The following is a 55227-nucleotide window of genomic DNA, read 5'->3' as shown; positions in this document are numbered from 1 at the left end:
GGATCGCGCCAGAAGGCCGGCAGCTGATAGCCGTAGAGCGGTGTCGTCTCGGGATGCTGGATGAACTTCCAGCGCGCCAGCCATTGTTCCGGCAGATGGAACAGCGGCAGGACGTAATAGCCGGAGATCAGCAGCCGGTCGTAGGCCCGCACCGCCGTCACGAAGTCTTCGCGCGAGCGCGCCCCGACGATCTCGCCGATCATGGTGTCGAGCGCCGGATCGGCGGCGCCGGCATAGTTGAACGTGCCGGGTAGATCGCGCGACACCGAACCCCAGCGATAGACCTGTTCGGCACCCGGCGAGAGCGATGCCGAATAGGTGGCGAGGATCATGTCGTAGTCATAGGCGTTCTTGCGCGCCTGATACTGGGCATCGTCCACCTGCCGGATGGTGGCCTGGATGCCGACCCGGTCGAGGGACCGCTTGTAGGCCAGGGCGATGCGCTCCTGTTCCGACGACTGGACGAGGATCTCGAAGGCGAGGGGCTTGCCGTCGGGGCCGATCAGCGAGCGCCCCTCGAACTGGTAGCCGGCATCGCGCAGGGCCGACACGGCCGCCTGCAGCGCCTTCCGGTCGCTGCCGCTGCCATCGGTCTGCATCGGCGCGTAGCTGCCGTCCAGGACCTCCGGATCGACCGCGTCGACATGGTCCCCGAGAAGCGTCCGCTCCTCGTCGGAGGCTGGCCTGCCGAAGCTCGACAGTTCCGAATTCTGGAAGAAGCTGCCGGTACGCGCATAGGCGTCGTAGAAGAGGTTGTGGTTCGCCCATTCGAAATCGAACAGCATCGACAGGCCCTTGCGGACCGCGCGGTCGGCAAAGACGTCACGGCGGGTGTTGAAGACGAAGCCGAGCATGTTGGAGGGGGCGCCGGAGGTGAAGCTCTCCAGCACCACGTCGCCCCTCGTCACCGCCGGGAAGTCATAGGCGGTGCGCCAGTGGTTCGGGTCGCCCTCGATATAGACGTGAGACAGGCCCTTCTTGAAGGCCTCGAACTGGGCGTTGGCGTCGCGGAAATACTCGATCGCGATGGTCTCGTAATTGTCGAAGCCCTGCTTCACCGGCAGGTCCTTGCCCCAATAGTCGGGGTTCTTGCGATAGACGATGCGCTGGCCGGGCTCGACCGTGTCGATCACGTAGGGACCCGAGCCGATCACCGGCACCAGCGTCGTCTGCTCGAAGGTGTCGCGGTCGAAGGCGTGTTCGGGCAGGACCGGCAGGCCCGAGATCAGCATCGGCGTCTCGCGGTCGGCCGTGTCGTCGAAGGTGAAGCGGACGCCGTTCTCGCCGATCTTCTCGATCTCGACCGCCGGGCGCAGCCAGTTGGCGTACATCGGGCGGCCGTGCTCGCGCAGCATCTCGACGGTGAAGAGAACGTCCTCCGGGCGCACGGGCTTGCCGTCCGAGAAGGTCGCTTCGGGATTGAGCTGGAACTCGACGAAGCTGCGCGCGTCGTCGGTCTCGATGGTCTCGGCCAGGAGACCGTACATGGTGAAGGGCTCGTCCATCGAGCGCTGCATCAGCGGCTCGAAGACGAGATTGCCGAACTGCTTGTCGAACCAGAGCCCACGGGCCGTGGTCAGCGCACCGCGGACGATGACGGGGTTCAGATTGTCGAAGGTGCCGAAGACGCCGTAACGCATGGTGCCGCCCTGCGGCGCGTCCGAATTGGCGTAGGGCAGATGTTCGAAATCCGCCGGCAAGGCCGGGTCACCCTGCATGGCGATGGCATGGGCCGGTTCGGCAATGGCCGGTGACGTGGCGCCGAGCGCGACCGCGATGCAGAACGGGGCGAGAAGCGCGCTGAGGCCTGTGGCGGCAGAAATGATCCGCATACGGTTCGATCGACTCCTGAAGTTCTGTAGGGCCGCGATTCTAGCGGGAAAGCATCAGCTTGCCTACCGGCGGGACGCGCGGCTCATTCGGCCGGGAGTCTTCAAACTGCCGTATTTGCGAAAGAGGTCGGGCCTCGTTAAGGAACGCATGTTTCCGCACCATTCATGCCGAAAGGAATTGAGGCCTGTGACGCACCGTCTGATGAACGCCACCACCGGGATGCTCGCCGCCGGGCTGCTCGGATTTGCGACGCTCGGCGCCGGCGTATCCGGCGCGATCGCCCAAACCGCTGCTCCTTCGGGGGCCGCCCCCGCTGCCGGGCAGCGTCCGCAAGCCGTACCCGCCGAATGGTTCAAGGTCTGCTCGACCCAGGGCGAGAACGAGATCTGCAACACGCAGTACACGCTGATCGCCGACACGCGGCAGCTGATCACGGCCGTCAACCTGATCAACGTCAAAGGCAAGGTGAACCAGAAGGTTCTCCAGGCCGTGGTCCCGACCGGCCGGGTGATCCCCGCCGGCGTGCAGGTGAAGGTCGACGACAAGGCACCGCAGACGCTCAACTATTCGGTCTGCTTCCAGGACCGCTGCATCGCCGAGGCTGAGCTGACCGATGCGATGGTCGCCTCGATGAAGGCCGGCAAGCAGATGAACGTCACCTCGATCAACTTCCAGCGCCAGGCCAATCCGGTTCCGATCACGCTGTCGGGCTTCACGGATGCCTATGACGGCGCGCCGAAGGCCCAGCCGGAACTGGCCCAGCGCCAGCAGGAGCTCAACGAGGCCCTGCAGAAGCAGGCCGAGGAGCGCCGCAAGAAGTTCGAGGAAGCGCAGAACGCAGCCAAGAGCGGCGCCGCCGCCCAGTAAGGCTCTCGCGACTGTAGCCAGACATGCAGACGGCGGCCCTTGGGCCGCCGTCTTGCGTTTTGACGTCAGTGTCGGCGCCGCTGCTGCCGGATGGTCCGGACAGCCGGCTCGGCGGGCGTCAGTTCCGGTGGGCGCCCTTCAGTTGATAGGCGCCGTCGACAGGGCCGTCGAACAATTCGCTGATCTGCGGATGCCGCACCGGGGTGCCGCTCTCGTCGGGCAGGAGGTTCTGCTCCGAGACATAGGCGATGTATTCGCTCTCGGCGTTCTCCGCGAATAGATGGTAGAAAGGCTGGTCCTTGCGCGGCCGCACGTCGGCGGGAATGGATTCGTACCACTCGTCGCTGTTGTCGAATTCCGGATCGACGTCGAAGATCACGCCGCGAAACGGAAATACGCGGTGCTTGACGACCTGTCCGATAAAGAAGCGAGCAGTTTGCATAGACGTGAAGTCTCCCTTAAGGCACGGGAAATAGCCAATCTGACCGGTGCAGCGCAAGCGCGCAGGTCCGGCCGAGACGAACGTCCCCGCATGTTTTCCAGTTTCACTGCCAGGCCGAGACCGTGATCGAGATCATCGGGCTCATCTCGCCATTCTTCGTCCTGATCGGCCTCGGCTTCGGGGCGGGACGAATCGTCGACAGGCCGCTCGAAGGCCTCGCCTGGCTGAACGTCTTCGTCATCTACATTGCGCTGCCGGCGCTGTTCTTCCAGCTTCTCGCACGCACGCCTGTCGAGAAACTGGCCAGCATCGGCTTCATCGCCGCGACGACCCTTGCGACCTTCGTCATCTTCGTCGTCGGCTTCGTCCTGGCGCTGGTGCGGTCCCGCGCCGACATCCCGGTCGCCACCATCCAGGGGCTGGCGGGCGCCTATGGCAATATCGGCTACATGGGGCCGGGGATCGCGATGGCCGCCTTCGGTCCGGCCGCCGCCGTGCCGGTGGCGCTGATCTTCTGCTTCGACAACATCCTGCATTTCGTCATAGCGCCGTTGATGATGGCGGTCGGCGGCGACCGCAGCCGGCCGACCAGCGTCGTGGCGCGGGAGGTGCTCGTGAAGATTTTCACCCACCCGTTCATCCTGGCGACGATCGTCGGCGTCGCGGCGGCCATCGTGCAGTTTCGCCCGCCCGAGCCGATCGAACGGCTGCTGGAGCTTCTGGCGAATGCCGCCGCGCCCTGCGCGCTCTTCGCCATGGGCGTGACCCTGGCGCTGCGTCCGCTGAAGCGCGTTCCCATGGAACTGAGCACGATCGTGCCGATGAAGCTCTTGGTGCAGCCGGTGGTCGCCTGGCTGCTCCTAGGCGTCTTCGGGGATTTCGACCCGATCTGGGTGCAGACCGCGATCCTCCTGGCCTGCCTGCCGACCGCCACCAACGTCTTCGTCATGGCGCAGCAATACGGGGTCTGGGTCGAGCGCGCCTCGGCCACGGTGCTGGTGACCACCGTCCTGTCGGTGGGGACGGTGACGCTGCTGCTGTTCCTCTTGTCCTCAGGTCTCGTGCCGACCGATCCGTTCCCGCAGTGAGCGGGGAATGCCGGTCAGGCCGGCGCCGGGGCTGAGACCCTCGCGCATGGCGAACTGGCGCAGGAGCGGCAGGGCGCGCATGGCGCCGAGCCCGACCGAGCGGGCCATCTGGCTGGGCAGGAAATCGGCCAGCAGCGACCGGTTGAGAAGATCGACACCGATGGTGCGCGAACGCACGTCCGAGCGCCGCGAGGCGTCGTAGCGCAGGAGCGTGACCTGTGCGCCGGGATCGTCGCGGCTCTCGCAGGCGAGGCGCACGATGTCCTCGCAATCGCGCAGCCCGAGATTGAGCCCCTGCGCGCCGATCGGCGGAAACACATGGGCGGCTTCCCCGACCAGCGCCAACCGGTCGCCGGTGAAGCGATCCACCGAGGCGCCGGAGAGCGGAAAGCGCTGGATCGGCTCCTCCACAGTGACCTCGCCGAGGATCGACTGCATCCGGTCCTCGATCATCCGCGACAGCTTGTCGGGCGCAAGCTCGGCATAGAGCTCGGCGAGCTTCGGCTCCTCCACCCAGACGAGCGACGAGTGCCGGCCCGGTAGCGGCACCTGGGTGAACGGGCCGGAGCGGGTATGGAACTCCGTCGAGATCGACCGATGGTCGATCCGGTGGCCGAAATTCAGGACGATGGCGCTTTGCGGGTAGGACCATTCGCGCAGGCCGACGCCGGCGGCTTCGCGCATCGGCGAGCGACGGCCATCGGCGGCGACGACGAGATCGACGGCCAGGCTGCTGCCGTCGGCCAGTTCGACGACGGCGCGCTCGCCCTCGATGCGGTAGCTGCGCGCGACCGTGTCGCGACGCTCGAGTTGCGGTGCGTCCGCCGCCTGTGCCTGCAACGCGGCCAGGAGATCGCTGTTGAGAACGTTGTAGCCGAAGGCCGACAGGCCGATCTCGCTGGCGCGGAACTCGACGGTCGGCGCCCGCAGCAGCCGGCGGGTGTCGTCGATCAACCGCATCACGGCGAGCGGCTCGGCCTTGCTGCCCAGCGCCTCGAAGATTCCGAGATCGGACAGGAAGGCGACCGAGCGGCCGATCAGCGCCGTGCTCCGCCGGTCCGCCGGTGCGTCCGGCGCGACCAGCACCGTGTCGAAGCCGGCCTTTGCCAGCGCGAGCGCGGTGGCGGTGCCGGCCAGTCCGCCGCCGATGACGGCTATTTCTCTACGTTCCATGCCTGCGGTCCAGATCCGGTGCCAGATGCGGCCAAAAACCGCCGATCGAGGCCGTTGTCGTTCGTTTCGCTTGGAATTCGCACATACGCCCGTTACAGCGGATGACAATGGCCGCGTGCTGCGGCACGCCGCCATGCGACGAATCGATCCGGACATTTGATGGCAGACGCAGTCAGAAATATCGACAAGTGGCGCGCTTTCGGCGTGCATCTCCTGACCGCCAGCGGCGCCTTCCTGGCGTTCATGTCGCTGATCGCCGCCGGGGAGGGGCGCTGGGTGGCCATGTTCGGCTGGCTGGGCCTGGCGCTGTTCGTCGACGGCATCGACGGGCCGATGGCGCGCAAGATCGAGATCAAGCGGATCCTGCCGAACTGGTCCGGCGACGTGCTCGACGCGGTGATCGACTATGCGACCTTCGTGATGATCCCCGCGGTCGGGCTCTATCTGTCCGGCCTGATCGGTGAGCCATGGTCCGGCGTCGCGGCGGCGCTGATCGTGATCTCCAGCGCGATCTACTACGCCGACACGCGCATGAAGACGAAGGCCAATTACTTCCGCGGCTTTCCCGTCGCGTGGAACATGGTGGTCTTCACCTTCTTCGCGGTGCAGCCGAGCCAGGCGGTCGCCTTCGGCTTCGTCGTCCTGTGCACCGTGGCAACGTTCCTGCCCATCCAGTTCCTGCATCCGGTGCGCGTCGCGCGGCTGCGCCTCGTCAATCTGTCGATCTTCGCGGTCTGGTCGGTGCTGGGCCTGATCGCCCTGTTCAACAATTTCGCCAGTCCGGACTGGGTGCGCTGGGGACTTGTGCTCAGCGGCCTCTATCTGTTCGCCATCGGCGGCGTCGTCCAGCTTCTGGATCGCAAACGCCGCTGAGCGAACGCATCAGGGAGACAGGGATGAGCAAGGCGATCATGGTCCACGAGGTGGGCGGACCGGACGTGATGAAGTGGGAAGAGCACGATCCCGGCCGGCCGGGTGAGGGCGAGGTCCGGGTCCGGCAGACGGCCGCGGGCGTCAACTTCATCGACGTCTATTTCCGGACCGGCGTCTACAAGGCGCCGCAGATGCCCTTCGCTCTCGGCAAGGAGGGCGCCGGCGTCGTCACCGCCGTCGGGCCCGGTACGGACCGGTTCAAGGTCGGCGACCGCATTGCCTATAACGGCGTTGCCGGCAGCTATGCCGAAGAGGTCGTGGTCGCGGCGGACAAGGCCGTGAAGATCCCCGACACGATCGACGACCACACCGCGGCGGCGATCATGCTGAAGGGCATGACGGCGGAATATCTCCTGCGCCGGACGTTCAAGGTCGGACCGGAGACGGTGCTGCTGTTCCATGCCGCCGCCGGCGGGGTGGGCCTGATCGCCGGCCAGTGGGCCAAGCATCTGGGCGCGACGGTGATCGGCACGGCCGGGTCGCCGGAGAAATGCGAACTCGCGCTGCAGAACGGCTACGATCACGTCATCAACTACCGCGACGCGGATTTCGTCGAGAAGGTCCGCGAGATCACCGACGGCCGCAAATGCGACGTGGTCTATGATTCCGTCGGCAAGGACACGTTCCCCGGCAGCCTCGACTGCCTGAAGGCACGCGGCCTGTGGGTGAGCTTCGGCCAGTCCTCGGGCAACGTCCCGCCGTTCGACATCGGAATCCTGAACCAGAAGGGCTCGCTCTTCGCCACCCGGCCGAGCCTGTTCGGCTACAACACCAGCCGCGACGAGCTCGACGCCTCGGCGAAGGCGCTGTTCGACGTGGTCGGATCGGGTGCGGTGAGGATCACCATCGGCCAGACCTATCCGGTCGCAGAAGCCGCTCAGGCGCATCGCGATCTGGAAGCGCGCAAGACCACCGGGGCGACCATCCTGACGATGTGATGGGCACGGAGCTCTTCCGCCGGTCGGTTCAGGCCGGCGGAAGAGCTCGCGGCATCAGGGCGCGTCGCCGAGAACGATGGCGCGCGCCTCGGCATATTTCCCGAGGCGGCGTTCGTCGTCTTCGGTCACCGTGCCCAGGCGGGTCCGGTCGGAATTGTCGGCCAGATCAGCCAGCTTGACGATGCGCGCCAGATCATTGTCCCGGGCGCGCCGGACCGCGTCGAAATAATCCTCGTCTTCGCGGTGCGTGAGTGCGTCGACGGCATCCACGACGGCATCCGAAAATCCTTCCTGGCGCAGCCCCTCCAGCGTCCAGTCGCTGTCCTCCACGACGTAGTGGAGCAGTGCGACGATCTTGGCCTGCTCGCCGGTGACCGTGTCACAGACCCGCAGCGGATGGGTGATGTAATCGGCGCCGGCCTTGTCGACCTGCCCGGCATGGGCACTCTCGGCAATGGCGCGGGCCCGCTCGATCGTTGCCATGGGTACACTCTCCACGCCTGCCGCGGGGACGCGGCAGGTCTCGTTGCTGCAAAGAAAAAGGCAGTTGGAAAGGGGGGAGGACCCCTTCCAACTGCCTTACTGCAATCAGCGGCGCGGGAAGATTTGGGAGGGAGAACGTGCCGCCGATATCTGACCAATGCACGCGAACAGATTCCGATCCTTCGCCAGGCCCGACTTTTTGTAGCCGTCTATTGTTCCGCACTCAGTGCCGGGCGTTCCGCCGGTTCGCGACAAGCGTCGCGATGACCATGCCGGCCAGCATCATCGGCAGGAAGACCAGCGTTCCCGGCGCGCCGAGGACCAGTGTAGTCCAGGCCGGACCCGGACAGAAACCGCCGATGCCCCAGCCAATGCCGAAGATCGCCGCTCCGACGACGAGATTGCGATCGATGTCGCTCCGTGTCGGAAGCTGGAACTCCGAGAGGAGATAAGGGTGGCCGCGCGGCAGGACGATCCGGTAGCCGATGAAGGTGGTCAGCGCGGCGCCGCCCATGACGAAGGCGAGGCTCGGATCCCAGGTGCCTGCGACATCGAGGAAGTTCAGGACCTTGGCGGGGTCGGACATGCCGGCGACGATGAGGCCGACGCCGAAGAGCAGGCCTGCGAGAAAGCCGAAGAGAGGGCGCATGATGATCCTCCTCAAACGAGGTGACGCAGGACGAAGACCGTCCCGGCGGCGAAGGCCATGAAGGTGGCGACGGCAACCAGCGAGCGGCCGGACAGGCGGGCCAGCCCGCAGACGCCGTGGCCGCTGGTGCAGCCCGAACCGGTGACGGTGCCGTAACCGACGAGGAGGCCGGCAATGCCCATGGCGACGAGGCTGGTCGGCACGGTCTGGGCGACGGGTTCGCCGCTGACCATGAAGACGAGCAGCGGTGCGGCGACGAGGCCGAGAATGAAGGCCAGACGCCAGATCCAGTCGTCACGGCGACCGGGAAGCGCCCCGGCGGTGATCCCGGCAATGCCGGCGATGCGTCCGAACAGCGCCATGACCATCACGGCGGACAGGCCGATCAGGACGCCGCCGGCGAGCGACGCGAAGGGCGTATAGGGGGTGATGGTCTCGAGCGGCACGGATCGGCTCCTCAGGTTGGGTGGCGTGGGGGCCGGGAAGCGGTCAGGCGAGAAAGGCCAGTCCGCTCTTCACCAGCATGTAGATGGCGACCAGCATGATGAGGCCGGCGAAGGCGATATCGAGCGCCGCTTTGCGGCCGGACAGCCAGCGCGCGATGTAGGCGCCGGCAACGCCGCCGGCGAGGCCGCCCGCAATGAAGACCAGCGCCAGCGGCCAGTCGACATAGCCGGACAGGGCGTAGTTCAACGCCGTCGTCAGTCCGAAGGCGGTGATCGCGACAAGTGACGTGCCGATGGCGTTCAGCATCGTCATGCCCGTCGCGGCGACGAGGCTCGGCACAATCAGGAAGCCGCCGCCGATCCCGAAGAAGCCGGAGAACGCCCCCGTTCCGGCGCCATAGCCGACCACCTTCGGTGCGTTCTGCCGGTTGCACTCGATATCGTGGTCACCGCCATGGCCGCGGTGGCGGAACATCATGACGCCGACCCCGATCATCAGAAGGGCGAAGGCGAAGAGCAGTTGCTCGCCATCGATCAGCTTGCCGAGGGTCGATCCGGCGAGCGCCCCGACGATGCCAGCCGCGCTGTAGACGAAGGCACAGCGCCATTTCACATGGCCAAGCCGGGCATGGGTGACGAGATTGCCGGCGGCGTTCGCGGCCACGGCGAAGGCGCTGGTCCCGATCGCCATATGGGCGCCGGGCACGCCGACAAGATAGACCATGAGCGGGACGGCGAGGATCGACCCGCCACCGCCGAACAGCCCGAGCGACAGCCCGACCAGCGAACCGGAGAAGGCGCCGAGGAGATACTGGACGAGGGTGAGGGTCATGGCGAAGGGCTCGATGGGCGCGGGGGCCGCGCGGGCGCTGGCGGGCGGTGATCATGGGTCCGCCGGACGTTCATCCGTCCGGCGGACCTGGCCGGCTGTCGCTCAGTCCTTGAGCGGCAGGCCGCAATCGCACCAGGACTTCAGCCCGCCCTCGATCGGCTTGGCCTCGTAGCCCATCTCGGTCAGCGTCTTGGCGGCAAGCGCGGCGCGGGCGCCGGACGCGCAGAGCACGTAGACGGGCGTCTCGCCACCATGGGCCCTGGTCAGCGGCGGATGGGCGCTCTGCGCCGTCGGATCGGCCTTGGCTTCCAGAAAGCCGCGCGGGATATGAACGGCGTCGGCGACCTCGCCGCTCTCGGCCAGTTCATGGGCCTCGCGCACGTCGAGGATCACGCCGCCCGAGGCATGGGCCTCGGTCGGCGCAATGGTTCCGGTGGCGGCCTTCGCATCGGCGACATAGTCCTGCATGGTCTTGTGCATAACGGGGCTCCTCAGAAACGGTTGGCCGGGATCTTGAAATAATGGTTGCCGTCGCTCTCGGCAGGCGGCAGGCGTCCGCCGCGCAGATTGACCTGCAAGGCGTGCAGCATCCGGTCGGGCAGATCGAGCGTGGCATCGCGCGTGTCGCGTGTCTCGACAAATTCGGCTTCGCTCGTTCCGTCACCGACATGGGCGTTGTCGCGGCGGTGCTCGTCCACCGTCGCTTCCCACTGGATCTCGTCGCGGGAGTCGGTGCCATAGTCGTGGCCGACAAAGAGGCGCGTGTCGCCGGGCAGCGACAGGATCTCGCGGATGCTCGCCCACAGCGTGCGGGACGAACCGCCAGGGAAGTCGGCGCGGCTTGAGCCCATGTCGGGGTACATCAGTGTGTCGTGGACGAAAGCCGCGTCGCCGACGACATAGGTGATCGAGCCCAGCGTATGGCCGGGGGACAGCATCACGCGGACGTCGATGTTGCCGATGGTGAAGGTGTCGCCGTCATTCCAGAGCCGGTCGAAGTCGCGGGCGGGGTCGAAGGCCTCGGGCAGATTGTAGAGGCCGCGCCACAACTCGGCGATCTCGATGACCTTGCTGCCGATGGCGGTCGGCGCACCGAGCTTCTCCTTCAGATAGGCGGAGGCCATCATGTGGTCGGCGTGGGGATGGGTGTCGAGAATCCACTCGATCTCGAGGCCCTCCCGCGCGACATGGGCGAGGATCTCGTCGGCGCTCTCGGTCGAGGTCCGGGCCTCGGCAGGATTGAAGTTCAGAACGACGTCGATCAGAGCGGCCTTGCGCGTCGCCGGATCGGCACAGACATACTGAACGGAGCCGGTATCCTCTTCGTAGAATCCCCAGATGTCCGGGGAGCCTGCGCCGCGAGATGGGCTGTGTCGGGTCAACATGCGGACGTCTCCTCTAGCGTCTTGTGGTCGGGCCGTGGCACGGGGCGATGGCCGTACGGGCCGTGCCCGACCGTATTGAAATGAGGCAAATCGCTTTGGGTTTCGCCGTTGCCAGTGTATATATGCGCCATGCCTAAATTAGACAAGCCTAATATTGAGATTCCGGACGGGCGATCGCCGATGGCGCGGGCGCTCGACGAAAAGGCCGCGGACGTCGCCGCCATGCTGTCGCTGATGGCGAACCCGCATCGGTTGCGCATCCTGTGCCGCCTGGCGGAAGGCGAAGCGTCGGTCGGGGCGCTCGGGCAGGAGGCGGGGCTGAGCCAATCGGCGCTGTCGCAGCATCTGGCCCGGCTGCGTACGGGCGGACTCGTCACCACGCGGCGGGAAGCCCAGACGATTTTCTATTCGCTGGCGAATGACGAGACCCGCGCGATCATGGAGGCGATGTACCGCGTCTTCTGCGCACCCGAGTTCGACCAGGCGGGCTGACAGCGACGCCCAAATAACCGGCGCGCCGGATCTGACCTCATCACGTTCATATCATTCACCGATCGCGATGGTTGCAGGCCTTGCCGCGAGGTCCAGATCCTCGGGCAACGGGCCGCGGAACCGCGGCCTTCTGCCAGTATCGGAGGTTTTCATGCGCCATTTCGCAATCGTTCTCGCCACCACCACCATGCTCTCCGGGGGGCAGGCGCTGGCGCAAAGCGGCGACTCGTCCGCCAGTGGCGATGCCTCCACGCGGCCGCCAGTCGCGACCGGGGCGCCGCATGGCGCTGACCAGTCGCCGGCCTTCGAGGGTCAGACCCGGGCGCCACAGCCGGCGACCGACGTCGCGGTGACGACGGAGATCGTCGCCGACGATCTGCCGAAGCTCTGGTCGATGGAATTCCTGGCCGATGGCCGCATGCTCGTCGCGGCCAAGGACGGCGCGATGCATATCGTCGGCACCGACGGCAATGTCGGTGAGCCGGTGGCCGGCGTGCCCGATGTCGACGCGCGCGGGCAGGGTGGTCTCCTGGATATCGCACTGGCGCCCGACTTCGCCGACAGCCGGACGATCTTCTTCTCCTTCTCCGAACCACGCGATGGCGGTGTGAACGGCACCAGCGTGGCGGCGGCCGAACTGCGCACCGACGACGCGGGTTCGGGCACGCTCGAAAATGTCCGCGTGATCTTCCGGCAGACGCCGGGCTATGCCGGCACCAAGCATTTCGGCTCGCGCCTCGCCTTCGCGCCGAATGGTGACCTTTTCGTCACCGTCGGCGAGCGCTCCGACACGCCGATCCGCGATCAGGCGCAGGATGTCACCTCCGGTCTCGGCAAGATCTTCCGCATCCGCCCGGACGGCTCGCCCGCCGACGGCAGCCCGTTCGTCGATGCGGCCGACGCGCTGCCGGAGATCTGGTCCTACGGGCACCGCAACCTGCAATCGGCAGTGGTCGACGATGCGGGCCAGCTCTGGACGGTGGAACACGGTCCGAAGGGCGGCGACGAACTGAACCGGCCGGAGCAGGGACTCAATTACGGCTGGCCGGTCATCACCTACGGCATCGACTACAGCGGCGCCCCGATCGGCGAGGGCATCACCGCGCAGGATGGCATGGAGCAGCCGGTCTATTACTGGGACCCGGTGATCGGCCCATCCGGCATGGCGCAGTATCAGGGCGACGAATTCCCCGAATGGCAGGGCGCTCTTCTGATCGGCGGTCTGGTGAGCCAGGGCCTCGTCGTGCTGCAGATCGAGGAAGGCCGGGTGGCGACCGAGGCGCGGGTTCCGCTCGACGCCCGTATCCGTGACGTGAAGGTCGGGCCGGACGGCGCCGTCTACGCGGTCACCGAGACGCGCCGCGGCGGCTCCAGCTCGATCCTGCGGCTGACTGCCGGTCAGGGCGGCTGAGCCGAGCCAACTGCCACTGGGGGCAAGGCGCCGACGCGCCTCGTCTCGTCCCATGCAGAACGGACTGCCAAACGTAAAACGGGCCGCCTCCGAAGGAAGCGGCCCGTTCTAGTTTGATGATGTCATCGGCCGACGAGTCAGCCGGACAGATCGGTCAGGCGGCGTCCCGCAGGCCGGTCTCGGAGCCCGGAGCATCCTGCCCCATCGCCTCGATGTCGCTCTCCACCAGGGCGGCATGCAGCGTGCGCAGCGTGCCGTCATAGTCCTTGTCGTCGATGACGAACTGCAGGTCGACGCGGCGCGTCAGATCCTGCATGCCGAGCGGCGCGATGCCCGCCTCCGACAGGGCCTGCAGCGCGCGCAGGGTCAGGCCCGGCGCCGTCAGGTTGCGGCCGATCACCGAGACGATGGCGACGCGCTCGATCTCGATCTCGGAGGCCGGGAAGCGCTCGGCCAGATCGCGCTCGACGCGCTTCAGCGACTTCATCGAACCGTCGATGAAATGGGTAATCGTATTGGCGTTGCAGGTCTTGGTGACGATCCGCATCTTGTGGCGCGTCAAGACTTCCAGGATCGCCGCGTCGTAGCCTTTCACACCGACCATGTCCTGCTCGAAGAACTGCAGGGCGAAGACGCCGCGCAGGCCGGCGATCATGTCGACCCGCGGCTTCGGCGCGCCGCGCTCGTCGAGGATCAGCGTGCCGGAATCCTGCGGCCGGAAGGCATTGCGGACGCGCAGCGGGATGCCGGCCTGGCGCAGGCCCTTGGCGGCGCGGGGATGGATCGCCTCCATGCCCATGTTGGAGAGCTGGTCGGCCACATCGTAATTGGTGCGGCCGATGACGCGGACCTTGTCGAGGCCGACCGTCTTCGGATCGGCGCTGCAGAGGTGGAACTCCTTGTGAATCACCGCCTCGCGCGCCTCGGTCAGCGCTGCGACGCGGGCGAAGGTCACCTCGGTGTAGCCGCGGTCGTGGCTCTTCACCAGCGACTCCTTGCACTGGGCATAGCCCGGCAGGATCGGCATCTCGGTGGCGAAGTCGACGTCTTCGAGCGCGGTGCAGATGCGTTCGTCGAGCGACGGCTGGCTGTCGTCGCGCCAGCCCGTCAGGTCGACGAAGCGGGCATTGACGCCGCGATTGCGCAGGAGGAGCGCCGTGACCATCGCCGAATGGGCCTCGCCAAGCGCCGAGACCATCTCGCGGACGGTCATCAGATGCTCTTCGAGACGGAACTGGCCGAAGGAGCAGAGACGGCTCAGATCGATAAGGCAGCTGCGGACCCCCTCGATCCGCTCGCGCACGAAATCGTCCGCCGCACGGCGATCACCGGTGTCGTCGAGGACCTTGGCGTTGATCGCCTGCATGTCGCGGCCGACGGCGGTCAGCGCGTCGCCCCAGGCCCATTCGGAATCGGTGCTGGCGAACAGCGCGTGCACGCCCGGCTCGCCGGTCTTCTTGTGCTCGAGCAGCTTGTCGGTGATGCCGCCATAGGCGGAGACGACGAAAATCCGGTTGTAGAGATCGTCACCCTTGCGGCTGCCGATCAGAACGTTCTCCAGCAATTCCTCATGCCGAAGCATGGATGTTCCGCCGATTTTCTCGACTGTATGGTTGGTCATGGGTCTCTCTCCGGGCAATGCCTGGGATGCGTGTGCCGGGTGGGACGGGCCTTTGGCCGCATCGCGGTTCGGCTTGTGGCCCCGCGCCGGCTGGCAACCAGCGCGCAGGGCTCTGAACGGATCGGGCGGCGCAAGGCCGCCCGGATCGCAGGTCCTAGATCGCCTCGCCTTCAAGAGCGTATGCGCCGGTCTCGTCGTGCACTTCCTTGCCGTTCAGCGGCGGATTGAACACGCAGGCGACCGACATCTCGGTCTTCGGGCGGACGATGTGCCGGTCGTGCTTGTCGAGGACGTACATCACGCCCGGACGCAGGTCGTGGACCTCGCCGGTCGCTTTGTCCTCGATCGTGCCTTCGCCGGACACAACGTAAACCGACTCATAGTGGTTCTTGTAATGGAAGTGGTTCTCACCACCGGCGTAGAGCGTGGTGATGTGGAACGAGAAGCCGACATTGTCGGACTTCAGGAGAAGGCGGGTGGAATCCCACCCTTCCGACTTGACGAGGCGTTCGGTCTTGCGGGCTTCTGCGAGATCTCTGACGATCATGTGGATACTCCAATTCGGTGAAATGTGCGGGGTGGTGGTGTCTGCAGCCTATTCGGCTGCGACACGCGCCGGCGCACGAAGAACGGTCTCGAAGGCCTCGGCGACGATATCGAGGCCCCGGGCGAACGTCTCATCGGAAATCGTCAGCGGTGCCAGCACCTTGACGATCTCGTCGGACGAACCGGCGGTCTCGATGACGAGGCCTCGCTCGAAGGCGGCGGCACAGATCTCGGCGGCCTTGTCGCCGGACCCGGTGTCGATGCCGCGCATCATGCCGCGACCCTTGACCCGGAAGCCGTAGCTCTCGGCGATGGCGCCGAGGCGCTGGTTCAGATAGTCGGCCTTGCGGCGAATATCCTTGGCGAAGGCATCGTCGGCCCAGAACTTCTCCAGGGCGGCGCGGGCCGTCACGAAGGCATGGTTATTGCCGCGGAACGTGCCGTTGTGCTCGGCCGGGGTGAAGACGTCGTATTCCGGCTTCACCAGAACCATCGACATCGGCAGGCCGAAGCCCGACAGCGACTTCGCCATGGTGATGATGTCCGGCTGAATGCCGGCGAACTCGAAGGCGAAGAAGTCACCGCTACGGCCGCAACCGGCCTGGATGTCGTCGATGATCAGCAGCGCGCCGTGCTTCTTGGCGATCGCGCTGAGGCGCTGCAGGAACTCCTTCGACGCGACGTTGAGGCCGCCTTCGCCCTGGATGCACTCCAGGAGGATCGCCGCGGGGGCGTCGATGCCGCTGGACGTATCGCCGAGCATGTCGTCGAGCATCTGCGCGCTGTCGACGCCTTCGCCATGGAAGCCGTCATAGGCCATGCGGGTAACGCCGGTGAGCTGGCTGCGCGAGCCGGCCCGCTGCGAACCGTTGCCGGTAGCAGCGAGCGCACCGGTGGTGACGCCGTGATAGCCGTTGGTGAAGGCAATGACGTTCTCGCGGCCGGTGGCCTTGCGGGCGAGCTTCAGCGCCGCCTCGACGGCGTTGGCGCCGGTCGGGCCCTGGAACATCATGCGATGGTCCATGCCGCGCGGCTTCAGGATACGCTCGCTGAACGAGATCAGGAACGCTTCCTTGGCCTCGGTGAACATGTCGAGGCCATGGGTCACGCCATCCGACATGATGTAGTCGACCAGTGCGGACTTCATGTCCGGGTCGTTATGGCCGTAGTTCAGCGACGCGCAGCCGGCGAGGAAATCGATATATTCGCGGCCCTCGATGTCGGTCAGCGTGGCGTTGTGCGCCTTCCTGAAGACCGTCGGGAAGCTGCGGCAATAGCTGCGGACCTCGGATTCGAGGCGTGCAAAGGTGGCGGCGCCCGTCGTGGCGGGCGTTTCGGTGTGGTTCAGCATGTGTCAATCCGTGTTGTTACGAACGGAGCCCGCGGCACGGCGGGCATCAACGTTCTGTCCAGGTTCCGGTCGCGCCCGCAGTCTGCTGCGGGGGCTGGCTGTCAGGCAGCCTGTGCCGTCTGTTCCGGCATGTCGTCGGTCTCGGTGGCGCTCGCGTCGATCGGCGCGATCGTCAGCATGTGCTCGCTGTCGTGATCGCCCGAGAAGTGCTCGTCGCCGCACAGCCAGACCTTGTCGGTGATCTTGGCATCGAACTCGTCGGCGACGCCCTCGAACATGCGCCAGGAGGACTTGTTGTCCGGCGTGATCGTGGTCTTCAGGCGCTCGACACCCTCGCAGGACTCGCTGGTGAGCAGGTTCGCGATCAGGCGGCGCGCCAGACGGCGGCCACGGGCCGCTTCTGCCACGGCCACCTGCCAGACGAACAGGGCCTCCGGCTCTTCCGGGGGACGGTAGGCGGACACCCAGCCGACGATCTCGCCATCCAGCTCGGCCAGCATGCAGGTGCTGGCGAAATGGGTGCACTGCAGGAAGTTGCAGTACAGCGAATTGTCGTCCAGCGTCTCGCAGGAGTCGATCAGGTCGTGCACCGCCTGTCCATCCTCACGGACGGGATGGCGGAACGTCAAAGGGCTAGAAACGCTGGCCAATTGGGGACGGTGACCTTTATCGGACTTCTGCATGGACGCGCCTCGTGCGTTATTTCGTTGAGGCGGAATATTTATACGGTCGAAGCGATAGTCAACCGCCGCGGCGCGCTCGCGGGCGATATGCGCGGGGATTCGGCACCCGCCTCATCAAGGGTTCATCGCGTTATATCAGTGGTTTGAGCACCTTCCGACAGGGCTCGGAAAAAATATTGATGACGGAATGGGCGGTCGGAGGTCATTTGCTGGTCAAATGATTTCTGCCTCGACCCCAAAGAATCGGTTTGATCGTCGAAGGATCCCTCGCTTATATGGCCCCGCCGCCAGGATGCGGCGGAGGCAAAGGGCCTCGCGGACGATCTCATCGGGGTAAACGGAACATGGAGGATCGGGGACGGCAGGCGTTGATCGCGCTCAGGCGGATCATTCGCGCCATGGAATTCAGCGCGCGGCGGCTGGCCAAGGAAACCGGCCTGACGAGTTCGCAATTGACGGTGCTGCGGATCCTCAGCCAGGGCGAGATGACGCCCAGCGCCATCGCCGCGCAGATCGGCCTGACGCAGGCCACGGTGACGACGCTGATCGACCGGCTGGTCGAGCGCAAACTGGTGCAGCGCCGCCGCGGCGAGAGCGACCGGCGGCATATCTGGATCGATCTGACGGAAGAGGGCCACGCCATGCTCGCCAGCATGCCGCCCGATCTCCAGGTCAGCTTCCAGAGCGAATTCGACCGCATGAAGGACTGGGAGCAGGCGATGGTAGTCGCCAGCCTCGAGCGGATCGCGGGGCTCCTGAACGCCGAGCGCATCGACGCCGGTCCGGTGCTCGAATTCGGCGAGATCGCGACGCCCCGGCCGTAGTCGCGCGGTGGTAGCGGGCCGCCGTCCGATTCTGCATTTGCGACGATTTACCAACGAAAAAGGGCGACCACCGGGGTCGCCCTTTTTCGTTCCGCTCGTTGCCGAGCCGACGTGTCGGCTCGGCGGCGCCGTCGTCAGCGCGTGACGATCTCCGGGCCCATCAGACTGTAGGGCAGGAAGGTCGAGAGCGCCGGCACGTAGGTCACCAGGATCAGGAACAGGAACAGGACGCCCACGAAGGGCAGTGCGGCCTTCACCACCTGGACGAGGCTCATGCCGGTGATGCCGGACGTCACGAACAGGTTGAGCCCGATCGGCGGCGTGATCATGCCGATCTCCATGTTCACCACCATGATGATGCCGAGATGGACCGGGTCGACGCCGAGCTCCATGGCGATCGGGAACACGACCGGTGCGACGATCAGCAGAAGGCCCGACGGCTCCATGAACTGCCCGCCGATCAGCAGCAGGATGTTCACGGCGATCAGGAAGGTGAACCAGTCGAAGCCGGCGCCCAGCATCATGTCGGTGATCGCCTGCGGGATGCGCTCGGCGGTCAGGACATGGGCGAAGAGCAGCGCGTTGACGATGATGAACATCAGCATCACCGTGGTGCGCGACGCCTCCACCATGACCTTGCGCGTGTCCTCGTTGAAGAAGGCGCGGCCGATATTGCGGAACGAGAGCGCGAGGTTGCGCCCCCAGACCGGCAGGCCGGCGCCCAGATGGCCGAGGACGCCCATTACGCCCGTCCGCTCGCCCCGCCACAGCGTGTAGGCGATGACGAGGATCAGCGAGATGATGCCGCCGACCGTGGCGCGCTCGGCAAAGCTCATCGAGGCCCCGCCAGGCGCGTCGGTGGCGAAGAAGGACAGGATCATCCAGACGAAGAAGAAGGCGACGCCATAGACCAGTCCCGAGAAGCCGACGCGGGCCTTGCGGCTGTCGGTGGGCAGCACCCAGGGAATGCCCTTCATCGGGCCCATGTCGCGATAGACGAAGATCGCGACGAAGAAGGCGTAGACGGCGGCGACGGCGGCCGCCTCGGTCGGCGTGAAGACGCCGCCATAGATCCCGCCGAGGATGATGACGATCAGGAACAGGCCCCAGCCCGCATCCTTGCCGTGATGAATGATGTTGCCGAAGCCATGCCAAGGCTCTGCCGGCAGGTTCTTGATCCGCGCCATGACGTAGATGGCGATCATCAGCATCAGGCCGGCGACGGCGCCGGGAATGACACCGGCGAGGAACATACGGCCGACCGAGACGTCGGTGGCGGCCGAATAGACCACCATGACGATCGAGGGCGGGATCAGGATGCCGAGCGTGCCGGCATTGGCGATGATGCCGGCGGCGAAGTCCTTGCTGTAGCCGACCTTCTGCATGCCGGCGATGGCGATGGTGCCGATCGCCACCACGGTGGCCGGGGACGAGCCCGACAGCGCCGCGAACAGCATGCAGGCCAGCACCGAGGCCATGGCGAGGCCGCCGCGGAAATGACCCACGGTGGCGATGGCAAAGTTGATCAGGCGCCGGGCGACGCCGCCGGTCGACATGAAGGCCGAGGCCAAGATGAAGAAGGGGATCGCCAGGAGGGTGTAGTTCTGCGACGCGGTGAACAGCTGCAATGCGACCGAGGACATGGAGTCGGTCGAGAAGAAGGCGATCAGGATCACCGACGACAGGCCGAGCGAGATCGCCACGGGCACGCCGAGGAACAGCAGGCTCAGGACGAGGATGAAGAGAAGGGTGGTTTCCATCCGTCGTCAGTCCTTCAAGAGGTCTTTGTTTTCCGCCACGAGGTCTTCCGCCTCGTGTCCGGCGATGATCAGTTCACGCTCACCGTTCCAGATCATCACCAGCCCCTGCAGGGCGCGGAACGCCAGAAGGGCGAGGCCGATCGGCAGGATGAGATAGGCGATCCAGCGCTGCACCCGCTCCTGCATGCCGAAGGCTTCCTGGATGAAGACCGGGTAGCGCAGATCGTCGAGGCCGAGACCGATGTCGAAGAAGCGCTTCCAGTAGAAGATCGCGCCGCCTGACGAATTGGCGCCGAAGACCGACAGCCAGTCGGCCGACAGCAGCATGATCGCATAGAGCGCGGTGCAGAAGGCGCCGAACAGCGCCGCGGCGCGGAACAGCGGCTTGGGGAAGGTGCGGATCAGCGCGTCGACGCCGAGATGGATGCCCTGCTTCAGGCCGTAGCTCATGCCGAACAGGATCATCCAGGCAAACAGGATGCGGGTCAGTTCCAGCGCGCCGGTCCAGCCGCTGTTGAAGCCGTAGCGGGCGACGACCTGTGAGAAGGAGACGAAGGTGATCGCCGCGAGGATGGTGGCGAGAATGTTCTCCTCGATGCGGGTGACCCGGTCGGGCCAGCGCCGTTCGACGAAGAACAGGAGGACGATGAGCGCCAGAATGGCGAGAAACGGCCAGTACGCGCTCATGAATCTCCTCCCGAAACGGCCGATGTCGGCCATGCTGTCCAGTCGACGGTGGCGGCTACTATATCGGACCGCAAAGGGGAAGAGACCCGCCGTCGATACCGTGCATTATTGCGTGGATCGCCTGAATATCCGGGGCGTCAGCCGGGCCTGCAGGTGGGGACCGGACGCCGATGGGCGCCCGGTCGTTCGTCAGGCGATCAGTTGGCCGGGTTCGATGCCTGCGCGGCGTCGATCACGTCCTGGCCGACGTCCTCGCGGAAGCGATCCCAGACCGGCTTCATGGTGGAGACCCACTGCTCGCGCTGCTCGTCCGACAGCTCGCGGATGGTGGAGCCGCTGTCGACGATGTTCTGACGGTTCTTCGCCTCGGTGTCGGCGACAGCGTCGTTGGCGGCCTTGGTCGTCTCGTTGACGATGGTCAGGAACTGCTCGCGAACCTTGGGCTCCAGGCCGTCCAGCCATTCGGTGGAGGTGACCAGCAGATAGGCGAGGGCGGCGTGGTTGGTCTCGGTGATGCCGTCCTGCACCTCGAAGAACTTCTGGGTGTAGATATTCGACCAGGAGTTCTCCTGTCCGTCCACGACGCCCGTCTGCAGCGCCTGATAGACTTCCGAGAAGGCGAGCTTCTGGGCCGAGGCGCCCATGGCGCTGATCATCGCCTCGGCGACGTCGGAGGTCTGGATGCGGAACTTCAGGCCGTTGGCGTCGCTCGGCACTTCCAGCGGCTTGTTGGCCGAGAACTGCTTCATGCCCGACAGCCAGTAGCCAAGGCCGGTATAGCCGACGTCTTCCATGACGGTCAGCAGTTCCTTGCCGGTGTCGGAGTTGTTGAAGGTCTGGACGGCCGACAGGTCGGAGAACAGGAACGGCAGATCGTAGAGGCGGTACTTCTTGGTGTAGGCCTCGAATTTCGACAGCGACGGCGCGGCCAGCTGCACGTCGCCGAGCAGCAGCGCTTCCAGCACCTTGTCGTCGTCGAACAGGGTCGAGTTCGGGAAGACCTCCATGCAGGCGGTGCCGTTCATCTCCTCGTTGACGCGGTTGGCCAGCAGCGTGGCGGCGTCACCCTTGGGGTGACCGGTCGCGGCAACGACATGCGCGAACTTGATGACCATTTCGCCATCGTCGCAGCCTGCCGACTGCGCCATGGCGGCGGAGGCCGTCAGGCCGAGAGCGAGAGAGGAGACGGCGCCCAGAAGCAGATTCTTCATCGTGGAAACTCCGGTGTGGTCCAGATCGGACCCGAGTGTAACGAGCGATGCGGCCGCCAGGGCAGCGCGCATCCATTGTCGCAAGTCGGGTGGGAATTCGGCCGGATCCGCGTCACCCGGCCGCCGCGTCGCGACGCTGGCCGAGGCAGCGTGTGTCTCCCGGCAACGGCCTCCCACCGTTGCAATGCGCAGAGGGAAGCAAATGGGACCGGGCTTGGCAAGCACCGCCATGGTAGCACCCCTGGATTGCAGGGGAGAGCCAGGCCGATAGGCGCGAAAACGCCTAGCCGGCGGAGCCGAACGCCTTGAAGGCGACGGTGGTGAAGGTGTCGGCGACGCCGTCGAGCACCTGCAGCTTCTCCGTGACGAAGTGGCCGAGATCGCGGCCGTCGTCGAGGTAGAACTTGGCGATCAGATCGTAATGGCCGGAGGTCGAATAGACCTCCGACATTTCCTCGACCGATTCCTGGAGATCGTTGGCGACCGTATAGGCGGCGCCCGGCCGGCACTTGAACTGGACGAAGATGGTCTGCATCGCGGGTCTCCGGCGGTTGCTGTCGCGGCTCAGAAGAAGGCCTGGAGGCCGGTCTGGGCCTTGCCGAGGATCAGCGCATGGACGTCGTGCGTGCCCTCGTAGGTGTTGACGGTCTCCAGGTTCTGGGCGTGGCGCATGACATGGTACTCGCCCATGATGCCGTTGCCGCCATGCATGTCGCGGGCAGTGCGGGCGATGTCCAGCGCCTTGCCGCAATTGTTGCGCTTGACCAGGCTGATCATCTCCGGCGCCATGGCGCCCTCGTCGAACAGGCGGCCGACCCGAAGCGAGGCCTGCAGCCCCAGCGCGATCTCCGTCTGCATGTCGGCGAGCTTCTTCTGGACCAGCTGGGTCTGGGCCAGCGGGCGTCCGAACTGGGTGCGCTCCATGGTGTAGTCGCGCGCCCGCTTCCAGCAATCCTCGGCCGCCCCCATGGCGCCCCAGGAGATGCCGTAGCGGGCCCGGTTGAGGCAGCCGAAGGGGCCGCCGAGCCCCGACACGTTCGGCAGCAGCGCGTCTTCGCCGACCTCGACACCGTCCATGACGATCTCGCCGGTGATCGAGGCGCGCAGGGAGAGCTTGCCCTCGATCTTCGGCGCCGAGAGGCCCTTCATGCCCTTGTCCAGGATGAAGCCGCGGATCTTGTTGTCATGGGCGGCGGATTTCGCCCAGACGACGAAGACGTCGGCGATGGGCGAATTGGAAATCCACATCTTGGCGCCCGACAGGCGGTAGCCGCCGTCGATCTTCTCGGCCCGCGTGGTCATGCCGCCGGGATCGGAGCCGGCATCGGGCTCGGTCAGGCCGAAGCAGCCGACATATTCGCCGGTGGCGAGCTTCGGCAGGTACTTGCGGCGCTGGGCCTCGTCGCCATAGGCGAAGATCGGATACATCACCAAAGAGGACTGGACGCTCATCATCGAGCGATAGCCCGAATCCACCGCCTCGACCGCCCGGGCGACGAGGCCGTAGGAAACATAGGACGCGCCGGCGCAGCCATAATCCTCGGGCAGGGTCAGGCCGAGCAGGCCGAGTTCGCCCATCTCGTTGAAGATCGACCGGTCGGTGGTCTCGTTGCGATAGGCCTCGACGATGCGCGGCCGCAGCTTCTCCTCCGCATAGGACCGGGCGGTCTCGAAGATCAGCCGCTCGTCCTCGGACAGCTGGTCCTCGAGCCGGAACGGATCGGCCCAGTCGAAACCGGCGGACGGGGACGCAGACGGCGAAGGCGCGGCGGCCGAAGCGTTGGACATGGCGGGGTTCCTCTTGAACGGATGGCGGCCGGGCCGGGCATCGGACGGCCGCTGGAAAGGGCGGCGCGCCGAATCTGGATCCCGGATACGGCGCGCACTCGCGATCCGTTCTATCGCCCGGCGCCATGGGGGAGCAATGGCACGGGGCGGGGCCAGCGACACTTCGCCGGCCCCGCCCACATTATGCCGCCATCAGCCCTGCAGTCACTTGCCGCCGAGAAGATCGGCGAAGCGGTCCCGCAGGATGTTCTTCTGCACCTTGCCCATGGTGTTGCGCGGCAGTTCGTCGACGAAGACGATGCGCTTGGGCTGCTTGAAGCGGGCGAGCCGTTCGGCCAGCGCGCCCGTCAGCTCGGCCTCGTCCAGCGCCCGCTCGGACACGACGACGCCGACGACGCCCTCGCCGAAATCGGGATGCGGCACGCCGATCACGGCGCTTTCGACGACACCCGGCAGTTCGTCGAGCGCCAGCTCGACTTCCTTGGGATAGATGTTGAAGCCGCCGGAGATGATCAGGTCCTTGCCGCGGCCGACGATCGTCACATAGCCCTGCGGATCGATCAGGCCGAGGTCGCCGGTGATGAAGAAACCGTCGGCGCGAAATTCGGCGGCGGTCTTCTCCGGCATCTGCCAGTAGCCGCAGAAGACGTTGGGGCCCTTGACCTCGATGACGCCGATCTCGCCATCGGGCAGCGGCCTGGCGGTGTCCGCATCGACGATCCGGAGCTCGACGCCGGGAAGCGGGAAGCCGACGGTTCCGGCGCGGCGCTCGCCGTCATAGGGATTGGACGTCGACATGTTGGTCTCGGTCATGCCGTAGCGCTCGAGAATGCGCTGGCCGGTCCGCTCCTCGAAGGCACGGTGGGTCTCGGCCAGGAGCGGCGCGGAGCCCGAGGTGAACAGCCGCATATGGGCGGTGCGCTCGCGGTTCAGCCGCTCGTCGGCGAGAAGGCGGGTGTAGAAGGTCGGCACGCCCATCATCGCGGTCGCCTGGGGCAGGTACTTGAACACCTGCTCGACGTCGAATTTCGGCAGGAAGATCATCGTGCCGCCGGCGATCATCGCGGTGTTGGACGCGACGAACAGGCCGTGGGTGTGGAAGATCGGCAGGAGATGCAGCAGCACATCGTCCGCGGTGAATCGCCAGTACTCGCGCAGCACTTCGGCGTTGGACAGGAGATTGTCCTGGGTGAGCATGGCGCCCTTGGAGCGACCGGTCGTCCCCGAAGTGTAGAGGATCGCGGCAAGGTCGCTCGGCTGGCGCGCGACCGTGGCGAATTCACCCGAGGCCGCATCGGCCTGCGCGTTGAGGCTGCCGGCGTCTGTGGCGCGGGCGCCGAGCGTCTCGAGGCGCGCGCCTGCGCCCTCGGCCGTCGCGGCCAGCCCGTCGCGCTTTGCGGGGTCGCAGACGAAGACGCGCGGCTTGGCGTCGTTGAGGAAGTAGTCGATCTCGGTCGGCGTATAGGCGGTGTTGAGCGGCAGGAAGACGCCGCCGGCGCGCACCGTGCCGAGATAAAGCATCAACGCTTCGATCGACTTGTCGGCCTGCACGGCCACCCGGTCGCCCGGCTCCACGCCCAGCGCGACGAGGGCATTGGCAAAGCGCGCCGAGGCCGCCTCGACATCGGCATAGGTGAATTCGCGGCCGTCGGGCAGGATCGCGAAACACTTGTCCGGCGTCGTGCGTCCCGTGGCGAGGAGGCCGTCGAAGAGCGGGTTTGTCATGCTACGTCCTTCATGGAATCGACTTCGCCGCGCTTGGGGAGCAGCGACGTCACGGCCCGGCTGGCGGCGATGTCGCCATCCGCCGCATAGGCCTCGTGACGCTGCTCGACGCGCGGCAGGTCGTACAGATAATTGACCATCAGCCCGTGGGCCTGGGCGAGGCCGCCCGGCGACACGTCGCCCAGATGCATGATGCGGTTGAGCATCGCGCCATTGCCGAGATGGAAGCGGGCGACCGGATCGACCGGTCCGCCGCGCGGGCGCCGGGCGCGCAGGAAATAGCGGGCGCCGAGCGACAGCAATCCGGGACGGGCGGCTTCGGCCTTCGCCGGATCGCCGGCCCAGCCGGGCTCGCCGACGATCTCGATCGCGCGCTTTTCCGGCGCTTCCAGCCGGTCGATCGTGATGGGCGGCAGTGCGGCGAGCCAGCCAGCAAAGCCGGGGACGGGCGACAGCGTCACGAAGGTGCGTAGGTTCGGCACCGCGTCCTTCAGATCCTGCGCCACCTGCTTGATCAGGAACGAGCCGAAGGACACGCCGGCCAGGCCCTTGTGGCAATTGGAGATCGAATAGAACACCGCGGTCTGCGCGTCCTGCGGCGACAGGGCCGTGCGCTGCGGGTCGAGCACCGAGGCGATGGACGCCGGGATCTCCGCGGTCAGCGCCACCTCGACGAAGATCAGCGGATCGTCCGGGATCGAGGGGTGGAAGAAGGCGAAGCAGCGCCGGTCCGGCGGGGCGAGCCGCTGGCGCAGCTCGTCCCAATTGCCAATGGCGTGGACCGCCTCGTAGCGGATGATCTTTTCCAGGATGCTGGCGGGGGTGTTCCAGTCGATCGGCCGCAGCAGCAGGAAGCCGCGATTGAACCAGGACTGGAACAGATGGCAGAGATCGGCATCGACCGGGCCGTAGCGCTTGCGGTCGGCCTTTAGGAGCGGCAGCAGGCGCTCGCGTAGCGTGACCAGTTCGGCGGTGCCGCCCGGCGCAAGGTTCAGGCGCCGGAACAGTTCCTGGCGCGGCGCCTCGGCATGGTGCTGGAGCCGCGCCAGGGTCTCGGCGTCGGGCGTGTCGAGAAACGCGGCGGCCGCATCGGTGAGGGCCGCCTGGTCCGGCGTGAACTCATCCGCCAGCATCTGGAAGAAGCGTTCGGCCTCGGCGTCGCTGAGGCCGCGGAAGCCGCGCAGGATCTCGGCCGCAAGGCGCACGCCGGAGGCTTCGCCCCGCGAGGAGACGAGCTCGTGGCAGAGCGCCGCCAGCTGGCCGACGCCGATCGTCCGGTTGGCGTTGTCGCCGAGAAACCAGGACCGGGCGCCGATCGAATCGAGCAGGTCGGACAGAAGGGAGACTCGGCTCATAGCTCTGGCCCCATGACGAGTTCGGGCAGGAGGAGGGCGATCTGCGGAAACAGGCACAGGGTGATGATGCCGAGGATCATGCAGACGACGTAGGGCAGGGACCCCCGCAGGATCTGGCCGAGCGTGATGTCGGGCGCGATGCCGTTGATGACATAGAGGTTCAGGCCGACCGGCGGGGTGATCAGGCCGATCTCCATGTTGATCGTCAGGATGACGGCGAACCAGTAGGGGTCGAAGCCGGCACCGGTGATGATCGGCAGCAGGATCGGCGCCGTCATCAGAATGACCGCGACCGGCGGCAGGAAGAAGCCGGCGACCAGCAGGAAGAGGTTGACCACGCCCATCAGCACCCAGCGGTTCACGTCCATGTCGGCGATGAAGGCGGCGATCGACTGGGTGATGAACAGCGAGGACAGCGCAAAGGCGAAGAGTTCTGATGCGCCGATGATCAGCATGATCATCACGCTCTCCTTGAGCGTGTCGCGGAAGATCACCGTCATCTGCGAGAAGCGCCAGGTGCGCGAGATCATGCCGTAGATCACCGCGACGAGGATCAGGCAGAAGAGCGCCCCGACACCGGCCGCCTCGGATGGCGTGGCGACGCCGCCATACAAAACGAAGAGCACGGCGACGATGATTGCCAGGAAGGGGAGCACCCGCGGCAGCGCGGCGAAGCGCTCGCGCATGGAGAAGCGCTGCGACAGTTCGGTGAGACCCAGACCCTGCCGCTTGCAGGCATAGATGGTCCAGATCATGAAGAACACGGTCAGCATGATGCCGGGCCCGACACCGGCCAGGAACAGGCGGCCGATCGAGGTTTCGGTGGCGATGCCGTAGACGATCATCGTCACCGAGGGCGGGATCAGGATGCCGAGGGTGCCGCCGGCGGCGATGGAACCGGCCGCGATCTCAGGCGGATAGCCGCGCTGGCGCATCTCGGGAATGCCCATCTTGCCGATCGCCGCACAGGTGGCGGGCGACGAGCCGGACAGGGCGGCGAAGATCGAGCAGGCGCCGAGATTGGACAGGACGAGGCCGCCGGGCACCCGGTTGAGCCAGCGGTCGAGTGCCTCGTAGAGGTCCTTGCCGGCCGGCGAGGAGGCGACGGCGGCGCCCATCAGGATGAACATCGGGATGGCGACGAGGCCGAAGGACGCCATGCCGCCGAAGAACTGCTCACCGAGCGTTTCGAGGAAGAACGGCCCGTAGACGACGAACAGCGCGCCCATGGAGACGAGGCCGAGGGCGAAGGCGATGGGCGTGCCGATGGCAAGCAGCACCAGCAGGACGCCCAGCATGGCGAAACCGGAGACGGTCGGGCTCATCGATCAGGCTTTCTTGACGGTATCGGAGAACAGGGCGTCCTGATTGGCGAGGTGCGGATCGGCACCATCGAGCCACAGGCGCATCAGTTCGGCGATGTATTGAACGGCGAGCCAGACGGTGCCGACCAGCATGGGCAGGACCGGGATCCAGAGCGGGATGGCCCAGACCGATTCGGTCATCCAGCCATTCGTCCAGCTCTCGTGGAAATGGTACCAGGAGGCGTAGGCGATCAGCCCGACGAAGACGAGCGAGGCGAGCCCCGACAGCGCCTGCAGGATGGCGCGGACCCGCGGCCCGGCGGCGATCTGCAGGATGTCGACATTCACGTGGCCGCGCTCGATGAGCACCCAGGGTGCCCCGAGGAAGGTGGCGGCGACGATGGCGAAGATCGTGAACTCGGTCTGCCAGACGGTCGACTGCACGAGAACGTAGCGCACGAAGACCATGTGCGAGACGGCGAAGATCGCCGCGAGCAGCAACAGGGCACCGATGACGCCGAGGAGGCGCGAGACCGCCGAAACGGCGCGGATGAAGGACCGCATGTCAGTTTCCGAGCTTGAGGCCTGGGATACGGGAGCCGGCCCGGCCGGCTCCCGTTGTCGCTTTGTCGGCGTTACGGGCTATTCGACGGCCAGCGCCGCGTCGATCAGCGCCTGACCGTTCGGGACCTTCTCGGCGAACTCCTTGTAGGAGGTCTCCTTGGCGATCGCGAGCCAGGCGTCGTAGTTCTCCTTGGTCATCTCGGTGACCTCGACGCCGTTCTTCTTGTAGACCTCGATCAGCTCGGCATCGAGCTTGGACGCTTCCTCGGCGAAGTAGGCCTCGGCCTTCTCACCGGCGGCCATCAGCGCATCCTGCTGTTCCTTGTTCAGCTTCTCGAAGGAGCGCTTCGACATCAGGATCGGCTCGTACATGAACCACAGGGCGTTCTCGCCCGGTGCGGTCAGGCAGGTCGAGACCTCGTAGATGCGGTAGGACACCAGCGAACCGGACGAGGTGTTGGCGCCCTGCAGGACGTTCTGCTGCATGCCGGTGTAGATTTCCGAGGACGGCATCGACGAGATCGACGCGCCGGCTCCGACCAGCATCTGCTCGAAGGCCGGGCCGGCGGCGCGCAGGGTCTGGCCCTTGGCGCTTTCCGGGCTGGTGATGCAGGTCTTGGATGACACGAAGCCGCCGGCGAGCCACGCATCCGACAGGACGAGGGCGCCGGCCTCATCGATCGACTTCTTGATCTCGTCCATGAAGGGCGAATCGTTCAGCCGCTGGGCACGGTCGTGGTTGCCGACCAGGCCGGGCATGAGCGTCGCGGAATACTCAGGATGACGGCCGGACGCGTAGTCGAGCGGGAAGGCGGTGATGTCCACCTGGCCCTTGGTCACGGCGCCCCACTGGTCGCGCGGCTTGAACAGCGAGCCGTTCGGGAAGACCTGGACCTTCAGCCCGACATTGGCGGCCTCGACCTCCTTGCCGATCATCTGGACCATTTCGTCGCGCACGTCGCCCTTGCCACCCGGCCACTGGTGCGAGGCGCGCAACGTCACGTCCTGCGCCAGGGCGGAAGCTGTCAGTGCAAGGCCGCATACGGCCGTCAGCAACATCGTCTTCATGGAATTCTCCTCCCGTTGATTGTTCTGCCGCGCCTCCCGACGCGTTAGGGCAAGCCAATACTCTCTTGCATGCCTTGTCAATTGGATTGTATACGATCTGGATGAGCGTATCGGATGTTCCCGCAGCGACGATCATGCCTCCCGCCGGGGATGGCAAGTCCGCTGCCGTCTCGAAGGGCGAGCTCGCCCCGGCGCGGCCCAAGGCCAGCGAGATCCGCGACGCGCTCGAACAGGAAATCGTCACCAATGCCCGCAGTGCCGGCGAGCGTCTCGACGAGCAGGCGATCGCCCGCCGCTTTGCGGTGTCGCGCACCCCGGTCCGGGAGGCGATCAACCAGCTGGCATCGGCTGGACTGATCGAACAGCTGCCCAATCGCGGCGCCTTCGTGCGGCAGGTCGGCCTCGGCGAACTGGTGGAGATGTTCGAGGTGATGGCCGAGCTCGAGGGCATGGCCGGACGCCTGGCCGCGCGCCGTGCGGCGCCGCAGGCCCTGGCGGCTTTGCAGGCGGCACTCGTCGCCTGCAGCGCAGCGGCAGCCCAGCAGGATACCGACGCCTATTATTACGAGAACGAGCGGTTCCACCACGCGATCTACGACGCCTGCGGCAATGCGTTCCTCGCGGCCGAGGCGAAACGGCTGCACATGCGGCTGAAGGCCTATCGCCGCCTGCAGCTGCGGGTGTCGCAGCGCATGAAGCAGTCGCTGCAGGAGCATGAGCGCATCGTCGCCGCGATCGCTGCCGGCGACGGCGAGACGGCCGAGCGGGAACTGCGGGCGCATATCGCCGTGCAGGGCGAACGCTTCGCCGATCTAGTGGCCAGCGTCGGCGCAGCGGCGCGATAGACGCCGCAGCGGCTCAGACGACAACCGACCGATCCGGCTCGTTGCGGCAGGCACGAAAAAGCCCGGCGCGCTGTCGCGGCCGGGCCTGATCGTCGATGAACGAGACGCGTCGCGGGGACGGTCCTACGTGTTCATTTCCTTCAGCGTGTTGATGTAGTTCTCCGGGAATAGCATGTGGTTGGGCGCCTTGAGGCCCATATGCTCGGCGATGTCGCCGACGAAGGAACTGCAATTGTAGAGCACCGCGTGCCAGACCGGCGAAGAGTCCTGCAGACTGCGGATATAGCCGACGACGTCGCGATACTCTTCCTCGGTCAGGTCGATCCGGTAGTTCGCGGTCATGTAGGCGATCTCGGTGTCGCCGTCGCTGGGGCCGGTCTCGGACGGCACCGGCAGGAAGTGACCGATCGTATAGGGCACGTTGCTGGTCGACGCCGGATGCAGGCCGGCAACCTCGGTCACGCCGGGAATCAGCACGCCCTTCGAGTCGGTCGGGACACGGCCGTTCTGGTCCAGCTTCCCGAAGACCACGAAGGTGTGGCCATAGCTCATTGCGTTGCGGGCGCGGAAGTCGATGAAATAGGGCTTGGAGAGCTGCTGCGCGGCGCCGGACTGTCCGGGAGGCGGAGCGAAGGCGGCAGGCGCGACGAGCGCGGCGCTGGAGTTCACAGGCGCACCGGCCGACATGGTATTGGCCGAGTTCGAGGTACAGCCCGTCACGAGGGCGCCGAGAGCCGCGGCGAACGCGATTCGCAGGAATTTCGAAGACATTGTCGGCCTTTCAAGTCGAAGACGGCCAGGGGCCATTCGACGGGGACAAGACATAGAAGCGCCCCCCGATGTCGAGCATCGCGGAACGCGTAGCGTGGGCCAGTGATTGGTCGGCGCTTGGAGGGAGCGCCGGAGCGACTCCCTCCAAGAAACCAAGGTCAGCCCTTGGTGACGTAGGTCTGCTCGACGACCATCGGCTCAGCAACCGGTGCCTTGCCCTTGCCCTTGCCGATGCCCTTGCCCATGCAGCCAGCGAAGGATGCGAGGGCGACGACCGCGACCGATGCGATGACGATTTTCTTCATTTTGAACTACCTATCAATGTGACGGTTGGTGCCGCAGCTTGAATATTCCGACGCCTTTTTGCGGCCGGTGCGACAAGAACCTGTTGCGTTTGGGTGGTACGGGCAAGTGCGGAAATGCCACACATCGCAGGCAACGTGACGGAATAGAAGCGTTTGGCTCCGACGTGTGACTGCGGATTATGAAAAACCCTTCATAAGCGCCTGAAACTCCGTGTTCGTCCCTCTGCTCTCTCAATCCGAAAACGGTCCCGTTTGCAAGGGCCGCCAGGGCTCAAGATTCGTTAAATCCTGCAACAGAGTGCTGCATTTACCGCACTGCACCGCGTTGCTCTTCAAGCCGCATGTCGCGACCCCTCAGTTTGCCGCGACATTGGTCGGCGGACCCTGGATCACCGCCCGCGATTCGCGGATTGCGGCGACGTTCTGATCGATGACGGTCGGGCGTTCGGCAGCCGTGAAAGCGAAGCCGTCGACCCCCGTCGTCGTGACGATTTCCTCCTGCAGGCGCTCCCGGGTGGTGCCGCAACTGGCATACGCGATCTCGGCGAGAGACAGCTCGTCCTGCACCTCGATCGACGCCTTCACGGCCTCGTCGTAATTGCAGAAGGCGTCGGCCCGCAGCGCCTGGTCCAGCCGTTCGTCGAGCATGCCGTATTGCTGCTGGATCGCGATTTTGCGGGCGTTGTAATTGTTCAGATAGGTCTTGCGCAGCGCCAGCCGGCACTGGGCATAGACCAGTTCGCCGGGGATGATCAGCAGGCTTCGGCAATGGGCGTCGTCCTGCGGGGCCGAGAGGTCGAGCGCAGCCATGTCCATGTCGTCTCCCACGCAGCCGGCGAGGAGTACGGCGAGAGCCGCAACAGGAGCGAGGGCGGGAATGCGCATGACCATCTTCGTCTTTCTACGGTTCCGTAGAACCCGGCTGTCTGTCGGATCGGCACCGCGACGTTGGCGCGGCACCATATGATCGCAAGGAAATTAAGGATCTGTTGCCCACGTCTGACGATCGTCTCGCCAGACTGCACGACCCCGGTTCGCACGCTGGACCGGACGGACCGGCGCAACCTGATCGGACGCGAGACGCGCACGAAACGGGTCACGCTGCGGGCGAGAACGACAGAAGGTTCAATTCCGGCGAAGGTGTGACGCAGGTGGGGCTTTCAGGACGCAGTACGCATGAAAGCTGCCCCTCGGGAGCATAGCGTACAGCGACCGGTGATGGCGGCAGGCGTGGCCGCCTATTCCTGCGCGGTCCCGGCCTCGATTCCGCGGCGTACCTCGTCGCGCAGTTCATCGGTCATTTCCTTCGCCGCGCAGGTCCGCGTCGGGCTGATGACCTCCTGTTGCGCGAGGTCCTCTCGCGAGATCGGGCAGACCTTGCCGGCGAGTTCCGGCGTCACCGAGATGGTCAGTGGCAGCTCGGAGACCTTGATGCCGAGATCCGTCGCCAGCGCGGTCTTCAAATCCCAGTCGCCGAGCGACACTTCGACGAATTCCGAACCGGGTTCGCCATCGATCGCGGGCGCCTCGGTCTGCGCGGCGGCGGGATATTGCAGCGCGGTCGCCATCGCGCCTGCCAGAAGCAGGGCCAGGGGTGTCGACGCGATCCGGTGATACATTTCGTTGGCTCCAAGACTGCTGCAAGCGGTCGGGCCGCATGCCTGATTTCCCGCAATCATAGGGTCCGACCGTGACTTTGCCATGGCGGAGGCGTCGCGCTCGGACAGCAGTTCGCCACAGGCGCCGCGATAGACATCGGCAATCGCCCGATTTTGGTATGCGGTCCGACAATATTTCATGGCTGCCATGCCGTTGTGCGTTGCAGCAAAGACGCCTAGCTGTCGGGGCAGGGAGGTCCAATTCTTCTTCAGAGGGACCAAAGACATGAAGACTGCAATCGCAACCGCCGCCATCGCCCTGTTCGCATTCGGCGTCGCACAGGCCGAAGAACTGAAGCCGCTGGCCGGCAAGACCATCGATCTCGGCGGCGTCAAGGGCGCGGCCTATTACACGGTCGAGGGCGAAGATTTCCGCGTCGTGACCACGCTGCAGGCCGGCGAGACGGGCAGCCCGCTGCGTTTCGTCTCGACGCTGTCGGACGGTGAAACGCTGACCGTTCAGGTTCCGTCCCGCAATGGCGGCACCACCGAGGACCTGATGATCACCCGCACGGGCGACGTCCTCGACGTCTCGCCGAAGGCCGATCTGCGCGCCGCTGCCAGCCTTCGCTGACACCGCCAGACCGTACGACCGAGTTTCAGACGCAACGGCCATGCCGGGGAGATCCCGGCATGGCCGTTGCCGTTCGGGCTCGCTGAATGCGCCGCCGGGTGCCGTTGCTGCGCCTGCGGACTTTCCTCGCGGCGAACGAACTGTCAGGTTCGGGTCATGGCGAATATCGATATCAAGCATGACGATGCGCTGATCATCGTCGACGTACAGAACGACTTCTGCCGGGGCGGCGCCCTGGCGGTGCTCGACGGCGACAGCGTCGTGGCGCCGATCAACGCGCTGGCGCCGTATTTTCCGGTCGTCGTCCAGACCCAGGACTGGCATACGCCGGACCACGTCTCCTTTGCGTCCAGCCATCGGCGCAACGCGTTCGAGATGATTACCTTGCCCTATGGGCCGCAGGTGCTGTGGCCCGATCATTGCGTCATGGGCACAAGCGGCGCGGACTTCCATCCGGCCCTGCATGTCCCCGACGTTCAGATGATCGTCCGCAAGGGCTTCCATCCGTCCGTCGACAGCTATTCCGCCTTCGTGGAAGCTGACCACGCCACCCGGACGGGGCTGGCCGGCTATCTGCGAGAGCGCGGTGTCGGCCGCGTCTTCGTCGCGGGCCTGGCGACGGATTTCTGCGTGGCGTGGACCGCGCTGGACGGACGGCGGGCCGGCTTTGAGGTGGTCGTCGTGGAGGATGCCTGCCGGTCGATCGACCTCGACGGCTCGCTGGCGCGGGCCTGGCGGGACCTCGAGGCTGCGGGCGTCGGGCGCTGCCAGTCCGACGAGATTCGCCCGGGTTCGCCGGCGCGCGTGGGTGCCGATCGCGCTTCATCAGCCTGACTTGGCATTTGATCGCGCCGCGACTTGCGGTATCGATGGCCACCGTCATCAGCAGGAAGCGTGTTCCGTGAGCCAAACCTCGACCAACGAAGTCTTTCGCAAGATCGCCACCGCGACGATCACCACGATCCTCCTGAAGAAGGGTCTGCGCAATGTCTGGCTGCGCGGCCCGATGCCGATGGAAGACGGCATGGAGCGGATCGTCGGCCGTGCCTTCACGCTGCGCTTCGTGCCGGCGCGCGAGGATCTGGCGACACCGGAATCCTGGTCGTCGCCCAATTCCACCCGTGGCGCCATCGAAGCGATGCCGGACGGCTGCATCGCCGTCGTCGATGCCATGAGCGTCGATGACGCCGGCATCTTTGGCGACATCCTGTGTGCCCGCATGGTCAAGAAGGGCGTCGCCGCCCTCGTCACCGACGGCGTCGTGCGCGATCTCGCCGGCGTGCGTGGCACCGGTCTGCCGGTGTGGTGCGCGGGCGTCGCCGCGCCGCCTTCGGTGGCCGGGCTGACCTTCGTCGGGTGGCAGGAGCCGATCGCCTGCGGCGGCGTCGCGGTGTTCCCGGACGATCTGATCGTGGCGGACGACGATGGCGCCGTGGTGATTCCGGCCGCGCTGGTCGACGAGGTGCGCGATGCCTGCGTCGAGCAGGAAGAGCTGGAAGCCTGGATCATGACCGAGGTCGATCGCGGCGTTGCGCTGCCGGGCCTCTATCCGCCGAATGCGGAAACCCGCGAGCGCTACGAGAAGAGCCGCGGCCGCTAAGGCTCAGCGCGACTCGTCAGAACGCGAAAGGGCGGCGCCGCAGCGCCGCCCTTTATCATGTCCGATCTGTCCGGTCGGCCTAGGTGTCGTCAGCCGTGCCATCGCCCTCGACCGTCTCGGCGGGGCGCCGCTCGATCTCGCCGCCCAGCCGGTCGACGCTGCCCGGCCGATCGAAGGCGTTGTCCTGCGAGGGCCGCGCCTTCGGCGCGTTCTGGCGGTAGCTGACGTCCTGGTCGCGATCCTGGGCGTCGGGATTGTTCTGCTGGTTGTCGAACCTGTCCGGTACATTGCTCATCTGACACTCCCGTGCGTTGCGGCGGCAGCGCCCCTATATGGGAGCCAGCCGATCCGTTCGGGGGGCAATCCGCTGCGGCGGGCTTCGTTCCCGAAGGACCGGAACAGACACGGAAGGATACCGACATGGACGCCAAGACCTACCCCGTCACACGCACCGATGCCGAGTGGCGCGCGATGCTGTCGCCGGAGCAGTATCAGGTGATGCGCGGCCACGGGACGGAGCGCCCGGGCAGCTGTGCCCTGCTGCACGAGAAGCGGCCGGGGACCTTCACCTGCGCCGGCTGCGGGCAGCCGCTGTTCATCGCCGGCCAGAAATTCGAGAGCGGCACCGGCTGGCCGTCCTTCGACACGCCGGTCGAAGGCGCCGTCGAAACCACCGAGGATCGCAGCCACGGCATGGTCCGCACCGAGTGCCATTGCAGCCAGTGCGGCAGCCATCTCGGCCATGTCTTCCCGGATGGCCCGCCGCCGACGGGTCTGCGCTACTGCATCAACGGCGTCGCCATGGATTTCGAGCCCGACGACGCCTGATCACGACCGCCACGCACCGGCGATCCCGGTGCGTGGCGTCACCTGTCGCCCGGTTGCGTGTCGTCATCGGCGAGAATGCGCCATGCCGCGCCGTCGAGATCCTCGTACTGGCGGGTGCGCACGGTCCACAGGAAGGCCGCGAGGCCGACCAGCCCGAGCAGCAGCGCGATCGGCACGAGGATCAGCAAGATATTCATGCCGTTGCCTCGGCAGCGGGCTCGAACGCCGATGATCGGGCTTCCGCGACCGGCTGCGTCGACGTCCCAGCCTTGCCGTCGAAACCGCCTCCCGTCAGTCGCAGGCTGTTGGCCACCACGACGATCGAGGACGCCGACATGGCGATCGCCGCCACGAGCGGTGTGACCAGACCCGCCATGGCCAGCGGCACGGCGATGCAATTATAGGCGATCGCCAGTCCGAAATTCTGTCGCACCAGCCGCTTCGCGCGCAGCGCGATGTCATGGGCAAAGGGCACGCTGCGCAGGCTGTCGCGCGTGAAGACGAAGTCGGCGGCGAGCCGCCCGGCATCGCAGGCCGAGGCCGGCGCCATGGAGACATCGGCGGCGGCCAGGCTCGGCGCGTCGTTGAGGCCGTCACCCACCATCAGGACATGGGCACCGCCTGCCTGTAGCGCGCAGATCCGTTCGATCTTCGCCGCCGGCGACTGGCCGGCTGCCGCATGCCCGATCTCCAGTTCGCCGGCCACCCTGCGCACCGCCACCTCGCCGTCGCCCGACAGCAGTTCGGTGTTGAGCCCGGCCGATCGCAGGGCTTCGAGAGCCTCATGCGCGCCGGTCCGCAGCGATTCCCCGAGCGCGAAATTCGCCGTTGTCTGCCCCTCGATGGCGAAGCTGACACCCTCGGTCGCAGGCGCTGCCTGGCCCGCGATCTCGGCGACCCAGTCCGGGCGTCCGAGCCGCACGTGGCGGCCCTGCCAGACAGCGGCGATACCGCATCCCGGCCATTCCCGGATATCGTCGAGCTCCGCCATAGAACCGCTTCCCAGATAGTGGCGGATGGCGAGCGCGGCGGGGTGGTTCGAGCGGCCGGCGAGAGCGCGCGCCACGTCGCGGCCGGTTGCGAGCATGTTCGACGCCGTGACATGGGGCGTGCCGGTCGTCAGGGTCCCGGTCTTGTCGAACAGCACCGTGTCGATCTCGGCCAACCGCTCGAGCCCCGTGCCATCCTTCATCAGGATGCCGGCCTCGAAGAGGCGCGCGGCGCCGATGACATGGACCACCGGAACGGCAAGGCCGAGCGCGCAGGGGCAGGTGACGATCAGAACCGCAATCGCCGCATAGAGCGCCTGATACCAGTCGCCGCCCGTCGCGATCAGCCAGAGCAGGAACGTCGCCGCAGAGAGGAGATGGACCGCCGGCGCGTAGATCCGCGCCATACGGTCGGCGACGCGGACATAGCGCCCGCGACCGGTCTCGGCCGCTTCCATCATGCGGACGATCTCGGCGAGGAAGGAATCGTCCGCGCTCGTCAGCGCCTCGACCTCCAGGGCGCCCGACAGGTTGAGGGTGCCCGCCTCGACCCGGGCGCCCGGCGCCACGGCGAAGGGCGCGCTCTCGCCGGTGACGAGCGAGCGGTCGAGTTCGCTCCGGCCCGTGAGGACCATCGCATCGACCGGCATCCGCTCGCCGGCGGCGACGCGCAGGACCATGCCGGGCTGCACCTCGTCGAGGGGCACGTAGCGCGTCTCCCCATCGGCGAGCAGCGTCGCGCCGCGTGCGGCCAGTCGCGAGATGGCGACGACGGCGCTGCGGGCGCGCTCGCGCATGCGCTGGTCGAGATACCGGCCCACCAGCAGGAAGAAGATCAGCGTCACGGCCGCGTCGAAATAGGCTTCGGCGCCGCCGTTCAGGCTCTCGTAGAGACTCATGGCCAGGGCCAGGAGGACGGCCAGCGAGATCGGGACATCCATGTTCAGGCGCCCGACCCTGAGCGCCGAGACCGCCGAGCGGAAGAAGGGCTGGCCGGCGAAGGCCACGGTCGGCACCGCAATCAGGGCCGAGACGAGATGGAAGAGGTCCCGCGTCGCCGCATCGGCCCCGGACCAGACGGAGACCGACAGGAGCATGATGTTGGCCGCCCCGAAGCCGGCGATGGCCAGCGCCGTCAGCAGGCGTGTCGATTCGCGCCGGGCGCCCAGGGTTTCGAGGTCGCCGAGATCGACGGGCGTGCCGGGATAGCCGAGCGCGTCCAGTGCGCTGGTGATGACGCCCGGTGAGATTTCGGCGGAGCGTGTGACCACGGTCACCCGGCGCAGGGTGAGGTTGACCCGAACCGAGACGATGCCAGGCAGGGGCTTCAGGGCGGTTTCGATGGCCGACAGGCAGGCACCGCAGCGAATGCCGGGCACCGACAGGACATAGGTCACCGTGCCGTCCGGGGCCTGCCGCCCGGCATGGCGCAGTTCCTCGGTCCGTGCATCGACGGGACCGGCGACGTCGCTCAGGTCAGCGGGGAGCGTGAAGGCGGTGCCGCAGCAGCTCATGATCGTGCGCTCACTTGACCACGAAGCGGATGGCGCTTTGCCAGGGCTTTTCGCCGGTCGCCTCGACCCGGACCTGTGCCTCCCAGATCCCCGGCGCGAGATCGGTGGTCACGCCGTAGCCACCGGAGCGCAGCGGCGCGAGGCGCACGGTCCGGTCGTCGCGCTCGGTGGCGGGGCGTCCAATGGTGGCCGCCACCATCGCGCCCGGCAGGGGGCGGGACGCGGCATCGCGCAGATCGACCTGGAAGATACCCTCGGAATAAGCCGTCGTCGCCGTCCAGCCGCGCCCGGCCTGAGCGGTGCGCTCGGCCGTCAGCTCGTTGAAGTGCTGGCTGGCGATATAGCTGTTCTTGACGACAAGGCCGCTCCAACTCGTGCTGGCGAAGATGGCCAGGGTGAGATTGACCGAGATGATGGTGCCGAAGAACAGCGCCATGACGCCGATCATGTGCAGGCCGGTGAATTTGTCAGGACGAAACACGCGACGCAGCATGGGTCAGTTCCCCGTCTCGAAAGTTGCGGAATAGCTGTCGGTCTCGCCCACGACCGGATCGGTGACCACGAAGCGAAAGCTGGTCTCGCCCGCCTGCAGCGCGCTCGCCGGCTGGGCGACGAAGACCCGCAGGGCACGCAGCTGATCCGGCGCGACGGGAATGTCGAAGCTTCGCGCGGCCGGCGCATCGATGTCGGCGATGGTCATCGTCGCCTCCGGCAGGCCTTCGAGCGCCAGCCCGATGGTGCGCGGCTGCGGCAGCATGTTGAGCAGTTTCACGGTGTAGCCGTTGCGGATGGACCCGTCGGCGAGGGTGACGGCGACCGGGTTGCGGTCGTGCTGGACGTTGATCTCCAGACGGTCGCGGGCCAGCAGCGCGATGGTCAGCCCGACGCCGATCGCCGACCACATGGCCAGGTAGATCAAGGTGCGGGTGCGCAGGATGATGCGCCAGTCGAAATGCCTCAGCCCCGCGATGAAGCGGCCCGCATGGTCGCGCACGCGGGACGGGTCGATGGCGCCGGTCGCAGGATCCGTGGCGGCGGCCATGTTGGCGTTGTAGTCGCTGAGCGTCGCGTAGGAGATCAAGCCGCGCTCGCGGCCGAGCTTGTCCATGACGCCGTCGCAGGCGTCGATGCACAGGGCGCAGGTGATGCAGGCCATCTGCTGGCCGTCACGGATGTCGATGCCCATCGGGCAGACGGCGACACAGGCGTTGCAGTCGACGCAGTCGCCGGCCGGCACGCCCGCCGCCGCGGCCTTCTTGGCGCCGCGGGTCCGCGGCTCGCCGCGCCAGTCATTGTAGGTGACGGTGAGCGAATCCTCGTCGAGCATAGCCGCCTGGATGCGCGGCCAGGGACACATGTAGATGCAGACCTGCTCGCGCATCAGCCCGCCGAAAACGTAGGTGGTGGCGGTCAGGAGAGCGACGGTGGCATAGGCGATGAACGGCGCCTCGCCGGTGACGAAGCTCATCAGCAGGCTCGGGGCGTCGGCAAAGTAGAAGATCCAGGCGCCGCCGGTCGCCACGGCGACGACGATCCAGGTGGCGTGCTTCAGGACCCGCTTGCGCAGCTTGTCGACGCTCCAGGGCGCCTTGTCGAGCTTGATGCGGGCGTTGCGATCGCCCTCGAAAAAGCGCTCGATGACGAGGAAGAGGTCGGTCCAGACCGTCTGCGGGCAGGTGTAGCCGCACCAGGCCCGGCCGACGACGGAGGTGACCAGGAACAGGCCGACGCCGGCCATGACCAGAAGCCCGGCGACGAAGAAGAATTCCTGCGGCCAGATCTCGATGAAGAAGAAATAGAATCGCCGGTTGGCCATGTCGATCAGGACGGCCTGATCGGGCGCGTAGGGACCACGATCCCAGCGCAGCCACGGGGTCACGTAGTAGATGCCGAGGGTGATCGCCATGATCAGCCATTTCAGCTGGCGAAACTGCCCCTCGGTGCGCTTGGGGAAGATCTTCTCGCGCTTGGCGTAGAGCGGCTGGTCCTGGCGACTGGCGGCGTTGACGGCTTCGACGTCGAGGCGTTCGATGTCGGGCTGATGCAGCATGGTCTCTCTCGACGTTCGGCGGGCACCGCAGGGCGGCATCCGTGTCGATAGACCCGCCCCGGCGGACCGGCCTTGATCTGCATCAACGCCCGGCGGTGCGCGGGTGCGTCGCAGGAGCGCACCATTGTGAACGGGCCTTGCCGGCAAGACGAAGCCCCCGGCTGGCGGGCCGGGGGCTGTGGTCGCGACCTCCCTCGCGACCGGGCGACGGGATCCTATTCGCCGCCGCCGAGACTGTGGACATAGACCGCGAGTTCCTTGATCGCGGTGTCGCCGAGGCGCTCGCCCCAGGCCGGCATGACGCCATGGCGCGGGCGGCTGATCTGCGTCGCGATGGCGGTCGCGTCACGTCCGTAGAGCCAGATCGCGTCGTTGAGCGCGGGCGCGCCGACCTCCTTCATGCCTTCGCCCGACTCGCCATGGCAGAAGACGCAGTTCTGCGCGTAGATGTCGGCACCGCGCGTTGCGGCGTCGGGCCGGTCGTCGCGGCCGGTCAGCGACAGGACATATTGCGAGACGTCGGCGATCTGGTCGCGGTCGAGAATGCCGTCGCGACCGAAGGCCGGCATGTCGGCGACCCGGGTGTCGGGGTCCGGCGCATAGCGGATGCCGTGCTGCAGCGTGACGGCAATCTCCTCCAGCGAACCGCCCCAGATCCAGGCGTCGTCGTTGAGGTTCGGATAGCCCGGGCTGCCAGCGGCGCCGGAGCCATGGCACTGGACGCAATTGACCTTGTAGGACGCTTCGCCGGCGGCGATCGCGAAGGGGCGCAGCTCCGGATCGGCGGCGATGGTCGCCACGTCCGACGTGCGGATGGCCGCGATGCGGTCGGCATTCGCCATCTCCAGCGTCGACATCTCGGTGCGCAGATCCGCACGGCTCGACCAGCCGAGCAGGCCCGTCGTCGCCGAATTGACCAGCGGCCAGGCCGGATAGAGCACCGTATAGACCGCCGCGAAGGCGATCGAGGCGTAGAAGGTCCACAGCCACCAGCGCGGCAGCGGGTTGTTGAGCTCCTTGATGCCGTCCCAGGAATGGCCGGTCGTCTCGATGCCGCTGACGTCGTCGATATCCTTGTGATCGCTCATCGGTCAGTCCTCCTTGAAGGGGATGCTGGCGGCATCGTCGGCGGCGCGCTTGGCGCCCGGCCGCAGGACCCAGGCGAGAACGCCGAGGAAGAACAGCGTCAGGGCGAGGAGCGCCCAGCTGTCGGCGAAGGCACGCATGCTGTGGTAGTCGAAATCCATCCGGAGGCTCCTAGCGATCGTTGCGTTCCGGCTCGTAGACGGAGAAGTCCACGAGGGTGCCGAGCATCTGCAGGTAGGCGATCAGCGCATCCATCTCGGTGAGACGCTGGCTGTTGCCGTCGAAGGTTCCGACGACCGCCTTGGGGTAGCGGGCGAGAAGACCGGTCGCGTCGCCATTGGCGGTCGCCTGGACCATCAGGTCGGCCTTCGCGTTCTCGATCATCTCATCGCTGTAGGGCACGCCGACCGCGCGATTGGCCCGCAGGTGACCGGCCGGATCGCGCATGTCGAGATCGGTGGTCGCCAGGAAGCCGTAGGACGGCATCACCGATTCCGGCACGACCGAGCGCGGCTCGATCATGTGCTGGACATGCCATTCGTCGCTGTAGCGACCGCCGACACGGGCGAGATCGGGGCCCGTGCGCTTCGACCCCCACTGGAACGGATGGTCGAACATGGATTCGGCCGCGAGGCTGTAATGGCCGTAGCGCTCGACCTCGTCCCGGAACGGCCGGATCATCTGGCTGTGGCAGGTGTAGCAGCCCTCGCGGATGTAGATGTTGCGCCCGGCGAGCTCGAGCGGCGAGTAGGGCCGCATGCCCTCCACCTTCTCGATGGTGTTCTCCAGGTAGAACAGCGGCGCGATCTCGACGATGCCGCCGACGCTGACCACCAGCAGGGACAGGACGAGAAGCAGCGTGGCGTTGCGCTCGACCCGGCCATGCTTGGCGAGAATGCCCCGGGCGACCGGGTCGGCCTTCACTTCCGGCAGGGCGCCGTCGAGGGTGGGACGTTCGGTTTCCTTGCTCATGTCTGGCCCCTTACCCTGCCATCTGGATTGCGGGCGTCTGGCCGCCCATCGGTACTTCCGACCGGATCTCGCCGCGGATGGTCTTGTAGACGTTGAAGGCCATGATCAGCGCGCCGGCGAGGTACATCAGGCCGCCGAGCATGCGCAGCACGTAGTAGGGATGCATGGCCGCGACGGTCTCGGCGAAGGAGTAGACGAGGTAGCCGTCGGCTCCGTATTCGCGCCACATCAGGCCCTGCATGATGCCCGAGACCCACATCACCGCTGCGTAGACGACGATGCCGAGCGTCGCGAGCCAGAAGTGCCAGTTGACCAGGCGCAGGCTGTAGAGCCGCTCGCGGTGCCAGAGCTTGGGCACCAGATGATAGACCGCGCCGAAGGAGATCATGCCGACCCAGCCGAGCGCGCCGGAATGGACGTGGCCGATGGTCCAGTCGGTGTAATGGCTCAGCGAGTTCACCGCCTTGATCGACATCACCGGACCCTCGAAGGTCGACATGCCGTAGAAGGCGACGGAAATGACCATCATGCGCAGGATCGGATCGGTGCGCAGCTTGTCCCAGGCGCCCTGGAGCGTCATCAGGCCGTTGATCATGCCACCCCAGGAGGGCATCCACAGCATGATCGAGAAGACCATGCCGAGCGTCTGCGCCCAGTCGGGCAGGGCGGTATAGTGGAGGTGGTGGGGCCCGGCCCAGATGTAGAGGAAGATCAGCGACCAGAAGTGGATGATCGACAGGCGGTAGGAATAGACCGGCCGGTTCGCCTGCTTCGGGATGAAATAGTACATCATGCCGAGGAAGCCGGCGGTGAGGAAGAAGCCGACGGCGTTGTGGCCGTACCACCACTGGGTCAGCGCATCCTGGACGCCGGAGAAGGCCGAATAGCTCTTGGCGCCCATGAAGGAGACGGGCATCGAGAGATTGTTGACCACATGCAGCATCGCGATGGTCACGATGAAGGCCAGGTAGAACCAGTTGGCGACGTAGATGTGGGGTTCCTTGCGGCGGATCAGCGTGCCGAGGAACACCGCCAGATAGGCGAGCCAGACCACCGTCAGCCACAGATCGACATACCATTCCGGCTCGGCATATTCGCGGCTCTGGGTGATGCCGAGAAGATAGCCAGTCGCCGCCAGGACGATGAAGAGCTGGTAGCCCCAGAACACGAACCAGGCGAGGTTGCCGCCCCACAGGGTCGCCCGGCAGGTGCGCTGGACGACGTAGAAGGAGGTGGCGATCAGCGCGTTGCCGCCGAAGGCGAAGACCACGGCCGAGGTGTGCAGCGGACGCACGCGGCCGAAATTGAACCAGGGCTCGATGTTGAGATCGGGCCAGGCGAGCTGCGCGGCGGCGAGCACGCCGACGAGGAAGCCGACAATGCCCCAGGCGACCGTGGCAATGACGCCGTAGCGCACCACCTCGTCGGCATATTCGGTGCCGTTGGTCTTCAGCGGGATCTGCGCGGCATCGGCGAATTCGATGCGCCGCAGCAGCACCACCGTCGCGCCCGCCAGGATGAAGAACAGGACATAGGCATGCGCGGCGAACTGCGCATCCCTGGCAAAGCCGGCCCCGAGCAGCGCGACCAGCGCCGCGCCGCCGATGAACATCGCCTCGGTTTGGTATTTCACGTCAGGAACCCCCTCGGTCACATGCCCGCCGGACGCCGATTCGATCAGGCGGTCGCAATTGCGGGATGGGGGTGGTGTGGCAGCGGCGAGTGTCCGGCGCTTTGATGTCGATCAAGCGGGGTCGCGGGAGGCGGCGTTCTGCGCTGGCGGCGGGTGTTGCGGGCGCAGGCGCGTGGGCTCGGCCGGTGCGGGGTGTGACGGATGCGGCGTGGATTGTCAGCGGGAGCAGCGGTTGCCGCGGCGCGGCGGAGCCCATGCCCGCGAGGCGGTAGGCGGCTGCCAGGATTTGGCATGGGTCCTCGGGTCGAGCCCGAGGATGACGACCTCGTTCGGGAGTATGGCGCGTAAGCGCACTGGACGGCGCGTGCTGGCCGATGCAGAGCGGCGACGATGACGGCCCCGACGGTGGGTGATGGTGGCGATAGCGAAGCCGGGAGCTGGAAGCCGACGCTGGACAGAACGCGGCACAGTCTCGCCGCCTCGGCCATCGCCGGCACCAAGCGCGACCTCCACAGGAGCAGAAGCTGAAGCGGCCGCAGAGGCGAATGACGGCTGGGCGCCACATCCGCCGGGCGTCATCCTCGGGCTTGACCCGAGGACCCATGCCTCGGCGGTGGCGGTATCAGAGACGCTGCAGAACGGCCGTCATCGACGTGCCGCCACCCGCCGTCGCCCGTGCAGCGCCACGGCTCACTCGAACGCCTTGCCGTTCCACTTCACCGAGACCGACTGGCCGCCATGCCCGTGCATGGAGATGGGCGGGCGGCGGCCCTGGCCGATCGTGACGCCGCCGCCGAGCACCTCGCCGACCTTCTTCAGGAGGCCGCCGCGGCGGACATAGAAGATCACCGAGCAGACCTGCGCACCGCAAAACCCGCTGCGACCGAACCGGCCGTCGCTGCAGAAGATCGCGTCATGGGAGAGGATGAGGTCCGATTTGCCATCGCCGTCGAGGTCGCGCTCGATCACACCGACCGGATCGATCGTTCCCCGCCCGCCATCGCAGGCCTCGGCGATCTGTTCCTTCACCACCCAGGCGGCCGCCTTGGTCCGGGCCTCGACCGGCGTCCACGCCAGGGCGAGGGTCAGGATCGTCAACAAAGCGCTCTTCATCTCGGCACCTCCCGTTGCGTCACCCGACCAAGCTGCCGGGGGAGTCGGCGCAAGGCAAGCGCAGGCGGGTGCCTCCGGGACGCGGTAACGGACCTCCGTCGCGGGTCATGGCGCGGCAAAAGGGCCGTTCTGGCTCGCCGCGCCGTGCAGGGTTGCTGCCAATCCGTTTGCGGCGGCAGGCCGGCCCGCACGCGCCCCGTCGCCCGAAACGGGGGGCGAGATCCGACGACGCTTCAGGTCAAACTCTTTTCGCCAAACGAAAAAGCCCCGGAAGCAGGGCTTCCGGGGCTTTTTGACGGTCTTTGGGTCGGATCAGCTGCAGCCGCTGGTCGAGCCGCAGGTGTCGCATTTCAGGCAGGTGCCGTTGCGGACCATCGAGTAGTTGCCGCATTCGGTGCAGCTGTCGCCGGTGTAGCCCTTCATCATGGCGATGGAGCGCCGTTCGGCGGTCGACGGTGCCGCCGCCACATTGGCTGTGTCCTTCGCGCTCGCCTCATAGGCCAGCGGCTGGTCGAACAGGCCCTGGGCCGGCGTCGTGTCCGACGTCGGGGCCGGATCGGCAAGCGGCGCCTGCTCGTAGTCGCGCTTGAAGGCGGTCGCCGGCGTGCCGAGTGCCGTCGGCGACAAAGCCGTCGCCGTAGCGGCCGCCGTTGCCGGACGACCGGTGACGCGGGCAGGGGATCCGCCGGCGGTGTTGGCCGCCGTCCGCGCGGCGGTCGTCACCGGCTTGGTGCCGGCCGGGGCGTTCGCCGCGTTGCCCTGGGGCTCGGCCGAGGAGATCAGCCGGAACTTCGACGTCTGACCGCGGACCATGCCGTGGGAGACCGGCAGCGGCTGCGGCTTGTCGCCCTCGACACCGCGACCGAGGGTCGAGGCGCCGAAATCTTCCGGCTGGACATGGGCGAGATCGTGCCGGTCCAGATAGGAGACCGCCAGCTCGCGGAAGACGTAGTCGAGGATCGACGTGGCGTTCTTGATCGCCTCGTTGCCCTGGACCATGCCCGCCGGCTCGAAGCGGGTGAACGTGAAGGCCTCGACATATTCGTCCAGCGGCACGCCGAACTGCAGGCCCAGCGAGATGGCAATGGCGAAATTGTTCATCATTGCCCGGAAGGCCGCGCCCTCCTTGTGCATGTCGATGAAGATCTCGCCGATGCGGCCGTCATCGAACTCGCCGGTGCGCAGATACACCTTGTGGCCGCCAACAATGGCCTTCTGGGTGTAACCCTTGCGCCGGTTCGGCAGCTTCTCGCGGTCACGCACCACCTTCTCGACGATGCGCTCGACGATGCGCTCGGCGACTTCCGCGGCCTGGGCCGGCTTGGTCGCGGAGGCCAGCGCCGCGGTCGCCATCTCGACGGCGTCCTCGTCCTCGTCGTCCTCGTCGGCGATCAGCGAGGCGTTGAGCGGCTGCGACAGCTTGGAGCCGTCGCGGTAGAGGGCGTTGGCCTTCAGGGCCAGCTTCCACGACAGCATGTAGGCCGCGTTGCAATCCTCGACCGTCGCCTCGTTCGGCATGTTGATGGTCTTGGAGATGGCTCCCGAGATGAAGGGCTGCGCCGCCGCCATCATGCGGATGTGGGATTCCACCGACAGGTAACGCTTGCCGATGCGCCCGCAGGGCGTCGCGCAGTCGAACACCGCCAGGTGCTCGGGCTTAAGGTGCGGCGCGCCCTCGAGGGTCATGGCACCGCAGACATGGACGTTGGCCGCGTCGATGTCCTTCTTCGAGAAGCCGAGGAACGGCAGCAGCTCGAAGGCGAAGTCGGCGAGCTGCTCGTCGGAGACGCCCAGCGTCTCCTTCATGAACGCCTCGCCGAGGGTCCATTTGTTGAAGACGAACTTGATGTCGAAGGCCGAGCCGAGCGCGGCGTTGAGCGCGGCGATGTGCTCGTCGGTGAAGCCCTTGGCCTTGAGCGAGCCCGGATTGATCGCCGGTGCCTGGTTCAGATTGCCGTGGCCGACCGCATAGGCCTCCATCTCGGCGATCTGGGCCTCGGTGTAGCCGAGCGAGCGCAGGGCCTCCGGCGCGGCGCGGTTGATGATCTTGAAATAGCCGCCGCCGGCGAGCTTCTTGAACTTCACCAGCGCGAAGTCGGGCTCGATGCCGGTGGTGTCGCAATCCATCACGAGGCCGATCGTGCCGGTGGGCGCGATCACCGAGACCTGGGCGTTGCGGTAGCCGTTCTTCTTGCCGAGCTCGACGGCATCGGTCCAGGCGGTCTTGGCCCGGGCAGAAAGGCGCTTGTCGGGCAGCGAGGCATGGTCGAGCGGGACCGGGTCGACCGACAGGCCCTCATAGCCATTGGCGATGCCATGGGCGGCGCGGCCATGATTGCGCATGACGCGCAGCATGTGCTCGGAATTGCGCTCGTAGTCCGGGAAGGCGCCCAGATGCCCGGCCATTTCGGCCGAGGTCTTGTAGGCGACGCCGGTCATCAGCGCCGCGATGGCGCCGCAGATCGCCCGACCCTCGTCGGAATCATAGGGGATGCCGGCGGTCATCAGCAGGCCGCCGATATTGGCGAAGCCGAGGCCCAGCGTGCGGTAGTCGTAGGACAGCCGCGCGATCTCCTTGGACGGGAACTGCGCCATCATCACCGAAATCTCGAGAACGACGGTCCACAGGCGGGTGGCATGCTCGAAGGCGTCGGTGTCGAAGCGCTTGATGCCCTCCGGGCCGTCGAGGCCTTCCTCGCGGAACTGGATGAGGTTCAGCGACGCCAGGTTACAGGCTGTGTCGTCGAGGAACATGTACTCCGAGCACGGATTGGAGGCGCGGATTGGGCCGGCCGCCGGGCAGGTGTGCCAGTCGTTCATGGTGGTGTTGTAGTGCAGGCCGGGATCGGCCGAGGCCCAGGCGGCATAGCCGATCTGGTCCCAGAGCTCGCGCGCCTTCAGGGTCTTGGCGACCTTGCCGTCGGTGCGACGGATCAGGTCCCAGGTGCCGTCCTCCTCGACCGCGCGCAGGAAGTCGTCCTTCAGCGAGACCGAATTGTTGGAGTTCTGGCCGGAGACGGTGAGATAGGCTTCGGAATCCCAGTCGGTGTCGTAGACCGGGAATTCGATGTCGGTGTAGCCCTGCCGCGCGAACTGGATGACGCGCTTGACGTAGTTCTCCGGAACCTGGGCGCGCTTGGCGTCCTTGACCGCGCGCTTGAGCGCCGGGTTCTTCATCGGCTCGAAGCAGTCGCCGTCCGGGCCCTCGCAGTTCACGCAGGCCGACAGGATCGCCTTGAGGTGCTTGGACACGGTCTTGGAGCCGGTGACGAGCGCGGCGACCTTCTCTTCCTCGCGGACCTTCCACGAGATGTAGTTTTCGATATCGGGATGGTCGATGTCGACAACGACCATCTTGGCGGCGCGGCGGGTGGTGCCGCCCGACTTGATGGCGCCCGCCGCGCGGTCGCCGATCTTCAGGAAGCTCATCAGGCCCGACGACTTGCCGCCGCCGGCCAGGGTTTCGCCTTCGCCGCGCAGATAGGAGAAGTTGGAGCCGGTGCCGGAGCCGTATTTGAACAGGCGCGCCTCGCGGACCCACAGATCCATGATGCCGCCGTCATTGACCAGATCGTCGGCGACGGACTGGATGAAGCAGGCATGCGGCTGCGGATGCTCGTAGGACGAGGTCGAGCGGGTCAGTTCGCCGGTGCGGTAGTCGACGTAGTAATGGCCCTGGCCGGGACCGTCGATGCCGTAGGCCCAGTGCAGGCCGGTGTTGAACCACTGCGGCGAGTTCGGCGCGACCTTCTGGGTGGCGAGCATGTAGGCGAGCTCGTCCTTGAACGCGGCGGCGTCCTCTTCCGACGCGAAATAGCCGCCCTTCCAGCCCCAGTAGGTCCAGGTGCCGGCGAGCCGGTCGAAGACCTGGCGTGCGTCCATCTCCGAGCCGGTGCGCTCGGCCTCGGGCAGCTTGGCCAGCGCCTCCTCGTCGGCGACCGAGCGCCAGAGGAAGGAGGGAACGTCGTTCTCCTCAACCTTCTTCAGCGCCTTCGGCACGCCCGCCTTGCGGAAATATTTCTGCGCCAGGATGTCGCTGGCGACCTGGCTGAACTGGGCCGGCACGTCGATGCCGGCGAGGCGGAAGACCACCGAACCGTCGGGGTTCTTGATCTCGCTCGTCGCCTTGCGGAACTCGACCGAATGGTAGGCGCTCTCGCCAGCCTTCGTGTACCGGCGTTCGATCTTCATGCCCATGACGGTCCTCGTCTATTCCGTGTTTGCCGCAACGAATCGCGCCAGCGGGCGAGGGAAACCCCTTCGCGCGGCGCGTTGTCCTCGAAAAATCGCCGCCGGGCGCATGTGGTATGGGTCCCGGCTGGCGACACTAGATATAGTATATTCGGGGTGGTTAAGCGACTCTGAATCGGGCGTTCCGGACCGGAGGCGGCAGCTTATCCACCTATTCCCGATGGGCCTGTGGACAGCGGTTAACGCCTTGGCGCCAAGCGGCCGATTCCGCCCTGCCGGGCCGACGTTCCAGCCGGCGCCGGATCGCTCTCGGGCGGGCCCGCAGCTTCGCGGCCAACCTCGCAGGGGGAGGCTGGCGAGCGCAAGTGTGGACAGCGGTTGAAAGCGGGGACAAGTCCGCGAAGGCGCCGGAGCCCGGCCATTTCGTCGGACGCTTAAAGTCGTACCGGTGCGGTCCAGCAACGGTGCGAAGGCGGGCGGAGGACGCCCGGACCAGATCTGCCGGAAGCGGCGGCCGAATCGGTGCCTGGCTACGAAGATCGACGCCCGGACGCGTCTCGCCGCTTCAGCCGGACAGCGAACCGAGCCGGCGAGAAGCTTATTGCCGAGTGGGTGTCAGCCGAGGGTGCTCTTGCTGATCGGCGCCTGGAAGGTGAGGCCGAGATCCCAGGGGAAGAAGATCCAGGTGTCCTGCGACACTTCGGTGATGAAGGTGTCGACCAGCGGCCGGCCCTTCGGCTTGGCGTAGACGGTGGCGAAATGCGCCTTGGGGAGCATGGTGCGCACCAGACCGGCGGTCTTGCCGGTGTCGGTCAGGTCGTCGACGATCAGGATGCCGTCGCCCTCGTCCTTCAGGAGTTCCGGCGAGATCTCCTTGAGAACCCTGAGCTCTCCCTGCTCGCTGTACTCGTGGTAGGAGGCGATGCAGACCGTCTCGATCAGGCGCGTGCCGATCTCGCGGGCGATGATGGCCGCCGGCACGAGGCCGCCACGGGTGATGCAGACGATGGCGCGCCAGTCGTCGCGCTGGCTCGCCAGCCGCCAGGCCAGCGCCCGTGCATCGCGGTGAAACTGGTCCCAGGAGACGGGGAAGGATTTCTCGACCGTGGACATGACGCGCTTCCGGGCTGCTGGAGGGAGCGGTTGCGATAGATCGAATCATCCCGCCGATGCAAGCCAAGTTGCCCACAGACGCGGCACGGACGCCGGTTTCCACGCATAAAACAGCCGAGCGCCGCAGCACTGCGGCAAAACGGACACGTTGCCGGCGTCGGATCGGAAAGAGATCGCCGGTCCGCCGGGCTCGGTCCTACCCCTTGGTACGCGCCCGTCCAAGATCCTCGAGCATCGCCGTGACGGCGGCTGCGGCGTTCTTCAGGGCCGCATCGTCGCGCGAACGCACGACGATCTCGGTGGAGTAGCGGTCACCGTCGAATTTCGGATAGGAGCCGATCTTCACCGCCGGGTGCGCTTTCGACAGGGTCCGCAGCGGATCGCCGATGTCGCCTTCGCCGTACGGGCAGGGGATGGCGAGGCTGGCGATGGCCTGGCCGGCCGGCAGCGTCGACAGGACATTGCTCAGCATGGCCTGGAAGATCTGCGGGACACCGGCCATGACGAAGACATTGTCGATGCGAAAGCCCGGGGCCTTCGACACCGGATTGTCGATGAGCGTCGCGCCCTCCGGGGTGCGAGTCATGCGGCGGCGGGCGTCGGTGAACTCGAGGCCACGGCCAGCATAATAGTCCGCCAGGAGTTCGACCGCCTCGGGATGCTCGCCGATGGGCAGCCCGAAGGCGGCGGCGACCGCATCGGCGGTCAGGTCGTCATGGGTGGGGCCGATCCCGCCCGAGGTGAAAACGTAGTCGTAGCTGCGCCTGAGCGTATTGAGCGTGTCCGCGATGAAATGCGGCTCGTCGCCGATGATGCGGACTTCCTTGAGATCAATGCCGGCGAGCGTCAGGAATTCCGCCAGATGGCCGATATTCTTGTCCTTGGTGCGCCCGGACAGGAGCTCGTCGCCGATGGCGAGCATCGCGGCGGTCGCGGCGGGTTGGGCACTCATGGCGAAGCTCCGGCACTGCGCTGGGACCACGGCACGGACTGCGTCCGCGACCCTCCACAGCTCGATCGATTCTCAGCGGTACCACCCGGTCCGGACGGCGCTGCAGCACCGCTAATGAGGGCGTTCGGCGCCGCAAGGCAAGGCCCGGCGCAAAATGGCAAGACGCCCGCTTCGCTTCTGCGGGGTGACGGTGCGTTGCAACATTACCCCCTCTCGGATGCCGGCAAGCCGACTAGGTAAGGCCCCGAGCCCATGCGGCGTCAGACTTCACGACATTTCCTGAAAGGAAGCGAACCGATGGCGAAAGTCCTCGTACTCTACTACTCCAGCTACGGACATATCGAGGCGATGGCAGAGGCTGTGGCCGAGGGCGCGAACAGCGCCGGCGCCACGGTAGACATCAAGCGCGTCCCCGAGACGGCCCCGCAGGAAGTTGTGGCGGCGGCACATTTCAAGACGGATTACGCCCATCCGGAATGCGACCCGATGGATCTGCCCAACTACGACGCCATCATCGTCGGCGTGCCGACCCGCTTCGGCAACATGGCCTCGCAGATGCAGGCGTTCTGGGATCGCACCGGCCCGCTGTGGGCGAAGGGCGCGCTCGTCGGCAAGGTCGGCGGCGCCTTCACTTCATCCGCGTCCCAGCATGGCGGCAACGAGACGACGCTGATCTCGGTGATCAAGACGCTGCTGCATCACGGGCTGATGGCCGTCGGTCTGCCCTATGCCTTCGCCGGACAGATGGACATGGACGAGATTGTCGGCGGCACGCCCTATGGTGCTTCCACCATGGCCAGGGGTGACGGTTCGCGCATGCCGAGCCAGATCGAGCTCGACGGCGCCCGTTTCCAGGGTCGGCACATCGCCGAGATTGCCGCGAAGGTCGCGGCCTGAACCATGCCGGAATTCTCGGGAAGGCGAGGGGGACGATAGGTCCCTAGAGGGTGGTCGTCCGATATTGCTCGGGCGACCGCTACACCGATAGACAGCGCAAAGACATGATTCCGATCGCCTGCGTCACCTATGCGGGCTGACGGCCTGCATGATCGGGGTGCCGAAATGCGCGCGTCTCAGTTGTTCGGCGTCTCCTGAAGCGAGCCGCTGCCTTCGAAATTGAGCGCATCGAGCAGGCGCGTCAGGGCCGCATTCTGCTTCTTCAACCGGACGAGGAAACCCTGCGCTTCGCGAGCATCGGTACTGGCGCTGTCGACACTCTCCACGCGGGCAATGCGCGCGGATCGGGTGGTGTCTCCGAAACGGCTGGAGTGCTCCGTCATGCGTCGGTCTCCCATGCTCGTGTGGTCCGGCTTCTGGCCCGCCGGTTACGCAACGTTACTCATTTCCGCCGCAATTCGCGATGGCTTTTTGTTTCAGTGTGACATTCGGTCCACGAATCTTGACACGGATACCCCGTTTGGTTGAGGTCGCCGCGGCGCGGGCGTGGCGGAATGGTAGACGCAAGGGACTTAAAATCCCTCGGGCTTCGTCCCGTGCGGGTTCGAGTCCCGCCGCCCGCACCAGCAGACAGAACGACTTAGTGCCGGTTCTTGCTGCAATTCGCGAACGATGGCTCCATGAGCGAGCCATCAGTGGCACTGATCACCACAAAGTGTGACCGCCGATCCCGGACTGGCAGCGGCGGCCGGGCTCTCTCCACGGGGACTTTCCATGACCGATCTACCCACCAGCGTGCCCCCGTTCGAGGCCGTGGCGCCGCAACTCGTCGATGTTGCGATGGGGCGGACCCATGCGGATCTGGTCGTGCGCAATGCGCGCTGGGTCAATGTCCATTCCGGCGAGATCATCCGGCAGACGGATGTCGCGGTCGCAGCGGGGCGCTTTGCCTATTGCGGGCCCGACGCCGGCTACATGATCGGGCCGGATACCGAGGTGGTGGACGCTGCCGGGCGCTTCATCATGCCGGGGCTTTGCGACGCGCACATGCATGTCGAGAGCGGCATGGTGACGGTTACCGAGTTCTGCCGCGCAGTGATTCCGCACGGCACGACCTCGATGTTCATCGACCCGCACGAGATCGCCAATGTGCTGGGCCTGCCGGGCGTCCGGCTGATGCATGACGAGGCGCTGGCCCAGCCGGTCAATGTCTGGGTGCAGATGCCGTCCTGCGTGCCGTCGGCGCCGGGCCTGGAGGAAGGCGGCGCGATCCTCGGCCCGCGGGATGTCGCGGAGGCGATGGGCTGGCCGGCGATCATCGGCCTCGGCGAGGTCATGAATTTCCCCGGCGTGGCGGCGAACGACCCGACGATGGTCGGCGAGATCGCGGCAACCCGGAAGGCCGGACGCACGGTCGGCGGACACTATGCCTCGCCCGATCTCGGCCGCGCCTTCCACGCCTATGTCGCCGGCGGTCCCGAGGACGACCACGAGGGCACCCGCATGGAAGATGCCGCCGCGCGGGTGCGCCAGGGCATGAAGGCGATGCTGCGGCTGGGCTCGGCCTGGTACGATGTCGCCGAACAGGTGCGGGCCATCACCGAGATGGGTCTCGACTCGCGGCACTTCATCCTGTGCACCGACGACTGCCATTCCGGCACGCTGGTCCGCGAGGGCCACATGGACCGCGTCGTGCGGCATGCCATCTCGCGTGGCCTGAAGCCGATGACGGCGATCCAGATGGCGACGATCAACACCGCCGAGCATTTCAAGCTGGAGCGCGAGATCGGCTCGGTCACGCCGGGGCGCCGCGCGGACTTCCTGATCGTCTCGGATCTGAGCGATCTGACCATCGACGCCGTCTATGGCCGTGGCGTGCGGCTGGCGTCGGGCGGCAAGCTGGAAGCCGACATGCCGGCCCATGCCTATCCGGAGAGCGCCATCGACACGGTGAAGCTCGGCCGGGCACTGACGGCGGATGACTTCCGCGTCGCCGCGCCGAAGGGCGCCGGCGCGACGGTCGAGGCGCGGGTCATCGGGGTGGTCGAGAACCAGGCGCCGACCCGGGCCCTGACCGCACGTGTCCCGGTGCAGGGCGGGATCGCCATGCCCGATCCGGACAACGACGTCTGCCGCATCGCGCTGGTCGAGCGGCACCGGGCAAGCGGCGACGTGGTCAACGGCTTCGTGTCCGGCTTCGGCTACACGGGGCGCTGCGCCATGGCCTCCACCGTGGCCCATGACAGCCACCACATGATCGTCGTCGGCACGTCCGAGGACGACATGGCGCTGGCCGCCAACCGGCTGGGCGAGGTCGGCGGCGGCGTGGTCTTCTTCGCCGATGGCAAGGAGCAGGCGCTGGTCGAGATGCCGATCGCCGGCCTGATGTCGAGCGAACGCGCCGAGATCGTCGCGGAAAAGGCCGACCGGCTGATCGCGGCCATGCGGGCGGCCGGCTGCACGCTCAACAACGCCTACATGCAGCATTCACTGCTGGCGCTTGTGGTCATTCCCAGCCTGCGCATCTCCGACAAGGGTATCGTCGACGTCGAACGCTTCGAACTGGTCGACCTCTTCGTCTGACGCCTTGGACCGCCAGACGGCCCGGTCCCGCCGTTCCGATCAGGCCGAGACCGGGTTCCGCGCATCCGACATGATCTTCAGCCCGATCGCGACG

At 66.4% G+C, this 55227-nt stretch carries 56 protein-coding genes and 1 tRNA gene (2 of these 57 running past the window's edge); 15 read left to right on the top strand and 42 right to left on the bottom strand.

What is annotated here, in order from left to right; all coding sequences use genetic code 11:
* Positions 1-1718, bottom strand: the 5' portion of a protein-coding gene (locus H9Q09_RS02200; RefSeq protein WP_210315191.1) for an extracellular solute-binding protein. It extends 16 nt beyond the left edge of the window; the window shows 1718 of its 1734 coding nt (coding positions 1-1718); its start codon is at positions 1716-1718; its stop codon lies off the left edge, out of view.
* A 301-nt stretch (positions 1719-2019) separates the two neighbouring features.
* Here H9Q09_RS02200 and H9Q09_RS02195 point away from each other — a divergent pair, with 301 nt between their 5' ends.
* On the top strand, positions 2020-2700 hold the full coding sequence (locus H9Q09_RS02195) for an invasion associated locus B family protein (protein ID WP_228240552.1): 681 nt from the start codon (positions 2020-2022) through the stop codon (positions 2698-2700).
* 118 nt (positions 2701-2818) lie between these two features.
* Here H9Q09_RS02195 and hspQ read toward each other — a convergent pair whose 3' ends face one another.
* Complete coding sequence (gene hspQ / locus H9Q09_RS02190) at positions 2819-3142, bottom strand: heat shock protein HspQ (RefSeq protein WP_009209558.1); 324 nt, start codon at positions 3140-3142, stop codon at positions 2819-2821.
* A gap of 122 nt (positions 3143-3264) precedes the next feature.
* Here hspQ and H9Q09_RS02185 point away from each other — a divergent pair, with 122 nt between their 5' ends.
* Positions 3265-4230: an AEC family transporter gene (locus H9Q09_RS02185; RefSeq protein ID WP_187389701.1), complete on the top strand. Its 966-nt coding sequence runs from the start codon at positions 3265-3267 to the stop codon at positions 4228-4230.
* Here H9Q09_RS02185 and H9Q09_RS02180 read toward each other — a convergent pair.
* The gene (locus H9Q09_RS02180) at positions 4195-5403 is read right to left on the bottom strand and encodes a UbiH/UbiF family hydroxylase (RefSeq protein ID WP_187389700.1); all 1209 of its coding nucleotides are present in this window, start codon (positions 5401-5403) and stop codon (positions 4195-4197) included. The two genes, H9Q09_RS02185 and H9Q09_RS02180, sit on opposite strands and share 36 nt — an antisense overlap.
* Before the next feature lie 159 nt (positions 5404-5562).
* Here H9Q09_RS02180 and pcsA point away from each other — a divergent pair, with 159 nt between their 5' ends.
* Both pcsA and H9Q09_RS02170 read left to right on the top strand, forming a co-directional pair.
* Complete coding sequence (pcsA, locus tag H9Q09_RS02175) at positions 5563-6276, top strand: phosphatidylcholine synthase (protein ID WP_187389699.1); 714 nt, start codon at positions 5563-5565, stop codon at positions 6274-6276.
* 23 nt (positions 6277-6299) lie between these two features.
* Positions 6300-7274, top strand: coding sequence for a quinone oxidoreductase (locus H9Q09_RS02170; RefSeq protein ID WP_187389698.1), 975 nt, complete (start codon positions 6300-6302; stop codon positions 7272-7274).
* 54 nt (positions 7275-7328) lie between these two features.
* Here the strand turns inward: H9Q09_RS02170 and H9Q09_RS02165 are convergent, their stop codons facing one another.
* From H9Q09_RS02165 to H9Q09_RS02140, 6 genes are all read right to left on the bottom strand, one after another.
* Entirely contained in the window at positions 7329-7757 is a 429-nt protein-coding gene (locus H9Q09_RS02165) for an HD domain-containing protein (protein ID WP_187389697.1), read from the bottom strand.
* 223 nt (positions 7758-7980) lie between these two features.
* Positions 7981-8406: a DUF6691 family protein gene (locus H9Q09_RS02160; protein ID WP_187389696.1), complete on the bottom strand. Its 426-nt coding sequence runs from the start codon at positions 8404-8406 to the stop codon at positions 7981-7983.
* A gap of 11 nt (positions 8407-8417) precedes the next feature.
* Positions 8418-8852: a YeeE/YedE thiosulfate transporter family protein gene (locus H9Q09_RS02155; RefSeq protein WP_187389695.1), complete on the bottom strand. Its 435-nt coding sequence runs from the start codon at positions 8850-8852 to the stop codon at positions 8418-8420.
* A 43-nt stretch (positions 8853-8895) separates the two neighbouring features.
* On the bottom strand, positions 8896-9684 hold the full coding sequence (locus H9Q09_RS02150; RefSeq protein ID WP_187389694.1) for a sulfite exporter TauE/SafE family protein: 789 nt from the start codon (positions 9682-9684) through the stop codon (positions 8896-8898).
* 102 nt (positions 9685-9786) lie between these two features.
* Positions 9787-10164: a rhodanese-like domain-containing protein gene (locus H9Q09_RS02145; protein ID WP_228240952.1), complete on the bottom strand. Its 378-nt coding sequence runs from the start codon at positions 10162-10164 to the stop codon at positions 9787-9789.
* Between the two features lie 11 nt (positions 10165-10175).
* Positions 10176-11069 (bottom strand): MBL fold metallo-hydrolase, encoded by an 894-nt coding sequence (locus H9Q09_RS02140; RefSeq protein ID WP_187389693.1) that lies wholly within the window; start codon positions 11067-11069, stop codon positions 10176-10178.
* Between the two features lie 180 nt (positions 11070-11249).
* On the opposite strand from H9Q09_RS02140, the gene H9Q09_RS02135 reads away from it, so the two are divergent.
* On the top strand, positions 11250-11561 hold the full coding sequence (locus H9Q09_RS02135) for a metalloregulator ArsR/SmtB family transcription factor (protein ID WP_187389692.1): 312 nt from the start codon (positions 11250-11252) through the stop codon (positions 11559-11561).
* A gap of 151 nt (positions 11562-11712) precedes the next feature.
* Complete coding sequence (locus H9Q09_RS02130; protein ID WP_246715962.1) at positions 11713-12972, top strand: PQQ-dependent sugar dehydrogenase; 1260 nt, start codon at positions 11713-11715, stop codon at positions 12970-12972.
* A gap of 154 nt (positions 12973-13126) precedes the next feature.
* On the opposite strand, the gene H9Q09_RS02125 is transcribed toward H9Q09_RS02130, so the two are convergent.
* The 4 genes from H9Q09_RS02125 to ectA form a co-directional block, all read right to left on the bottom strand.
* Positions 13127-14593: an aspartate kinase gene (locus H9Q09_RS02125; protein ID WP_187389691.1), complete on the bottom strand. Its 1467-nt coding sequence runs from the start codon at positions 14591-14593 to the stop codon at positions 13127-13129.
* 154 nt (positions 14594-14747) lie between these two features.
* Positions 14748-15140, bottom strand: coding sequence for an ectoine synthase (locus H9Q09_RS02120; RefSeq protein ID WP_024350690.1), 393 nt, complete (start codon positions 15138-15140; stop codon positions 14748-14750).
* A 48-nt stretch (positions 15141-15188) separates the two neighbouring features.
* Complete coding sequence (gene ectB / locus H9Q09_RS02115) at positions 15189-16490, bottom strand: diaminobutyrate--2-oxoglutarate transaminase (RefSeq protein ID WP_187389690.1); 1302 nt, start codon at positions 16488-16490, stop codon at positions 15189-15191.
* 101 nt (positions 16491-16591) lie between these two features.
* Positions 16592-17173, bottom strand: a complete 582-nt coding sequence (gene ectA / locus H9Q09_RS02110) for a diaminobutyrate acetyltransferase (RefSeq protein WP_187389689.1) — start codon at positions 17171-17173, stop codon at positions 16592-16594.
* Positions 17174-17541: 368 nt separating this feature from the next.
* On the opposite strand from ectA, the gene H9Q09_RS02105 reads away from it, so the two are divergent.
* Positions 17542-17997: a MarR family transcriptional regulator gene (locus H9Q09_RS02105; RefSeq protein ID WP_210315171.1), complete on the top strand. Its 456-nt coding sequence runs from the start codon at positions 17542-17544 to the stop codon at positions 17995-17997.
* A gap of 134 nt (positions 17998-18131) precedes the next feature.
* Here the strand turns inward: H9Q09_RS02105 and H9Q09_RS02100 are convergent, their stop codons facing one another.
* From H9Q09_RS02100 to dctP, 10 genes are all read right to left on the bottom strand, one after another.
* A complete protein-coding gene (locus tag H9Q09_RS02100; protein WP_187389688.1) occupies positions 18132-19757 on the bottom strand; it encodes a TRAP transporter large permease subunit in 1626 nt (541 codons plus the stop codon).
* 6 nt (positions 19758-19763) lie between these two features.
* Positions 19764-20444: a TRAP transporter small permease gene (locus H9Q09_RS02095; RefSeq protein ID WP_187389687.1), complete on the bottom strand. Its 681-nt coding sequence runs from the start codon at positions 20442-20444 to the stop codon at positions 19764-19766.
* Positions 20445-20641: 197 nt separating this feature from the next.
* A complete protein-coding gene (locus H9Q09_RS02090; RefSeq protein WP_281414903.1) occupies positions 20642-21655 on the bottom strand; it encodes a DctP family TRAP transporter solute-binding subunit in 1014 nt (337 codons plus the stop codon).
* 283 nt (positions 21656-21938) lie between these two features.
* Positions 21939-22190 carry an Lrp/AsnC ligand binding domain-containing protein gene (locus H9Q09_RS02085; RefSeq protein ID WP_009209578.1) on the bottom strand — a complete coding sequence of 84 codons (252 nt, stop codon included), beginning with the start codon at positions 22188-22190 and terminating at the stop codon, positions 21939-21941.
* A 29-nt stretch (positions 22191-22219) separates the two neighbouring features.
* On the bottom strand, positions 22220-23443 hold the full coding sequence (locus tag H9Q09_RS02080; RefSeq protein ID WP_187389686.1) for an acyl-CoA dehydrogenase: 1224 nt from the start codon (positions 23441-23443) through the stop codon (positions 22220-22222).
* A gap of 204 nt (positions 23444-23647) precedes the next feature.
* Positions 23648-25168 (bottom strand): malonyl-CoA synthase, encoded by a 1521-nt coding sequence (locus H9Q09_RS02075; protein WP_187389685.1) that lies wholly within the window; start codon positions 25166-25168, stop codon positions 23648-23650.
* Entirely contained in the window at positions 25165-26523 is a 1359-nt protein-coding gene (locus H9Q09_RS02070; RefSeq protein ID WP_187389684.1) for a malonyl-CoA decarboxylase, read from the bottom strand. Before H9Q09_RS02070 ends, H9Q09_RS02075 begins: the two co-directional genes overlap by 4 nt.
* Positions 26520-27848: a TRAP transporter large permease gene (locus H9Q09_RS02065; protein WP_009209583.1), complete on the bottom strand. Its 1329-nt coding sequence runs from the start codon at positions 27846-27848 to the stop codon at positions 26520-26522. Before H9Q09_RS02065 ends, H9Q09_RS02070 begins: the two co-directional genes overlap by 4 nt.
* 3 nt (positions 27849-27851) lie before the next feature.
* Positions 27852-28391, bottom strand: coding sequence for a TRAP transporter small permease (locus H9Q09_RS02060; protein ID WP_187389683.1), 540 nt, complete (start codon positions 28389-28391; stop codon positions 27852-27854).
* A 78-nt stretch (positions 28392-28469) separates the two neighbouring features.
* Positions 28470-29459 (bottom strand): TRAP transporter substrate-binding protein DctP, encoded by a 990-nt coding sequence (gene dctP, locus H9Q09_RS02055; protein ID WP_024352289.1) that lies wholly within the window; start codon positions 29457-29459, stop codon positions 28470-28472.
* Between the two features lie 101 nt (positions 29460-29560).
* Here dctP and H9Q09_RS02050 point away from each other — a divergent pair, with 101 nt between their 5' ends.
* Positions 29561-30304, top strand: coding sequence for a GntR family transcriptional regulator (locus tag H9Q09_RS02050; RefSeq protein ID WP_210315170.1), 744 nt, complete (start codon positions 29561-29563; stop codon positions 30302-30304).
* A gap of 123 nt (positions 30305-30427) precedes the next feature.
* Here H9Q09_RS02050 and H9Q09_RS02045 read toward each other — a convergent pair whose 3' ends face one another.
* From H9Q09_RS02045 to H9Q09_RS02030, 4 genes are all read right to left on the bottom strand, one after another.
* Positions 30428-31075 (bottom strand): hypothetical protein, encoded by a 648-nt coding sequence (locus tag H9Q09_RS02045; protein WP_228240967.1) that lies wholly within the window; start codon positions 31073-31075, stop codon positions 30428-30430.
* A gap of 158 nt (positions 31076-31233) precedes the next feature.
* Positions 31234-31380 (bottom strand): ABC transporter, encoded by a 147-nt coding sequence (locus H9Q09_RS02040; protein WP_085931392.1) that lies wholly within the window; start codon positions 31378-31380, stop codon positions 31234-31236.
* Positions 31381-31734: 354 nt separating this feature from the next.
* Positions 31735-32265 carry a hypothetical protein gene (locus H9Q09_RS02035; protein ID WP_246715961.1) on the bottom strand — a complete coding sequence of 177 codons (531 nt, stop codon included), beginning with the start codon at positions 32263-32265 and terminating at the stop codon, positions 31735-31737.
* 353 nt (positions 32266-32618) lie between these two features.
* Entirely contained in the window at positions 32619-33188 is a 570-nt protein-coding gene (locus H9Q09_RS02030; protein ID WP_187389680.1) for a hypothetical protein, read from the bottom strand.
* 76 nt (positions 33189-33264) lie between these two features.
* Between H9Q09_RS02030 and H9Q09_RS02025 the strand changes: the two genes are divergently transcribed.
* From H9Q09_RS02025 to H9Q09_RS02015, 3 genes are all read left to right on the top strand, one after another.
* Entirely contained in the window at positions 33265-33612 is a 348-nt protein-coding gene (locus tag H9Q09_RS02025) for a hypothetical protein (protein WP_187389679.1), read from the top strand.
* Positions 33613-33768: 156 nt separating this feature from the next.
* On the top strand, positions 33769-34446 hold the full coding sequence (gene pncA, locus H9Q09_RS02020) for a bifunctional nicotinamidase/pyrazinamidase (RefSeq protein WP_187389678.1): 678 nt from the start codon (positions 33769-33771) through the stop codon (positions 34444-34446).
* Positions 34447-34513: 67 nt separating this feature from the next.
* A complete protein-coding gene (locus H9Q09_RS02015) occupies positions 34514-35212 on the top strand; it encodes a ribonuclease activity regulator RraA (RefSeq protein WP_009209591.1) in 699 nt (232 codons plus the stop codon).
* 79 nt (positions 35213-35291) lie between these two features.
* Here H9Q09_RS02015 and H9Q09_RS02010 read toward each other — a convergent pair whose 3' ends face one another.
* Positions 35292-35507: a hypothetical protein gene (locus tag H9Q09_RS02010; RefSeq protein WP_187389677.1), complete on the bottom strand. Its 216-nt coding sequence runs from the start codon at positions 35505-35507 to the stop codon at positions 35292-35294.
* 125 nt (positions 35508-35632) lie between these two features.
* Here H9Q09_RS02010 and msrB point away from each other — a divergent pair, with 125 nt between their 5' ends.
* Complete coding sequence (gene msrB, locus H9Q09_RS02005) at positions 35633-36040, top strand: peptide-methionine (R)-S-oxide reductase MsrB (RefSeq protein WP_024352298.1); 408 nt, start codon at positions 35633-35635, stop codon at positions 36038-36040.
* 38 nt (positions 36041-36078) lie between these two features.
* On the opposite strand, the gene ccoS is transcribed toward msrB, so the two are convergent.
* The 12 genes from ccoS to H9Q09_RS01945 form a co-directional block, all read right to left on the bottom strand.
* The gene (gene ccoS / locus H9Q09_RS02000; RefSeq protein WP_187389676.1) at positions 36079-36237 is read right to left on the bottom strand and encodes a cbb3-type cytochrome oxidase assembly protein CcoS; all 159 of its coding nucleotides are present in this window, start codon (positions 36235-36237) and stop codon (positions 36079-36081) included.
* A complete protein-coding gene (locus H9Q09_RS01995; RefSeq protein ID WP_187389675.1) occupies positions 36234-38543 on the bottom strand; it encodes a heavy metal translocating P-type ATPase in 2310 nt (769 codons plus the stop codon). The genes ccoS and H9Q09_RS01995 overlap by 4 nt, the downstream gene beginning before the upstream one ends.
* 10 nt (positions 38544-38553) lie before the next feature.
* Complete coding sequence (locus tag H9Q09_RS01990) at positions 38554-39036, bottom strand: FixH family protein (protein WP_187389674.1); 483 nt, start codon at positions 39034-39036, stop codon at positions 38554-38556.
* 3 nt (positions 39037-39039) lie between these two features.
* Positions 39040-40593, bottom strand: coding sequence for a cytochrome c oxidase accessory protein CcoG (gene ccoG, locus H9Q09_RS01985; RefSeq protein ID WP_187389673.1), 1554 nt, complete (start codon positions 40591-40593; stop codon positions 39040-39042).
* A 215-nt stretch (positions 40594-40808) separates the two neighbouring features.
* Positions 40809-41681, bottom strand: coding sequence for a cytochrome-c oxidase, cbb3-type subunit III (ccoP, locus tag H9Q09_RS01980; protein WP_187389672.1), 873 nt, complete (start codon positions 41679-41681; stop codon positions 40809-40811).
* A gap of 3 nt (positions 41682-41684) precedes the next feature.
* A complete protein-coding gene (locus tag H9Q09_RS01975; protein ID WP_024352303.1) occupies positions 41685-41840 on the bottom strand; it encodes a CcoQ/FixQ family Cbb3-type cytochrome c oxidase assembly chaperone in 156 nt (51 codons plus the stop codon).
* Positions 41841-41850: 10 nt separating this feature from the next.
* Entirely contained in the window at positions 41851-42651 is an 801-nt protein-coding gene (gene ccoO / locus H9Q09_RS01970; protein ID WP_246715960.1) for a cytochrome-c oxidase, cbb3-type subunit II, read from the bottom strand.
* Positions 42652-42661: 10 nt separating this feature from the next.
* Positions 42662-44284 (bottom strand): cytochrome-c oxidase, cbb3-type subunit I, encoded by a 1623-nt coding sequence (gene ccoN, locus H9Q09_RS01965; protein ID WP_187389671.1) that lies wholly within the window; start codon positions 44282-44284, stop codon positions 42662-42664.
* Between the two features lie 690 nt (positions 44285-44974).
* Positions 44975-45397 carry a hypothetical protein gene (locus H9Q09_RS01960; RefSeq protein ID WP_187389670.1) on the bottom strand — a complete coding sequence of 141 codons (423 nt, stop codon included), beginning with the start codon at positions 45395-45397 and terminating at the stop codon, positions 44975-44977.
* Between the two features lie 312 nt (positions 45398-45709).
* A complete protein-coding gene (locus H9Q09_RS01955; protein ID WP_187389669.1) occupies positions 45710-49588 on the bottom strand; it encodes a vitamin B12-dependent ribonucleotide reductase in 3879 nt (1292 codons plus the stop codon).
* 615 nt (positions 49589-50203) lie between these two features.
* Entirely contained in the window at positions 50204-50701 is a 498-nt protein-coding gene (gpt, locus tag H9Q09_RS01950; RefSeq protein WP_009209626.1) for a xanthine phosphoribosyltransferase, read from the bottom strand.
* A gap of 196 nt (positions 50702-50897) precedes the next feature.
* Entirely contained in the window at positions 50898-51653 is a 756-nt protein-coding gene (locus H9Q09_RS01945) for a competence/damage-inducible protein A (protein WP_187389668.1), read from the bottom strand.
* Positions 51654-51950: 297 nt separating this feature from the next.
* Here H9Q09_RS01945 and wrbA point away from each other — a divergent pair, with 297 nt between their 5' ends.
* Positions 51951-52550, top strand: a complete 600-nt coding sequence (gene wrbA / locus H9Q09_RS01940) for an NAD(P)H:quinone oxidoreductase (protein ID WP_187389667.1) — start codon at positions 51951-51953, stop codon at positions 52548-52550.
* 176 nt (positions 52551-52726) lie between these two features.
* Here the strand turns inward: wrbA and H9Q09_RS01935 are convergent, their stop codons facing one another.
* Entirely contained in the window at positions 52727-52933 is a 207-nt protein-coding gene (locus H9Q09_RS01935) for a hypothetical protein (protein ID WP_187389666.1), read from the bottom strand.
* Between the two features lie 157 nt (positions 52934-53090).
* Between H9Q09_RS01935 and H9Q09_RS01930 the strand changes: the two genes are divergently transcribed.
* Both H9Q09_RS01930 and ade read left to right on the top strand, forming a co-directional pair.
* Positions 53091-53176, top strand: a tRNA-Leu gene (locus tag H9Q09_RS01930).
* 148 nt (positions 53177-53324) lie between these two features.
* Positions 53325-55133 (top strand): adenine deaminase, encoded by a 1809-nt coding sequence (ade, locus tag H9Q09_RS01925; protein WP_187389665.1) that lies wholly within the window; start codon positions 53325-53327, stop codon positions 55131-55133.
* Between the two features lie 39 nt (positions 55134-55172).
* Here the strand turns inward: ade and H9Q09_RS01920 are convergent, their stop codons facing one another.
* Positions 55173-55227 carry the 3' end of a LysE family translocator gene (locus H9Q09_RS01920; RefSeq protein ID WP_246715959.1) on the bottom strand. Its footprint extends 563 nt past the window's final position, so the window shows 55 of its 618 coding nt (coding positions 564-618); the start codon falls outside the window, past its right edge; the stop codon is at positions 55173-55175.

It is taken from the genome of Aurantimonas sp. DM33-3, assembly GCF_014334315.1.
Lineage (GTDB): Bacteria > Pseudomonadota > Alphaproteobacteria > Rhizobiales > Rhizobiaceae > Aurantimonas > Aurantimonas coralicida.
Note: the sequence above shows the minus strand (reverse complement) of the source record. Positions and strands in the feature narration are given on the sequence as shown.

Coding starts and splice junctions, on each gene's coding strand:
- H9Q09_RS02035 (WP_246715961.1), bottom strand. CDS start 32,265: ATGCGCATTCCCGCCCTCGCTCCTGTTGCGGCTCTCGCCGTACTCCTC.
- gpt (WP_009209626.1), bottom strand. CDS start 50,701: ATGTCCACGGTCGAGAAATCCTTCCCCGTCTCCTGGGACCAGTTTCAC.
- pncA (WP_187389678.1), top strand. CDS start 33,769: ATGGCGAATATCGATATCAAGCATGACGATGCGCTGATCATCGTCGAC.
- ccoO (WP_246715960.1), bottom strand. CDS start 42,651: ATGAGCAAGGAAACCGAACGTCCCACCCTCGACGGCGCCCTGCCGGAA.
- H9Q09_RS02085 (WP_009209578.1), bottom strand. CDS start 22,190: ATGCAGACCATCTTCGTCCAGTTCAAGTGCCGGCCGGGCGCCGCCTAT.
- hspQ (WP_009209558.1), bottom strand. CDS start 3,142: ATGCAAACTGCTCGCTTCTTTATCGGACAGGTCGTCAAGCACCGCGTA.
- H9Q09_RS02180 (WP_187389700.1), bottom strand. CDS start 5,403: ATGGAACGTAGAGAAATAGCCGTCATCGGCGGCGGACTGGCCGGCACC.
- H9Q09_RS02065 (WP_009209583.1), bottom strand. CDS start 27,848: ATGAGCCCGACCGTCTCCGGTTTCGCCATGCTGGGCGTCCTGCTGGTG.
- ccoG (WP_187389673.1), bottom strand. CDS start 40,593: ATGCTGCATCAGCCCGACATCGAACGCCTCGACGTCGAAGCCGTCAAC.
- H9Q09_RS01995 (WP_187389675.1), bottom strand. CDS start 38,543: ATGAGCTGCTGCGGCACCGCCTTCACGCTCCCCGCTGACCTGAGCGAC.
- H9Q09_RS02090 (WP_281414903.1), bottom strand. CDS start 21,655: ATGAAGAATCTGCTTCTGGGCGCCGTCTCCTCTCTCGCTCTCGGCCTG.
- H9Q09_RS02125 (WP_187389691.1), bottom strand. CDS start 14,593: ATGACCAACCATACAGTCGAGAAAATCGGCGGAACATCCATGCTTCGG.
- H9Q09_RS02030 (WP_187389680.1), bottom strand. CDS start 33,188: ATGGCAGCCATGAAATATTGTCGGACCGCATACCAAAATCGGGCGATT.
- H9Q09_RS02040 (WP_085931392.1), bottom strand. CDS start 31,380: ATGAAGAAAATCGTCATCGCATCGGTCGCGGTCGTCGCCCTCGCATCC.
- H9Q09_RS02165 (WP_187389697.1), bottom strand. CDS start 7,757: ATGGCAACGATCGAGCGGGCCCGCGCCATTGCCGAGAGTGCCCATGCC.
- msrB (WP_024352298.1), top strand. CDS start 35,633: ATGGACGCCAAGACCTACCCCGTCACACGCACCGATGCCGAGTGGCGC.
- H9Q09_RS02050 (WP_210315170.1), top strand. CDS start 29,561: ATGAGCGTATCGGATGTTCCCGCAGCGACGATCATGCCTCCCGCCGGG.
- H9Q09_RS02095 (WP_187389687.1), bottom strand. CDS start 20,444: ATGAGCGCGTACTGGCCGTTTCTCGCCATTCTGGCGCTCATCGTCCTC.
- H9Q09_RS02120 (WP_024350690.1), bottom strand. CDS start 15,140: ATGATCGTCAGAGATCTCGCAGAAGCCCGCAAGACCGAACGCCTCGTC.
- dctP (WP_024352289.1), bottom strand. CDS start 29,459: ATGAAGACGATGTTGCTGACGGCCGTATGCGGCCTTGCACTGACAGCT.
- ectB (WP_187389690.1), bottom strand. CDS start 16,490: ATGCTGAACCACACCGAAACGCCCGCCACGACGGGCGCCGCCACCTTT.
- H9Q09_RS01990 (WP_187389674.1), bottom strand. CDS start 39,036: ATGCTGCGTCGCGTGTTTCGTCCTGACAAATTCACCGGCCTGCACATG.
- H9Q09_RS02170 (WP_187389698.1), top strand. CDS start 6,300: ATGAGCAAGGCGATCATGGTCCACGAGGTGGGCGGACCGGACGTGATG.
- H9Q09_RS02075 (WP_187389685.1), bottom strand. CDS start 25,168: ATGACAAACCCGCTCTTCGACGGCCTCCTCGCCACGGGACGCACGACG.
- ccoS (WP_187389676.1), bottom strand. CDS start 36,237: ATGAATATCTTGCTGATCCTCGTGCCGATCGCGCTGCTGCTCGGGCTG.
- H9Q09_RS02160 (WP_187389696.1), bottom strand. CDS start 8,406: ATGCGCCCTCTCTTCGGCTTTCTCGCAGGCCTGCTCTTCGGCGTCGGC.
- H9Q09_RS02130 (WP_246715962.1), top strand. CDS start 11,713: ATGCGCCATTTCGCAATCGTTCTCGCCACCACCACCATGCTCTCCGGG.
- ade (WP_187389665.1), top strand. CDS start 53,325: ATGACCGATCTACCCACCAGCGTGCCCCCGTTCGAGGCCGTGGCGCCG.
- H9Q09_RS01945 (WP_187389668.1), bottom strand. CDS start 51,653: ATGAGTGCCCAACCCGCCGCGACCGCCGCGATGCTCGCCATCGGCGAC.
- H9Q09_RS02060 (WP_187389683.1), bottom strand. CDS start 28,391: ATGCGGTCCTTCATCCGCGCCGTTTCGGCGGTCTCGCGCCTCCTCGGC.
- H9Q09_RS02045 (WP_228240967.1), bottom strand. CDS start 31,075: ATGTCTTCGAAATTCCTGCGAATCGCGTTCGCCGCGGCTCTCGGCGCC.
- ccoP (WP_187389672.1), bottom strand. CDS start 41,681: ATGAGCGATCACAAGGATATCGACGACGTCAGCGGCATCGAGACGACC.
- H9Q09_RS02145 (WP_228240952.1), bottom strand. CDS start 10,164: ATGCACAAGACCATGCAGGACTATGTCGCCGATGCGAAGGCCGCCACC.
- H9Q09_RS02100 (WP_187389688.1), bottom strand. CDS start 19,757: ATGGAAACCACCCTTCTCTTCATCCTCGTCCTGAGCCTGCTGTTCCTC.
- H9Q09_RS02025 (WP_187389679.1), top strand. CDS start 33,265: ATGAAGACTGCAATCGCAACCGCCGCCATCGCCCTGTTCGCATTCGGC.
- pcsA (WP_187389699.1), top strand. CDS start 5,563: ATGGCAGACGCAGTCAGAAATATCGACAAGTGGCGCGCTTTCGGCGTG.
- H9Q09_RS01960 (WP_187389670.1), bottom strand. CDS start 45,397: ATGAAGAGCGCTTTGTTGACGATCCTGACCCTCGCCCTGGCGTGGACG.
- H9Q09_RS02150 (WP_187389694.1), bottom strand. CDS start 9,684: ATGACCCTCACCCTCGTCCAGTATCTCCTCGGCGCCTTCTCCGGTTCG.
- H9Q09_RS02010 (WP_187389677.1), bottom strand. CDS start 35,507: ATGAGCAATGTACCGGACAGGTTCGACAACCAGCAGAACAATCCCGAC.
- H9Q09_RS02080 (WP_187389686.1), bottom strand. CDS start 23,443: ATGTCCAACGCTTCGGCCGCCGCGCCTTCGCCGTCTGCGTCCCCGTCC.
- H9Q09_RS01935 (WP_187389666.1), bottom strand. CDS start 52,933: ATGACGGAGCACTCCAGCCGTTTCGGAGACACCACCCGATCCGCGCGC.
- H9Q09_RS02135 (WP_187389692.1), top strand. CDS start 11,250: ATGGCGCGGGCGCTCGACGAAAAGGCCGCGGACGTCGCCGCCATGCTG.
- ectA (WP_187389689.1), bottom strand. CDS start 17,173: ATGCAGAAGTCCGATAAAGGTCACCGTCCCCAATTGGCCAGCGTTTCT.
- wrbA (WP_187389667.1), top strand. CDS start 51,951: ATGGCGAAAGTCCTCGTACTCTACTACTCCAGCTACGGACATATCGAG.
- H9Q09_RS02140 (WP_187389693.1), bottom strand. CDS start 11,069: ATGTTGACCCGACACAGCCCATCTCGCGGCGCAGGCTCCCCGGACATC.
- H9Q09_RS01955 (WP_187389669.1), bottom strand. CDS start 49,588: ATGAAGATCGAACGCCGGTACACGAAGGCTGGCGAGAGCGCCTACCAT.
- H9Q09_RS02070 (WP_187389684.1), bottom strand. CDS start 26,523: ATGAGCCGAGTCTCCCTTCTGTCCGACCTGCTCGATTCGATCGGCGCC.
- H9Q09_RS01975 (WP_024352303.1), bottom strand. CDS start 41,840: ATGGATTTCGACTACCACAGCATGCGTGCCTTCGCCGACAGCTGGGCG.